Origin of the sequence: Hydrogenophaga crocea (genome assembly GCF_011388215.1) — a bacterium.
In the GTDB taxonomy this organism is placed as follows: Bacteria; Pseudomonadota; Gammaproteobacteria; order Burkholderiales; family Burkholderiaceae_C; genus Hydrogenophaga; species Hydrogenophaga crocea.
The window spans coordinates 1952679-2009586 of sequence record NZ_CP049989.1; the positions used below are offsets into that span (position 1 = coordinate 1952679).

General features: G+C 69.7%; 47 protein-coding genes (2 of these 47 only partly in view). 12 read left to right on the forward strand and 35 right to left on the reverse strand.

The window, feature by feature from the left end; genetic code table 11:
* The 3 genes from G9Q37_RS09270 to G9Q37_RS09280 form a co-directional block, all read left to right on the forward strand.
* Positions 1-1565, forward strand: the 3' portion of a protein-coding gene (locus G9Q37_RS09270; protein WP_166226920.1) for an adenylate/guanylate cyclase domain-containing protein. It extends 256 nt beyond the left edge of the window; 1565 of the gene's 1821 nt are visible here — the last part of the coding sequence; its start codon lies off the left edge, out of view; the stop codon is at positions 1563-1565.
* An 86-nt stretch (positions 1566-1651) separates the two neighbouring features.
* Positions 1652-2680: a phosphatase PAP2 family protein gene (locus G9Q37_RS09275; protein WP_166226921.1), complete on the forward strand. Its 1029-nt coding sequence runs from the start codon at positions 1652-1654 to the stop codon at positions 2678-2680.
* Positions 2677-4617, forward strand: coding sequence for a S8/S53 family peptidase (locus G9Q37_RS09280; RefSeq protein ID WP_166226922.1), 1941 nt, complete (start codon positions 2677-2679; stop codon positions 4615-4617). Before G9Q37_RS09275 ends, G9Q37_RS09280 begins: the two co-directional genes overlap by 4 nt.
* A gap of 24 nt (positions 4618-4641) precedes the next feature.
* Here the strand turns inward: G9Q37_RS09280 and G9Q37_RS09285 are convergent, their stop codons facing one another.
* The 5 genes from G9Q37_RS09285 to G9Q37_RS09305 all read right to left on the reverse strand — a co-directional run bounded on the left by G9Q37_RS09285 (position 4642) and on the right by G9Q37_RS09305 (position 11581).
* Entirely contained in the window at positions 4642-5289 is a 648-nt protein-coding gene (locus G9Q37_RS09285; protein ID WP_166226923.1) for a Crp/Fnr family transcriptional regulator, read from the reverse strand.
* Between the two features lie 9 nt (positions 5290-5298).
* Positions 5299-5985 (reverse strand): helix-turn-helix transcriptional regulator, encoded by a 687-nt coding sequence (locus G9Q37_RS09290; RefSeq protein WP_166226924.1) that lies wholly within the window; start codon positions 5983-5985, stop codon positions 5299-5301.
* 117 nt (positions 5986-6102) lie between these two features.
* Positions 6103-7800: a thiamine pyrophosphate-binding protein gene (locus G9Q37_RS09295; RefSeq protein WP_166226925.1), complete on the reverse strand. Its 1698-nt coding sequence runs from the start codon at positions 7798-7800 to the stop codon at positions 6103-6105.
* A gap of 52 nt (positions 7801-7852) precedes the next feature.
* Complete coding sequence (locus G9Q37_RS09300) at positions 7853-9100, reverse strand: MFS transporter (protein WP_166226926.1); 1248 nt, start codon at positions 9098-9100, stop codon at positions 7853-7855.
* 42 nt (positions 9101-9142) lie between these two features.
* Positions 9143-11581 (reverse strand): DUF1631 family protein, encoded by a 2439-nt coding sequence (locus G9Q37_RS09305; protein ID WP_166226927.1) that lies wholly within the window; start codon positions 11579-11581, stop codon positions 9143-9145.
* Positions 11582-11815: 234 nt separating this feature from the next.
* On the opposite strand from G9Q37_RS09305, the gene G9Q37_RS09310 reads away from it, so the two are divergent.
* Positions 11816-12055, forward strand: a complete 240-nt coding sequence (locus G9Q37_RS09310) for a hypothetical protein (protein ID WP_166226928.1) — start codon at positions 11816-11818, stop codon at positions 12053-12055.
* Between the two features lie 18 nt (positions 12056-12073).
* Here the strand turns inward: G9Q37_RS09310 and clpB are convergent, their stop codons facing one another.
* From clpB to G9Q37_RS09355, 9 genes are all read right to left on the reverse strand, one after another.
* Positions 12074-14680 (reverse strand): ATP-dependent chaperone ClpB, encoded by a 2607-nt coding sequence (gene clpB, locus G9Q37_RS09315; RefSeq protein ID WP_166226929.1) that lies wholly within the window; start codon positions 14678-14680, stop codon positions 12074-12076.
* A 107-nt stretch (positions 14681-14787) separates the two neighbouring features.
* Complete coding sequence (locus G9Q37_RS09320) at positions 14788-15540, reverse strand: GNAT family N-acetyltransferase (RefSeq protein ID WP_166226930.1); 753 nt, start codon at positions 15538-15540, stop codon at positions 14788-14790.
* A 7-nt stretch (positions 15541-15547) separates the two neighbouring features.
* On the reverse strand, positions 15548-16021 hold the full coding sequence (locus G9Q37_RS09325; protein WP_166226931.1) for a molybdenum cofactor biosynthesis protein MoaE: 474 nt from the start codon (positions 16019-16021) through the stop codon (positions 15548-15550).
* Between the two features lies 1 nt (position 16022).
* A complete protein-coding gene (moaD, locus tag G9Q37_RS09330) occupies positions 16023-16277 on the reverse strand; it encodes a molybdopterin converting factor subunit 1 (RefSeq protein ID WP_166226932.1) in 255 nt (84 codons plus the stop codon).
* The gene (locus G9Q37_RS09335; RefSeq protein ID WP_166226933.1) at positions 16274-17557 is read right to left on the reverse strand and encodes a molybdopterin molybdotransferase MoeA; all 1284 of its coding nucleotides are present in this window, start codon (positions 17555-17557) and stop codon (positions 16274-16276) included. The genes moaD and G9Q37_RS09335 overlap by 4 nt, the downstream gene beginning before the upstream one ends.
* Complete coding sequence (mobB, locus tag G9Q37_RS09340) at positions 17554-18087, reverse strand: molybdopterin-guanine dinucleotide biosynthesis protein B (RefSeq protein ID WP_166226934.1); 534 nt, start codon at positions 18085-18087, stop codon at positions 17554-17556. Before mobB ends, G9Q37_RS09335 begins: the two co-directional genes overlap by 4 nt.
* Positions 18088-18105: 18 nt before the next feature.
* Positions 18106-19542 carry a threonine synthase gene (gene thrC, locus G9Q37_RS09345; protein WP_166226935.1) on the reverse strand — a complete coding sequence of 479 codons (1437 nt, stop codon included), beginning with the start codon at positions 19540-19542 and terminating at the stop codon, positions 18106-18108.
* Positions 19542-20891, reverse strand: a complete 1350-nt coding sequence (locus G9Q37_RS09350; protein WP_166226936.1) for a homoserine dehydrogenase — start codon at positions 20889-20891, stop codon at positions 19542-19544. The genes thrC and G9Q37_RS09350 overlap by 1 nt, the downstream gene beginning before the upstream one ends.
* 30 nt (positions 20892-20921) lie before the next feature.
* Positions 20922-22148, reverse strand: coding sequence for a pyridoxal phosphate-dependent aminotransferase (locus tag G9Q37_RS09355; RefSeq protein WP_166226937.1), 1227 nt, complete (start codon positions 22146-22148; stop codon positions 20922-20924).
* A gap of 129 nt (positions 22149-22277) precedes the next feature.
* Between G9Q37_RS09355 and G9Q37_RS09360 the strand changes: the two genes are divergently transcribed.
* From G9Q37_RS09360 to G9Q37_RS09370, 3 genes are all read left to right on the forward strand, one after another.
* Complete coding sequence (locus tag G9Q37_RS09360; protein ID WP_166226938.1) at positions 22278-22658, forward strand: Mth938-like domain-containing protein; 381 nt, start codon at positions 22278-22280, stop codon at positions 22656-22658.
* Between the two features lie 143 nt (positions 22659-22801).
* Complete coding sequence (locus tag G9Q37_RS09365; RefSeq protein ID WP_166226939.1) at positions 22802-23278, forward strand: peroxiredoxin; 477 nt, start codon at positions 22802-22804, stop codon at positions 23276-23278.
* Positions 23279-23488: 210 nt separating this feature from the next.
* A complete protein-coding gene (locus G9Q37_RS09370) occupies positions 23489-25207 on the forward strand; it encodes a PhoH family protein (RefSeq protein ID WP_166226940.1) in 1719 nt (572 codons plus the stop codon).
* A gap of 114 nt (positions 25208-25321) precedes the next feature.
* Here G9Q37_RS09370 and dnaB read toward each other — a convergent pair whose 3' ends face one another.
* From dnaB to ppsA, 11 genes are all read right to left on the reverse strand, one after another.
* On the reverse strand, positions 25322-26743 hold the full coding sequence (dnaB, locus tag G9Q37_RS09375) for a replicative DNA helicase (protein ID WP_166226941.1): 1422 nt from the start codon (positions 26741-26743) through the stop codon (positions 25322-25324).
* A 193-nt stretch (positions 26744-26936) separates the two neighbouring features.
* On the reverse strand, positions 26937-27389 hold the full coding sequence (gene rplI / locus G9Q37_RS09380) for a 50S ribosomal protein L9 (RefSeq protein WP_166226942.1): 453 nt from the start codon (positions 27387-27389) through the stop codon (positions 26937-26939).
* A gap of 14 nt (positions 27390-27403) precedes the next feature.
* Positions 27404-27685, reverse strand: coding sequence for a 30S ribosomal protein S18 (gene rpsR / locus G9Q37_RS09385; RefSeq protein ID WP_166226943.1), 282 nt, complete (start codon positions 27683-27685; stop codon positions 27404-27406).
* Between the two features lie 12 nt (positions 27686-27697).
* Positions 27698-27985 (reverse strand): primosomal replication protein N, encoded by a 288-nt coding sequence (gene priB, locus G9Q37_RS09390; RefSeq protein ID WP_166226944.1) that lies wholly within the window; start codon positions 27983-27985, stop codon positions 27698-27700.
* 30 nt (positions 27986-28015) lie between these two features.
* Positions 28016-28387 (reverse strand): 30S ribosomal protein S6, encoded by a 372-nt coding sequence (gene rpsF, locus G9Q37_RS09395; protein ID WP_166226945.1) that lies wholly within the window; start codon positions 28385-28387, stop codon positions 28016-28018.
* A gap of 116 nt (positions 28388-28503) precedes the next feature.
* Positions 28504-28965 carry a hypothetical protein gene (locus G9Q37_RS09400; protein ID WP_166226946.1) on the reverse strand — a complete coding sequence of 154 codons (462 nt, stop codon included), beginning with the start codon at positions 28963-28965 and terminating at the stop codon, positions 28504-28506.
* Positions 28966-29138: 173 nt separating this feature from the next.
* Positions 29139-30824: an MFS transporter gene (locus G9Q37_RS09405; RefSeq protein ID WP_166226947.1), complete on the reverse strand. Its 1686-nt coding sequence runs from the start codon at positions 30822-30824 to the stop codon at positions 29139-29141.
* Positions 30825-30974: 150 nt separating this feature from the next.
* Positions 30975-33038 (reverse strand): VC_2705 family sodium/solute symporter, encoded by a 2064-nt coding sequence (locus G9Q37_RS09410; protein ID WP_240936583.1) that lies wholly within the window; start codon positions 33036-33038, stop codon positions 30975-30977.
* Complete coding sequence (locus tag G9Q37_RS09415) at positions 33031-33312, reverse strand: DUF4212 domain-containing protein (RefSeq protein ID WP_166226948.1); 282 nt, start codon at positions 33310-33312, stop codon at positions 33031-33033. Before G9Q37_RS09415 ends, G9Q37_RS09410 begins: the two co-directional genes overlap by 8 nt.
* Before the next feature lie 113 nt (positions 33313-33425).
* Complete coding sequence (locus G9Q37_RS09420) at positions 33426-35105, reverse strand: MFS transporter (RefSeq protein ID WP_166231134.1); 1680 nt, start codon at positions 35103-35105, stop codon at positions 33426-33428.
* A 163-nt stretch (positions 35106-35268) separates the two neighbouring features.
* Positions 35269-37665 carry a phosphoenolpyruvate synthase gene (gene ppsA, locus G9Q37_RS09425; RefSeq protein WP_166226949.1) on the reverse strand — a complete coding sequence of 799 codons (2397 nt, stop codon included), beginning with the start codon at positions 37663-37665 and terminating at the stop codon, positions 35269-35271.
* Between the two features lie 158 nt (positions 37666-37823).
* On the opposite strand from ppsA, the gene ppsR reads away from it, so the two are divergent.
* The 3 genes from ppsR (at position 37824) to G9Q37_RS09440 (ending at position 40780) form a co-directional block, all read left to right on the forward strand.
* Positions 37824-38645 (forward strand): posphoenolpyruvate synthetase regulatory kinase/phosphorylase PpsR, encoded by an 822-nt coding sequence (gene ppsR / locus G9Q37_RS09430; protein WP_166226950.1) that lies wholly within the window; start codon positions 37824-37826, stop codon positions 38643-38645.
* Between the two features lie 123 nt (positions 38646-38768).
* Positions 38769-39077, forward strand: a complete 309-nt coding sequence (locus tag G9Q37_RS09435; RefSeq protein WP_166226951.1) for a DUF485 domain-containing protein — start codon at positions 38769-38771, stop codon at positions 39075-39077.
* Positions 39074-40780 (forward strand): cation acetate symporter, encoded by a 1707-nt coding sequence (locus G9Q37_RS09440; protein WP_166226952.1) that lies wholly within the window; start codon positions 39074-39076, stop codon positions 40778-40780. The genes G9Q37_RS09435 and G9Q37_RS09440 overlap by 4 nt, the downstream gene beginning before the upstream one ends.
* A 63-nt stretch (positions 40781-40843) precedes the next feature.
* Here the strand turns inward: G9Q37_RS09440 and ahpF are convergent, their stop codons facing one another.
* Positions 40844-42421: an alkyl hydroperoxide reductase subunit F gene (gene ahpF, locus G9Q37_RS09445; RefSeq protein ID WP_166226953.1), complete on the reverse strand. Its 1578-nt coding sequence runs from the start codon at positions 42419-42421 to the stop codon at positions 40844-40846.
* Positions 42422-42526: 105 nt separating this feature from the next.
* Positions 42527-43090, reverse strand: a complete 564-nt coding sequence (gene ahpC, locus G9Q37_RS09450) for an alkyl hydroperoxide reductase subunit C (RefSeq protein WP_166226954.1) — start codon at positions 43088-43090, stop codon at positions 42527-42529.
* Positions 43091-43401: 311 nt separating this feature from the next.
* Between ahpC and G9Q37_RS09455 the strand changes: the two genes are divergently transcribed.
* Positions 43402-45606, forward strand: coding sequence for a catecholate siderophore receptor Fiu (locus G9Q37_RS09455; protein WP_166226955.1), 2205 nt, complete (start codon positions 43402-43404; stop codon positions 45604-45606).
* Between the two features lie 4 nt (positions 45607-45610).
* Here the strand turns inward: G9Q37_RS09455 and G9Q37_RS09460 are convergent, their stop codons facing one another.
* The 8 genes from G9Q37_RS09460 to G9Q37_RS09495 form a co-directional block, all read right to left on the reverse strand.
* Complete coding sequence (locus G9Q37_RS09460; RefSeq protein WP_166226956.1) at positions 45611-47026, reverse strand: sulfite reductase subunit alpha; 1416 nt, start codon at positions 47024-47026, stop codon at positions 45611-45613.
* On the reverse strand, positions 47023-48045 hold the full coding sequence (locus G9Q37_RS09465) for an FAD:protein FMN transferase (protein WP_166226957.1): 1023 nt from the start codon (positions 48043-48045) through the stop codon (positions 47023-47025). Before G9Q37_RS09465 ends, G9Q37_RS09460 begins: the two co-directional genes overlap by 4 nt.
* Before the next feature lie 30 nt (positions 48046-48075).
* Positions 48076-48966 carry a DUF4198 domain-containing protein gene (locus G9Q37_RS09470; RefSeq protein WP_166226958.1) on the reverse strand — a complete coding sequence of 297 codons (891 nt, stop codon included), beginning with the start codon at positions 48964-48966 and terminating at the stop codon, positions 48076-48078.
* 29 nt (positions 48967-48995) lie between these two features.
* Entirely contained in the window at positions 48996-49508 is a 513-nt protein-coding gene (locus G9Q37_RS09475; RefSeq protein ID WP_166226959.1) for a DUF2271 domain-containing protein, read from the reverse strand.
* Positions 49509-49531: 23 nt separating this feature from the next.
* Positions 49532-50170: a PepSY-associated TM helix domain-containing protein gene (locus G9Q37_RS09480; protein ID WP_166226960.1), complete on the reverse strand. Its 639-nt coding sequence runs from the start codon at positions 50168-50170 to the stop codon at positions 49532-49534.
* 93 nt (positions 50171-50263) lie between these two features.
* Positions 50264-51673: an efflux transporter outer membrane subunit gene (locus tag G9Q37_RS09485; protein ID WP_240936585.1), complete on the reverse strand. Its 1410-nt coding sequence runs from the start codon at positions 51671-51673 to the stop codon at positions 50264-50266.
* The gene (locus G9Q37_RS09490; protein WP_166226961.1) at positions 51670-53673 is read right to left on the reverse strand and encodes a MacB family efflux pump subunit; all 2004 of its coding nucleotides are present in this window, start codon (positions 53671-53673) and stop codon (positions 51670-51672) included. Before G9Q37_RS09490 ends, G9Q37_RS09485 begins: the two co-directional genes overlap by 4 nt.
* Complete coding sequence (locus tag G9Q37_RS09495; protein WP_166226962.1) at positions 53670-55307, reverse strand: efflux RND transporter periplasmic adaptor subunit; 1638 nt, start codon at positions 55305-55307, stop codon at positions 53670-53672. Before G9Q37_RS09495 ends, G9Q37_RS09490 begins: the two co-directional genes overlap by 4 nt.
* Positions 55308-55444: 137 nt before the next feature.
* Between G9Q37_RS09495 and G9Q37_RS09500 the strand changes: the two genes are divergently transcribed.
* Positions 55445-56908, forward strand: the 5' portion of a protein-coding gene (locus tag G9Q37_RS09500) for an ATP-binding protein (protein WP_166226963.1). Its footprint extends 69 nt past the window's final position; only the first 1464 of its 1533 coding nucleotides appear in the window; it begins with the start codon at positions 55445-55447; its stop codon lies beyond the right edge, outside the window.

A 56908-nucleotide genomic window follows, 5' to 3' on the forward strand; every position in this document is an offset into this window, starting at 1 on the left:
CGGCGCAGGCGGTGCGCGCCGCGCTGGCGCTGCACCGCCACTTCGACGAGGCCAACCGGGACCTGCCCGCGGCACAGCAGCTCTACCTGCGCGCGGGCATCAACGCCACCCGGCTCTACGTGGACGACACCGACGTGTACGGCCACGGCGTGAACCTGGCCGCGCGCGTGGCCGACCTGGCCGCGCCCGGCGAGACCGTGGTGACGGCCAGCGTGTACGACGCCATCGTGGTGGGCGTGGACGCCGATGTGCAGGACCGTGGCGAGAGCTACCTCAAGCACTGGCCCGAACCGGTGCGCACCTGGGCCGTGTCGCCGGTGAACGCGCACACGCCGGTGGTGCGCCTGCCCACGCCGGCCGAATCGGCGAGCGACTTCCGCCCCGGCGTGGCCGTGGTGCCCTTCGAGACGCGCAGCCATGCGGCCGAGCAGTTCGTGATCGGCGAGCTGATCGCCGACGGCGTGATCACCCAGCTCTCGCGCAGCCAGGACCTGCGCGTGATCTCGCGCCTGTCCACCAGCGCCTTCCGCGGCCGCGGCACGCCTGCGGCCGAGGTCGGCCAGCGGCTCGAAGCCTCGTACACGCTCAGCGGCAGTTACGTGACCTTTGGCGACAAGGTGGTGATCACCGCCGAACTCAGCGACAACCGCCGCAACGAGGTGGTGTGGGCCGAGCGGCTGGCGGGCGACACGCTCGACCTGGTGCAGCTCGAGAGCGAGCTCGTCACGCGCCTGAGCGAGGCCACGTCCAACGCGGTGCTGCACCACGTGGTGCAGCGGTCGCTGGTGCAGCCGCTGCCGCAGCTCGAGAGCAATGCGCTCATGCTCGGCGGCATCACGCTGATGCACCGCTCGACACCGCGCGACCTGCAGCGCAGCCAGCAACTGCTCATGGCCGTGATCGAGCGGCACAAGCGCGTGGCGACGCCGTGCGCGTGGCTGGCCAAGTGGCACATCATGCAGGTGGTGCAGGGCCTGGCGCCCGAGCCCGCACAGGCCTTCCGCGAGGCCATCGACATGGCCGACCGGGCCCTGGACCTCGAGCCCAACAGCACGCTGGCGATGGCCATCAAGGGCCATGCGCTGTGCCACCTGGGCGACGACGTGGGCGCGTCGCGGCAATTGCTGGAGCAGGCGACCACGATCAACCCCAACGACCCGATGGCCTGGCTCTACATGGGCTTCTGGAACACCATGTGGGGCGATCCCGCGCTGGCCGTCGAGGCCTGCGAACGCGCGCTGCGCCTGTCGCCGGTGGACCCGCAGACCTACTACTTCCAGATGCTCGCGGCGAACGGCTACCTGGTGGCCGACCAGCTCGAGCGGGTGGTGGCGCTGTGCGAGGCCTCGCTCAAGCACAACCGCTACCACCTGCCCACGCTGCGCGTGCTGATGACGGCGCAGCACGAACTGGGCCGTGCGTCAGAGGCGCGCGACACGTTCAACACCCTGCTGTCGTTGCAACCCGACCTGACCGTCGCGCGCTTCCTGGGCTATGGCTCGGCGAGCCGCTTGCGCCAACGCGGCGCCAACGCCTTGCGGGCCCTGGGCCTGCGCGAACACTGACCAAGGAGGAAACCATGAGTGGAATGTCTGGAATGAGCGGCATGTCGGGGATGTCCGGCATGTCGGGGATGAGCGGGATGTCGGGCATGTCCGGCATGAGCGGCATGGGCGCCGCCAATGCGCTGGCCTCGGCCGACGCGCTCACCCTCTCGCGCGCGGCCATCGTCGGCCCGTTCCAGGGGCCGGTGCTCCAGGTCAAGTGGCCCACCTTCAACGACAACGAGCAGAACCTCAAGCGCTGGGCGCCCGAGCCGCGGCTGTTCGCGATCGACTTCGAGGCCCGCGAAGGCGTCTCGCTCGAGACCGACAACCGCCGCCGAACCGCCACGCTGGTCTACAGCCACCGCGGCCGCAGCGACACGCTGGTCACGCTCACCGGCCCCGACGAACGCCTGATCCAGCAGCAGCTGCAACTCGTCGCCGCCTATGCCGACCTGCGCCCCGATCGTTCGCTGGAAATCGTGGAGCAAATGGGCTATCCCGTGGCCTTCTGGTCGTCGGTGATCGGCCTCACCTCGCACCGCCACGCCAAGACGCTGCAGCTCATCGAGCTCGCCTACAACGTCGCCGCGCCCATCATCCAGCGCATCAAGGTGGCGTTCTCGATCACGCGGCCCGACGAGTTCTCGCCGCAGATCCAGGCCATGATCGCCACGCCCGGCCACGGCGCCTGGCCCAGCGGCCACGCCACCGAGGGCTTCCTGATCGCGGTGCTGTTGCAGAAGCTGCTCGACGCCGCCGCCCCGCCCCAGGGCACGCAGCCGGGCAACGGCGAGGCCTGCCGCGAGCAGCTGCAGCGCCTGGCCGCGCGCATCGCGGTCAACCGCACCGTGGCCGGCGTGCACTACCCGATCGACAGCGCCGCGGGCCGCCTGCTGGGCACCGCGCTGGCCGAGTTCATCGTGGCGCGCGCCACCGGCGGCAAGGTGCACGAGCGCGGCTTCCACTCGGCCCTGTTCCGCGAGGCCGACGGCGCGCCCAAGGACTTCAGCCTCGACGACCCCATGGACCTGCCCAGCGGCCAGCCCTACACCCGCGCCGCGCAAGGCAAGCGCGTGCCCGAAGGGCCGCTGCTCTCGTGGCTGTGGCAAGAGGCGCTCAAGGAGTGGCCGTGAGCTGGGCGCCGCTGCCGCGCGGCCGTTTCACCGGCATCGACTGGTCCGCGCCGGGCGCGATCGACGGCATGGACCCCTACCTTGCCTGGGCCGAGGCCGACGGCTTCGTGGGCTACCACCGGCCCGGCCACCATGACCAGCCCAAGTGGCTGCCGATCGTGATCGGCCTGCGCGAGGGCGCCGACGTGCGCGAGCTCGTCGACGCCTCGTCGAGCCGCTGGTTGCAGATTCCGCAGGCCTACCTGCTGATCCCGGGCCTGCGCCACTGCACGGCGCGCGTTTCGCGGCGGTTCTTCGAGCACTGGCGCCAGGGCCACGTGGTGCGCTCGCTCATCGAGCGCTTCGAGCTCGGCCTGCCGGTGGACCAGCACACCGTCGCGCTCAAGGACTGCTGCCACCGCCACCAGCAGCCGCTGCCCCCGCCGCAGCGCGTGCCCGGCCCGGTGCTGGGCCTGATCGACGGCGGTCTGGCGGTGGCCAACGCGGCCTTCCGCGACGCCGCGGGCCGCACGCGCGTGAAGCATTTCTGGCGTCAGGACAATCTGTACGGCGGCCCCTGGCCCGGCTCGCCCGATCACGAGCGCGTACCGCTCGATCCCACGCGCGCCGGCCCCACGCCGCCCGACCTGGGCTACGGCCACGCGCTCACCGGCCACGCGATCGACAGCGCGATCGCCAGCTTCACGCGCCGCGGCCAGCTCGACGAAGACGCGCTCTACCGCTACCTGCAGCTCTGGGACCTGGCGCGGCCGGTGAACCACGGCACGCACGTGTGCGGCCTGGCCACCGCGCCGGGCGGCCTGCTGGCCCCCGGCCTCAACGACTTCGCGAGCCGTTGCCCGGTGATCGCGGTGCAGCTCGACTGGGCCAACGTGCTCGACACCTCCGGCGGCGCGCTCAACGTCGGCGTGCTCGACGCGCTGCACTACATCGTCGCGCACGCCGCCGACGACGCCGAGATCGTGGTCAACGTGAGCTGGGGCACGCTGGCCGGCCCGCACGACGGCACCTCGCTGCTCGAAGCCGCCATGGACGAGCTCATCGAGCGCCTGGACGGCCGGCTGCAGATCGCCCTGCCCGCGGGCAACGCCTACCAGAGCCGCACCCACGCCAACGCCACGCTGGCACCGCGCGAGGCGCTGGAACTGCACTGGCGCGTGCAGCCCGACGACCGCACGCAGAGCTTCCTCGAGATCTGGCTGCCGGCGAACGCGGCCGGGGTGGCCATCACGGTGCAGCCGCCCGAGCGGCCCGCGCAGGCCGTGACGCTGCGGCCGGGGGAATCGGGCATGTGGGTCGATGCGCGCGGCGTGCCGCAGTGGACCCTGATCTACCCGACCACCACCGCGCTCGGCGCGCACGGCACCTGCGCGCTGCTCGCGCTCGAGCCCACGTTCAGCCGCGAGCCCGGGCGTGCGCTCGCGCCCTTCGGGGCCTGGCAGGTGCGGCTGCACAACCAGGGCCGCACGCCCGTGACCTTCGACGCCTACGTGGAGCGCGACGACGTGGTCCTGGGCACAAACACCGGCGCGCGCCAGTCCTACCTGGAAGACCGGCGCTACGACACCCAGGGCAACCTGGGCGGCTGGATCGACCACGCGGACAACCCCACGCCGATCCGCCGCAGCGGCGTGTTCAACAGCCTGGCCACCGGGCAGCGCACGCTGAGCGCGGGCGGCACCCGGGCCACCGACAGCGGGCCCGAGCGCCTGTCGCGCTTTGCGCGCTATTCGCCGCAAAAGCCCAGCCCCGATCCGCAGCGGCCGCAACGCCCGGGCGTGAAGCCCGCGCCCGACACGCTGGCGCCGAGCGACAGCAACACCGCGCTCTGGGGCATGCGCAGCACGGGCAGCCTCAGCGGCAGCACAGTGCGGCTCGCGGGCACGAGCTCGTCGGCGCCCCAGGTGGCGAGGCGGCTGCTCAACGCGCTCGGTTGACGGTGGCAACCGCGCCGGCCGCGCCTACCAGCGCGCCGGCAGCGGACGCAGCAGCCAGATCCAGCGCTCGCGCACCGCGATGAAGCCGCCGGTTTCCAGGTCCTTGAGCAGGCGGCTCACCATCTCTCGCGAACAGGCCAGGTGCTGGGCGATCTGCTGGTGGGTGATGCGCTCGCGCAGCGGGCGTTCGCCGCGCTCGTTGGGCTCGCGCGCCCACTCGTTGAGCAGCTTCACCAGCCGGCCGTAGACGTCGATCAGCGCCACGCTGCGCGCGCTTTCGGTGGCCAGGCGCGCGCGGCGGATCACGCGCGCCATGAGTTCGAGCGCGAATTCGGGGTGGTCGGCGATGTAGCCGAGCAGGGTCTGGCGGGTGATCACCGAGCAGGTGGTGGTGTCCACCGCCTCCACGTTGGCCGAGCGCGGCCCGCCGTCGAGCGACATCTCGCCCACGTACTCGAGCGGGCCGTACAGGCCCAGGGTCAGCTCACGCCCCGAGGCGTCGGCCACGAAGGCCCGAAGTCGCCCCTTGAGCACGATGAACAGCGTGTCGCCGGTGTCGCCTTCCTGGATCAGCAGCGCGCCGCGGCGGTAGTGGCGGTGCACCCCCTGGGCCGCGAGCGCTTCGATGTGCTGGGTGTTGCGGGAATCGATCGGAGCGCTGCCTGGGGACATCCGGGAGGGTCAGGGGTGGCTGTAACCGGCCGGATTGTGCGTGACCGGCGTGACGATGCGCAAGGCAGGCACCACGGGCGGCAGGCTGTTGATGCGCTGCAGCAGCCGGCGGATGCTGGACGCACCGGCCTTCTCGCGCAGGGTCTTGATCTGGCTGCGCACGGTGGACACGGCCACGCCGTTCTCGGCCGCGATCTCGTTGATGTCCAGGCCGCGGCACAGCGCGAGCAGCACGACCTCTTCGGTCGGGCTCAGCGCCAGGGCCCGCGCGAACATGCGCACCGCGAGGTTGTCGCACACGTTCTGGCGCGACATCACCACCAGCACCGTGGGCGCGTCGTCCTCGAGCGGGTGCGACAGCGGCGTGAAGGCCAGCGACAGATCGCGCTCCTGTTCGCGCATCAACACCAGGCGGCGCTGGCCGCGCAGCGCGGCGTCGAGCGCCTGCTGGATGCGCTCGCTGTGCTCGGGCGTGGTCCCCAGGAGGCTGCCGCTGCACGCACGCAGCAGGCGGCGCTGGGCGAGCTCGTGGCGGGCCAGGTGGTTGGCATGCAGGATGCGGCCCTGCGCGTCGAGCAGCAGCATGCCGTAGTCGATCTCGTCGAACACGCGCAGCAGATGGGCCTCGCTGAGCGTTCTCGTCTCGGCGGGAAAGCCGGTGTGCGTCGTGCGGATCTTGTCAGTTGCTTGCCACATGGGGAACCTCCTGTTGGCAGGCAGTGTTCCACCGGATGGGGAAAGTCCGCTGTGTGCTGATGACCGGCGTTTTGTGATCCATTCACCAAACGCCGGCGGGCGCCGCGCGCCGGGCGTTCAGCGCTGCAGCGCGGCGGCGCGGATGGCGCTGAGCGTGCCGCGCGTGGTGATCACCTCGGCGTCCAGCGGCACCACGATCACCGTGCCGCCCGGGTGCGCGAGCGCGCGCTGCAGCGCGGGCTCGAAAGCCGCGGTGGTGTCCACGCGCTCGGCCGCGTAGCCGTAGGCACGCGCGAGCGCCACGAAATCGGGGTTGGCCAACGCCGAGCCGCTCACGCGCGCCGGGTACTCGCGCTCCTGGTGCATGCGGATGGTGCCGTAGCTGCCGTTGTCGAGCAGCAGCACGATGCTCCGGGCGCCGTGCTGCACCGCCGTGGCGAGTTCCTGCCCGTTCATGAGGAAGTCGCCGTCGCCTGCGATGGTGAAGGCCAGCCGCCCGGTGGCGATGGCCGCGCCGATGCCCGCGGGCACGCCGTAGCCCATGGCGCCATTGGTGGGCGCGAGCTGGGTCTTGTGGCCGCGCGCCAGGCCCGGGTAGCGGTAGAAGCGGTGCAGCCAGCTCGCGAAGTTGCCCGCGCCGTTGGTGAGCACCGCGTCTTCGGGCAGCAGACGCTGCAGCGTGTGCACGATGGCGGGCATGTCGATCGGCCCGGGCAGCGCCACGCCGCCGTTGGCCGGATCGATGTTGGCCAGGTAGTCGGCATGGCAGCCCGAGGTCCATTCGCCCCAGGGCAGCGCGGGCGGCGCGGTGAGCACCTCGAGGCTGCGCGCGGCCGCGTTCATGCTGGCCTGGATGGCCAGCGCGGGCTGGTACACGCGGCCGAGTTCTTCGGCGCTGCTGTGGATGTGCACCAGCTTCTGCCGGGGCAGCGGCGCTTCGATCAGCGTGTAGCCGCCGGTGGTGCTCTCGCCCAGGCGCGGGCCGATGGCGATCAGCAGGTCGCTCTCGCGCACGCGGCGCGCCAGCGCGGGGTTGATGCCCAGGCCCACGTCGCCCGCGTACTGCGGATGGTGGTTGTCGAAGGTGTCCTGGAAGCGGAAGGCGTTGGCCACCGGCAGCTGCCAGTTCTCGGCGAAGCGCTGCAGCGCGGCGGCGCTCTGCGGCGTCCAGCCGCCGCCGCCCGCGATCACCAGGGGCCGCTCGGCCGCCAGCAGCAGCGTGCGCAGCGTGCGCAGCGCGCCCGGGTCGCTCCAGGCCTGCACCGGCTCCACGCGCGGCAGCGGCGCGGCCTCGACCGTGTGGGTGAGCATGTCTTCGGGCAGCACCAGCACCACCGGGCCAGGTCGGCCGTTCATGGCGGTGGCAAAGGCGCGCGCCACGTACTCGGGGATGCGGCGCGCGTCGTCGATGCGCTCCACCCGCTTGGCGAAGCCCTTGGTGGACGGGCCGAAGAAGGCCGCGAAATCCACCTCCTGGAAGGCCTCGCGGTCGCGCGCGTCGCTGGCCACGTCGCCCACGAACAGCACCAGGGGCGTGCTGTCCTGGAAGGCGGTGTGCACCCCGATGGACGCGTTGGTGGCGCCAGGCCCGCGCGTCACGAAGCACACGCCCGGGCGGCCGCTGAGCTTGCCCTGGGCCTCGGCCATGAAGGCCGCGCCGCCTTCCTGGCGGCAGGTCACGAAGCGGATGCGGTCGCGGTGGGCGTGAAAGCCGTCGAGCACCGCCAGGTAGCTTTCGCCCGGCACGCCGAAGGCGTGCGTCACGCCCTGTTCGATCAGACATTGGACGAGCAGATGGCCGGCAATCTGGGACATGGTGAGACGCGATGAGGAAGGTGAACAGGGAAGCAGAAAACCCGGCAGCGGGTCAGGACGCGGCGATGCGCTTGCCCACGCCCAGGGCCGCCACCACCGCGAGCAACAGCGCCAGCGCGCCGCCCGCGATCGTGGCCGCGTACCAGCCGCGGTCCATGAGCACACCGAACACCAGCGGCGCGATCGCGAAGCCCACGTCCAGACCCGAGTACACGGTGCCATAGACACGGCCCGTGGCGCCCTTGGGCGTGGCGCGCTTGATGAGCATGTCGCGGCTCGGGCCGGCCACGCCGACCGCAAAACCCGTGAGGGCCAGCACCACCACGGTGCCCGTGCCGCCGAGCCAGCCGGTGGCGCACAGCAGCATGAGCCCCGCGCCCGCGCCCATGCTCCAGGCCACGATGGTGTCGCTGGAAAGCGCGCGCCGCTGCGCGTGCGCGATCAGGAAGCCGCCCGCGAACATGCCGGCTGCCGAGCACAGCATGTAGGCGCTCACGGTGAGCGTGGCGGCCTGCATGGACACGCCGTGCAGCGCCTGCAGCACCGAAGGCGCGAAGCTCTGCACCACCGCGAGCGTCATGGTGGAGAAGAGGAAGAAGGTGAAGCACCACCACACCACGGGCAGGCGCAGAAAGCCCAGGTCGCCGCCCGCAGGCGGGCCGCCCGCGGCCTGCGGCGCGCGCACCACCACCTCGGTGAGCAGCTTGTCGCGCTGCCACCAGAGCAGCGCGAGCACCGCCACGTACAACAGCGCGGCCGCGTGGTAGGCGGTGCGCCAGTCGCTCAGCGCCGTGATGCCCACCAGGAAGGTCGGCGCGAGCGCCCAGCCCAGGCTGCCGGTGAGCCCGTGCGCGCTGAAGGCATGGCCCAGGCGCGCGGGCGACACGCGCTGGTTGAGGATGGTGAAGTCGCAGGGGTGAAAGGGCGCGTTGCCCAGGCCCGCGAGCACCGCCACCAGCATCAGGCCGCCGTAGCCCGTGGCCTGCGAGGCCGCGAGCGCGGCCAGCAGGAAACAGCCGATGGCCGCGAACAGCACCGGCCGCGCGCCCACGCGATCGACCAGGAAGCCCGAGAGCGCCTGGCCCACGCCCGAGATCACGAAGAACACGGTCATGAGCAGGCCGACGTCGGCAAAGCTCAGGCCGAAGTCGCGGATGAACACCGGGAACAGCGGCGCGAGCAGCAGGTGCGAGAAGTGCGAGCAGGCGTGGGCCAGGCCCACGAGGCCGATGACGGCGGCGTCCTGCTTGAGGGGAACGGGGTTGGCGGGCGGCAATGCGCCGAGGGTGGCGGTGGACATATGGACCGGGATGGTAGCCCCTGCGCCCCGGCCGGGCCGGTCTCAGTGCACGCTCACGGGCTCCAGCACCGGCGGCGGGCCGGCCGCCATCACCGCTTCGAGCGCGGCCTGCACCACCGGGCGCGATTCCACCGGCCGCAGCCAGCGGCTGCGGATCAGGCGCACGCAGACGCGCTTGGTCATGGAGTGCGCGCGGCCGCCGCGGCTGGTGAACATGAACAGCGTGCCGCGGTTGCTGGCCCAGATCAGTTGCGCACGCAGCCATTCGCCGTGCGAGTACAGGTCGACCCAGGCGCCCTCGCGCAGCGACAGCAGCAGCTGCTCGGCGTCGAAGGTGATCTCGTCGTCGAGCGAGCCGTTGCTCGAATCGAAGTCGCTGTGCAGGCTGTCGAAGTCGGTGGCGATGGTGTCTTCGAAGCCCGCGTGCGCCATCTCCTGCTTGCCCAGCCAGGGCTGGGCCGCGGCCTTGGGCGTGCGCTGCTCGGGCGTGGCCGGCGCCATCTCTTCGAGCGTGAGCAGCACGGTGGCCTCGTCTTCGAGCGGCGCCGGGCCCGACTGGCCGCTCTCGCTGCGCACACGGGCACGGCGCAGGCCGAGCACGGGCTCGTGCAGGCGCATCAGCGCGTCGAAGAAGGTCTGGGTTTCGGCGGGCGACTTGCCCAGCTGATCCAGGCCCTCGCGCAGCGTCTTCACGAGGCCGGGCACGATGCGGAACAGCTCGGCCGGGCGGCGCAGCGTGACGTCTTTCTTGATGCTCCAGAGCAGGTCGGACACGGCCTTGCGGTAGGCGTTCAGCCGCTCCTGCGTGTCGGGCAGGCCCATTTCGGCCGAGGCCAGCACCAGCGACCAGCTGCCGTAGATGAAATCGAGGATGAAGGCCGGCGCGCCCTCGACGTCGGGGCGCTGGCTCAGGTCCCAGGCGATGCGGTCGGCCGTGGCCTGGCGCTCTTCGGCGTGGCGCAGCGCCTGCAGCCGCTCGCTCTTGACCTTCTCCTCGCGCTCGTCCTGCGAACGCCAGTGGCTGCGCAGCTTCTCCAGGGTTTCGCCGAAGGCCTGCGGCTCTTTCGCGGCGCGCGTGTTGAGCTCACGGAAGGCGTCGCGCACGGGCGCGAAGAAGGAATCGAACTCTTCGCTGAATTCGTCGTTGTAGCGGAAGCTGCGCTGGGCCACGCTTTCGACGAGGCGGCGCGCGGGGTGCGCGTCTTCGTTGAAGTAGCGCGGCTGCGTCATGGCCTGCTGCAGCAGCGCCGGTTCGAGCGCCACCACGGCCTCGCGCACCGGCGCCAGCAGCAGCGGGTCGCGCGCGACCTGGTTGACCAGCTTGCGCACCACGTCCAGCCCCACGGCCTGCGCCACCGACTGCGCGTGGGCCTTGAGATCGAGCAGCATGCGCGAGCGTTCGGTGGCGCTGGCCACCTCGCCCCAGGTCTGGGCATTGAGCTGCGAGCCGATGCTCACGTGGCGCACCGGCCGGTCGACCGCGGGCAGGCCGCGGAAGCGCGAACGCTCTTCTTCGAGCACCACGTCGTCGAGCACGGGCAGCGCGGCCTGGGCCGCGAGCTCGGCGCGCTCGCGCTCGATGGCGCGGTAGTAGTGCTGGTCGAGCGGCTGCTCGAAGGCCGGCCCGCCCTGCTCCAGGAACTGCTGCATCACGTCGTGGTCGAGCATGGGCGCGGTGCGCGCCAGATCGGCCATGGGCGGCAGCCACACGGTGTCGGCGTTGGGCGCGGTCTGGCCTTGGGCGTCGCGCGCGGGTTCGACGGCCACGCCGCCGGCGGTGAATTCGTAATCGAGCAGGTCGCGCTTGGGCGGCGCCGGCGGCTTGCTGGCCTGGGGGTCGGCCACCAGGCGCACGCGGTAGCTGGCCTCCTGCACGTTGGCGCGCTGCAGCATGAGCGCGAGCTGCTCGTACAGCGAGCGCAGTTCGCGGCCCAGCGGCGCGGCCAGGTGGCGCATCCACAGGGTGCGCACCTCGGCGTCGCCTTCGGAGGCGATGAGCTGGTCGCGCAGCACGCGCACGTAGATGGACGGGCGCAGCGGGTTCTTCTCGGCGTGCACCGTGTCCAGGCCGATCAGCGAGCTCATGCGCGCGTCGAGCACGGCCAGCGCCTGTTCGACCTCGGGCAGCAGGTTCTGCAGCACCTTGGCCGATTCAATGGATTCGTTGACCGCGCTTTCGTCGACCAGCGCCAGCAACTCGGAGTTGGACAGCAGCGCCAGCGACGAGGTGTTGCCTTCGTGGTAGCCCGCGTGCAGCGCGGCTTTCAGGCGCTGGGCGAAGGCCGGCCCCCAGCCCTGGCGGTGCTTGAGCAGCGTGTACCAGGCGCGGGCGCAGCGGTCGCGCTGGGCCACGTCGCGCTGGTCTTTTTCCTCCTGCTGCAGGCTGGCGACCGCCAGATCGATGCAACGGCCCAGCGACGGGGCGGCGTGGCGCACCGCTTCGTCGAAGCAGTGCTCGAGCAGGTTGGAGGGCACCGACATGGCCAGTGGATCAAGATTGCGTGACGAGGGCAGGGTCTGGGTTATAGCCGGCCCGGGCGTGAACAATGTGCAGATCGGCCGATTTCCAGACGACCCAAGGCTTTGGGCTTCCGATCGGTCAGGCGGGGGGCGCGGGCGGTCGGCACCGGGGCTGGCCCGGATCTTGTTTATCCCTTGAAGCCCGGGGGTGTTTCAAGCCCGTGTCATGCGCCCCGTGCACCGTTTCGATCAACGATGGAGACCTCGCTGTACACCCGCACCCACCAGGCCTGGCAAGCCCTGGCCCGGCCCGACGGCCTCGACCGCCGGGCGCACACCCTGCTGCTGCTGGCCAACGGCCGGCGCAGCCTGCGCGAGCTCTCGCGCCTGCTCGACGAAGACGTGCAGCCCCTGGCCGTGCGGCTGGCCTCGCAGGGCTTTCTGCAGGACACGCGCGCGCTGGTGCCCGCCGAGCCCGACGACGAGGCCGCCTGAGCGGCCCCGCGGCCGGGCTCAGGCCATGGGCAGCGCGTCGCCGAACTCGAACACGCCCGGGTTGCGCACCGGGTCCACGCCCACCGGAATGGCCGACTTGGGCGGGTAGCGGCCTTCGAGCAGCAGCTTGGAGAGCGGGTTCTCGATGCGCTGCTGGATCGCGCGCTTCAGGGGGCGCGCGCCGAACACCGGGTCGAAGCCCACCTTGGCGAGCTCGGCCAGCGCCGCGGGCGCCACCTCGAGCTTGAGGTCCATGGCCTGCAGCCGCTTCTGCAGCGCCTGCAGCTGGATCGCCGCGATCGATTCGATGTGCTTGGCGTCGAGCGCGTGGAACACCACGGTCTCGTCGATGCGGTTGAGGAACTCGGGCCGGAAGTGGTTCTTGAGCTCGCCCCACACCGCGTCCTTCACCTCGTCGTAGGGCTGGCCCACCATGGCCTGGATCAGGTGCGAGCCGATGTTGCTCGTCATCACGATCACGGTGTTCTTGAAGTCCACGGTGCGGCCCTGGCCGTCGGTGAGGCGACCGTCGTCGAGCACCTGCAGCAGCACGTTGAACACATCAGGGTGGGCCTTCTCGACCTCGTCGAGCAGCAGCACCGAATAGGGGCGGCGGCGCACGGATTCGGTGAGGTAGCCGCCCTCCTCGTAGCCCACGTAGCCGGGCGGCGCGCCAATGAGCCGCGCGACCGAGTGCTTCTCCATGAACTCGCTCATGTCGATGCGCACCAGGTGCTCTTCGCTGTCGAACAGGAAACCCGCGAGCGCCTTGCACAGCTCGGTCTTGCCCACGCCCGTGGGGCCCAGGAACAGGAAGGAGCCCGTGGGGCGGTTCGGGTCGGACAGGCCCGAGCGCGAGCGGCGGATGGCATTGGCCACGGCGCTGATGGCCTCGTCCTGGCCGACCACGCGCTGGTGCAGCTTGTCTTCCATCTGCAGCAGCTTGTCGCGCTCGCCCTGCATGAGCTTGCTCACGGGAATGCCGGTGGCGCGCGCCACCACCTCGGCGATCTCTTCGGCGCCGACCTGGGTGCGCAGCAGCTGCGGGCGGCCGCCTTCCTTCTTGCCGGTCTCGGCGGCCTGCGCGTCCTTCAGGCGCTTCTCGAGTTCGGGCAGCTTGCCGTACTGCAGCTCGGCCACCTTGTTGAAGTCGCCCTTGCGGGTGAACTCGTCGATCTGGTGGCGCAGCTTGTCGATCTCTTCCTTGACCTGGGCCGAGCCCTGGGCCTGGGCCTTCTCAGCCTTCCAGATCTCTTCGAGGTCGGCGAGCTCCTTCTTGAGCCGCTCGATCTCTTCGTCGATCAGGCCCAGGCGCTTCTGCGAAGCCTCGTCGGTTTCCTTGCGCACGGCCTCGCGCTCGATCTGCAGCTGGATCAGGCGGCGGTCGAGCCGGTCCATGACCTCGGGCTTGGAGTCGATCTCGATCTTGATCTTGGCCGCGGCCTCGTCGATCAGGTCGATGGCCTTGTCGGGCAGGAAGCGGTCGGTGATGTAGCGGTGGCTGAGTTCGGCGGCGGCCACGATGGCCGGGTCGGTGATGTCCACGCCGTGGTGCACCTCGTACTTCTCCTGCAGGCCGCGCAGGATGGCGATGGTGGCCTCGACCGTGGGTTCGTCGACCAGGATCTTCTGGAAGCGGCGCTCGAGCGCGGCGTCTTTCTCGATGTACTTGCGGTACTCGTCGAGCGTGGTGGCGCCCACGCAGTGCAGCTCGCCGCGCGCGAGTGCGGGCTTGAGCATGTTGCCCGCGTCCATCGCGCCCTCGGCCTTGCCCGCGCCCACCATGGTGTGCAACTCGTCGATGAAGACGATGGTCTGGCCCTCGTCCTTGGCGAGCTCGTTGAGCACGCTCTTCAGGCGCTCCTCGAACTCGCCGCGGTACTTGGCGCCCGCGAGCAGCGCGGCCATGTCCAGGCTGAGCACGCGCTTGCCCTTGAGGCTGTCGGGCACCTCGCCCGAGACGATGCGCTGCGCCAGGCCTTCGACAATGGCGGTCTTGCCCACGCCGGGCTCGCCGATCAGCACCGGGTTGTTCTTGCTGCGCCGCTGCAGCACCTGGATGGCGCGGCGGATCTCGTCGTCGCGGCCGATCACCGGGTCGAGCTTGCCGGCGCGCGCACGCTCGGTGAGGTCGAGCGTGTACTTCTTGAGCGCCTCGCGCTGGCCTTCGGCCTCGGGGCTGTTGACGTTCTGGCCGCCGCGCACCGCGGCCACCGCGGCCTCCAGGCTCTTGCGCGACAGGCCGTTCTCGTTGGCGATGCGGCCGAGCTCGCCCTTGGCGTCGGCCACCGCGAGCAGGAAGTTCTCGCTCGGGATGTAGGCGTCGCCGCGCTTGATGGCCTCTTTCTCGCTCGCCTGCAGCAGCTTGGCGAGCTCGGGGCCGATCTGCACCTGCTCCTGCCCCTGCACCTGGGGCAGGCGCTTCACGGCGGCCTCGGCGGCCTGCGTGAGGCCGGGCACATGAACGCCCGCGCGCTGCAGCAGCGACTGCGGGCCGTCGGCCTGGCGCAGCATGGCCAGCAGCAGGTGCACGGGTTCGATGTAGGCGTGGTCATTGCCCAGCGCGAGGCTTTGGGCGTCGGCCAGGGCTTCCTGGAACTTGGTGGTGAGTTTGTCGAGACGCATGGAGGCTTGCTCCCCGAAGAATGGAATGCAGGTCACATGGCGCCTGCGGGCCCGATTTCAAGCCGGCCGGGGCCGCGGGGCCTTGATCCGCGTCAAGGCCGGCCGGCTCACAGCCGCCAGTAGGCGTAACCCCAGGCGGTGCGAAACCCCAGGCGCTGGTAGAGCGCCAGGGCCGGCGCGTTGCCGGCGTCGACCTGCAGGAACACCCGCTCGATGCCGCGGCGCTGCGCCTCCTGCGCCATGGCGCGCACCACCCGGGCGGCCAGCCCGCGGCCGCGCTGGCGCGCCGCGGTGCGCATGCCATGCACGCCCAGCCAGCCGTGGCCGAAGCTCGCGGCGCCGCAGGCCAGGGTCTGGCCACCGTCGACCAGGCTGGCAAAGCGCGTGCCCTCGGCGCGCGAAAGCGCACGCGAGCGGCTCGCGCCGTCGACCGGGTCCAGGCCTTCGCCCAGGTACATGGCGAGCCAGGCGGCGTCGGGCCGCTCGGCGAGCCGCACGCTCGCCCCGTCGGGCGCCGGTTCGGGCACGTTCTGCAGCAGCGCGGCCACCGTGTGGGTCTGCGTGAGCGTGGGCTGGCGGCGGGTGTAGCCGCGCGCCGCCAGCGCGGCGTGGAACGCGGCGAAAGCCTCGGTGTCGGGCAGCCGCCAGGCCGGCGCAAAACCGCGCTCGCGGTAGCGCTGGGCGATGGGCTCGATCAGCGCGGGATCGGGCGCGGCGTGCGACAGCGGCACCGCGCACTGGGCGCGGCCCACGGTGCCGCCGTCCATGGGCAGCAGCCAGCCGGGCACGCTGTCGTCGACGTGTTCGGGCGCGACGGCCTGCAGGGTGGCGCGCTCGAGCGATTCGACGTCGGCGCGCATGGCGGCTTCAGGCGTTGGGCGCCTGGATGCCCCAGCGCGCGAGCGCGGCGTCGTCGCTCACGCGCGCGTCGACCCAGCGCGCGCCCTCGGGCGTCTGCTCTTTCTTCCAGAACGGCGCCTGGGTCTTGAGGTAGTCCATGAGGAACTCGCAGGCCTGGAAGCTCTGGCCGCGGTGGGCCGAGCTCACCACCACGAGCACGATCTGGTCGAGCGGCTGCAGCGGGCCCACACGGTGGATCACGCGCGCGCCCAGGATGTCGAAGCGCTCGAAGGCCTGGTCGATCATGGCCTCGATGGCCTTTTCGGTCATGCCCGGGTAGTGCTCGAGCTCCATCGCGCTCACCGACTGGCCGTCGTTGCGGTCGCGCACGGTGCCCAGGAAACTGCAGACCGCGCCCACCCCCTTGTCCTGCAGGCGCAGCAGGGCGACCTCGGTGCTGAGGTCGAAGTCGGCGGTCTGGATGCTGACGCGCGCGCTCATGTCAGCCGCCCGTGACCGGAGGGAAGAAGGCCACCTCGGCGCCCTCGGGCAGCGCGGCCGATTCGTCGGCCATGGTCTGGTTGAGCGACACGCGCACCGCGCGGCCGCGCGCCAGCGCCTCGGCGTGGGCGCCGCCGCGCGCGATGAGTTCGTCGCGCAGGGCCGCGAGCGTGGGCGCGGCGGTGCTGATGCGCTCGGCGCCGGTGCCGATGGCCTCGCGGATGGACGCGAAGTAACGCAGCTGGATGGTGTTCATGCGAGCAGGTCCGACAGGGCGATGAATGACACGGTGTCGCCAGGTGCGATGGTGGTGCCGGCGGGGTTGTCGACCAGGCCGTCGGCCCACACGGTGGAGGTGAGCACGCCCGAGCTCTGGTTGGGGAACAGGTCGAGCCCGCCCTGCGCATTGCGGCGCACGCGCAGGAACTCGCGGCGTTTGTCGGCGCGCGGCACGGCGAAGTCGGCGCGCAGGGCCATGGCCGGCGGCAGGCGCAGCGCCGCAGGGTCGCTCACGCCCTGCAGCTTGAGCAGGAAGGGCCGCACCAGCAGCAGGAAGGTGACGTAGCTCGACACCGGGTTGCCGGGCAGGCCGATGAAGTGGCAATCGCCGGGCGCGGCGCCGGGCACGCCCGGGTCGCGGCGCACATGGCCGTAGGCAAAGGGCTTGCCGGGCTTCATCGCGATCTGCCAGAGATCGAGCCCGCCGAGCTGCTGCACCGCGGGCTTGATGTGGTCTTCTTCGCCCACCGACACGCCGCCGCTCGTGAGGATGAGGTCGTGGTGGTCGGCCGCGGTCTTGAGCGCCGCCAGCGTGGCCTCGCGCCGGTCGGGCACGATGCCGAGGTCGCTCACCTCGCAGCCGAAGCGCTGCAGCAGCGCGCGCAGGAAGAAGCGGTTGGAGTTGTAGATGGCGCCGGGCTTCATGGCCTCGGGCGGCACCTCGCCGGGCATCACGAGTTCGTCGCCGGTGGAAAACAGCGCCACGCGCGGGCGGCGCGCCACGGGCAGTTGCGCCAGACCCAGGCTCGCGGCCAGGCCGAGCGCGGCCTCGTCGAGGCGCTGGCCGCGCGCGAGCACCACGGCGCCGCGCGTCACGTCTTCACCGGCGCGGCGCACCCATTGGCCGGGTGCGGGCACGGCGTCGATGTGCACCGCGTGCAGGTCGCCGCCGACCTCGCGCGTGTCTTCCTGCATCACCACGGCGTCGGCCCCCGCGGGCAGCGGCGCGCCGGTGAAGATGCGCGCGCAGGTGCCGGGCTTGAGCGGCTCGCCCGCGTGGCCGGCCGGGATGCGCTGGCTCACGGGCAGCACCGCGCCGGCGGCGGTGACGTCGGCCGTGCGCACGGCGTAGCCGTCCATGGACGCGTTGTCGTTCGGGGGCACCTGCAGCGCGCTCACCAGGTCTTGTGCGAGCACGCGCGCGGCAGCGTCGAAGGTGGGCACGGTCTCGGTGCCGGCGAGGGGCGTGGCGCGTTCGAGCAGGGCGGCCAGGGCCTGGTCCAGGGCCATCAGGGGAGCGCGGGCCGGGGCGTTCATGTCTCTGCGGGGGGCGTGTAGTGGAACCGGCTGGCATTGTCGACCAGCCACGCGGCCAGGTCATCGGGCGCGTTCAAATCCAGCACGGGGCGTGCGGGTGGTTCGGGCAGCGCGGCGGGGCTGTCGGTGGCGATGGCCAGCACCCGCGGCTGGCCCGGGTAGATCACGGGCTGGCCGCTCGCTTCGCGCCAGACCTCGACCTTGGGCAGGCTGCTGCGCTTGAAGCCCTCGACCAGCACCCAGTCGGGCGCGGCGCTCAGGCGCGCGATCAGCGCGTGCACGTCGTGCTCGGCGCCGGCTTCGAATTCGCGCATCACGACCAGACGGCGGGGCGAGGCGGCCAGGATCTCCACCGCGCCGGCCTCGCGGTGGCGCCAGGTGTCCTTGCCCGGGTGGTCGACGTCGAAATTGTGGTGGGCGTGCTTGATGACCGCCACGCGCAGGCCACGCAGGCGCAGCGCCGGGATCAGTTGCTCGACCAGCGTGGTCTTGCCCGAACCCGAGAAGCCTGCGAAGCCGACGACGTGCATGCGCGCGGAGCCGGGGCCTCAGCCGCAGTGGCCGGCGATGTAGGCCTTGACCTGCGCGGCGTCGGCGCGCATCACCTGCACGCGCTTGGGCAGGGCTTCGATGCCCGCGAAAGCGGCCGGGCGCTCGGGCTCGCGGCCCAGGGCCTCGACGATGGTCTCGGCGAACTTGATCGGCAGCGCCGTTTCGAGCACCACCATGGGCACGCCGGCGCTGCGGTGCTCGCGCGCGACCTTCACGCCGTCGGCGGTGTGGGTGTCGATCACCACGCCGAAACGCTGCGACACGTCGCGGATGGTGGCGAGGCGGTCGGCGTGCGTGCTCTTGCCGCTCAGGAAACCGTAGGTGCTGGCGGCGCCCACGAAGGCGGCGTCGGCGCTGAGGTCGAAGCGGCCGTCGCGCGACAGCGCGTCGTGAAACAGCGCCTTGCAGCGCGCGGCGTCGCGGCCCACGAGGTCGAACACGAAGCGCTCGAAGTTGCTCGCCTTGGAGATGTCCATGGACGGGCTGGAGGTTTCGTGCGTGTCGGCGCTACCGCGCACGCGGTAGACGCCGGTGCGGAAGAACTCGTCGAGCACGTCGTTCTCGTTCGTGGCCACCACGAGGCGGTCGATCGGCAGACCCATCTGGCGCGCGACGTGGCCCGCGCAGACGTTGCCGAAGTTGCCGCTGGGCACGGTGAACGAGACCTTCTCGCTGTCGTGCTGCGTGGCCTGGAAGTAGCCCGCGAAGTAGTAGACAACCTGCGCGAGTAGGCGCGCCCAGTTGATCGAGTTGACGGTGCCGATCTTGTGTTCGCGCTTGAAGGCCAGGTCGTTGCTCACGGCCTTGACGATGTCCTGGCAATCGTCGAACACGCCTTCGATGGCGATGTTGTGGATGTTGGGGTCCATCAGGCTGAACATCTGCGCCTGCTGGAACGGGCTCATGCGGCCGTGCGGGCTCAGCATGAACACGCGCACGCCGCGCTTGCCCTTCATGGCGTGCTCGGCGGCGCTGCCGGTGTCGCCGCTGGTGGCGCCCAGGATGTTGAGCTCGGCGCCACGGCGGCCCAGTTCGTACTCGAACAGGTTGCCCAGCAGCTGCATGGCCATGTCCTTGAAGGCCAGCGTGGGGCCATTGGACAGGGCTTCGAGGTAGAAGCCGTCTTCGAGCCGCTTGAGCGGCACGATGGCCGCGCTGCCGAACACCGCCTCGGTGTAGGTGCGCTCGCACAGCGCGCGCAGGTCGGCCGCGGGAATGTCGTCGATGTACAGCGAGAGGATCTCGAAGGCCAGCGCGGCATACCCGCCCGGCCGGCCATTGCCGTAGGCCGCGCGCAGGCGCTGCAGACCGGCCGCGTCCACCTGCGGGTAGTGCTCGGGCAGGTAGAGGCCGCCGTCGGGCGCCAGGCCTTCGAGCAGGATCTCGCAGAAGCGCTTGCGGTCGGCGTGGCCGCGGGTGGAGAGGTAGCGCATCAGTTGAGCTCTTCCTTGCGGATGCGCACGATGGGCGCGAGCACGCTGGGCAGGGCCTGCAGTTGTTCGAGCACCTCGTTCATGGTGCCTTCTCGCGTGTCGTGCGTGAGGATGATCAGGTCGGTGCTGGTCGCGCCCTCGCCGCCCACCTCGTCGGCCTCGCGCTGCAGCACGGCGTCGATGCTGATGCCGCGGCCCGCGAGCAGGCCCGTGACCTGGGCCAGCACGCCGGCCTGGTCGGCCACGCGCAGGCGCAGGTAGTAGCTCGTGACCACCTCGCTCATGGGCAGCACCGGCAGGTCGCTCATGGCGTCGGGCTGGAAGGCCAGGTGCGGCACGCGGTGGTGCGGGTCGGCGGTGTGCAGGCGCGTCACGTCGACGAGATCGGCGATCACGGCGCTGGCGGTGGGCTCGCTGCCCGCGCCCTTGCCGTAGTAGAGGGTGGTGCCCACGGCATCGCCCTGCACCACCACGGCGTTCATGGCGCCTTCCACGTTGGCGATCAGGCGCTTGGACGGCACCAGGCTCGGGTGCACGCGCAGCTCGATGCCCACGGCCGCGTCGCCGGCCGCATTCGGCCTGGGGCGGCGCTTGGCGATGCCCAGCAGCTTGATGCGGTAGCCGAGCTGTTCGGCGTAGCGGATGTCGATGGCCGAGAGCTTGGTGATGCCTTCGACGTGGGCCTTGTCGAACTGCACCGGGATGCCGAAGGCGATGGCGCTCATGATGGTCGCCTTGTGCGCGGCGTCCACGCCCTCGATGTCGAAGGTCGGGTCGGCCTCGGCATAGCCCAGGCGCTGGGCTTCCTTGAGCACCACGTCGAAGTCCAGCCCCTTGCCGCGCATTTCGGAGAGGATGAAGTTGGTGGTGCCGTTGATGATGCCGGCGATCCACTGGATGCGGTTGGCCGTGAGGCCTTCGCGCAGCGCCTTGATGATGGGGATGCCGCCGGCGACCGCGGCCTCGAAGGCCACCATGACGCCACGCTGCGAAGCGGCCGCGAAGATCTCGGTACCGTGCACCGCGAGCAGCGCCTTGTTGGCCGTGACCACGTGCTTGCCGGCCGCGATGGCCTCCATCACGAGCGCCTTGGCGATGCCGTAGCCGCCGATGAGCTCGATCACGATGTCGATCTCGGGGTTGGCGATGACCTCGCGCGCATCGCCCACCACGGTCACGCCCTCGCCCACGATGGCCCTGGCGCGCGCAACGTCGAGGTCGGCCACCATGGTGATCTGGATGCCGCGGCCCGCGCGGCGGCGGATCTCTTCCTGGTTGCGCCGAAGCACCTCGAAGGTGCCGCTGCCCACGGTGCCAATGCCCAGCAGGCCTACTTGAATGGGTTTCATGGTGAAGGAGAACAGAGAGCGGGGATCAGATCAGGTGCCGTGGCGTTTTCGCCAGTGCTCGAGAAACTTCGCGACGCGGCCGATGGCCTCGCGCAGGTCGTCCTCGTGCGGCAGGAACACGATGCGGAAGTGCTGGTTGTCGGGGTAGTTGAAGCCCGAGCCCTGCACCAGCATCACGCGCGTTTCCTGCAGCAGCTCGAGGAACATCTGCTGGTCGTCCTCGATGGGGTACATCTTGGGATCGAGGCGCGGGAACATGTAGAGCGCGGCCTGCGGCTTCACGCAGGTGACGCCCGGAATGGCGGTGATGAGCTCGTGCGCGAGGTCGCGCTGGCGGCGCAGGCGCCCACCTTCGCACACCAGGTCGTTGATGCTCTGGTAGCCGCCGAGCGCGGTCTGGATCGCCCACTGGCCCGGCACGTTGGCACACAGGCGCATGTTCGAGAGCATGTTCAGGCCCTCGATATAGTCCTTGGCGGGCTTCTTGTCGCCCGAGACCACGAGCCAGCCCGCGCGGTAGCCGCACGAGCGGTAGCTCTTGGACAGCGAGTTGAAGGTGAGCGTGAGCACGTCTTCGGACAGGCTGCCGATGGGCACGTGCTTCACGTCGTCGTAGAGCACCTTGTCGTAGACCTCGTCGGCGAAGATCACCAGGCCGTGCTCGCGCGCGATCGAAACGATCTGCAACAGCAGCTCTTTCGAGTACAGCGCGCCCGTGGGATTGTTCGGGTTGATGACCACGATGGCCTTGGTGGCCGGCGTGATATTGCGGCGGATGTCTTCGAGGTCGGGCATCCAGCCCTTGGCCTCGTCGCACAGGTAATGCACCGGCGTGCCGCCCGAGAGGCTCGCCGCGGCCGTCCACAGCGGGTAGTCGGGCGCGGGCAGCAGCACCTCGTCGCCATCGTCGAGCAGCGCATTGGTGGCCATCACGATCAGCTCGCTCGCGCCGTTGCCGAGGTAGATGTCGTCGAGCGTGACGCCCTTGATGCCCTGCAACTGGGTCTCGTGCATCACCGCCTTGCGCGCCGCGAAGATGCCCTTGCTGTCGGAGTAACCGGCCGAGTTCGGCAGGTTGCGGATCATGTCCTGCTGGATCTCCTCGGGCGCATCGAAGCCGAACACGGCCAGGTTGCCGATGTTGAGCTTGATGATCTTGTGGCCTTCCTCCTCCATCTGCCGCGCCGCGTCCATGATCGGGCCGCGGATGTCGTAGCAGACGTTGGCAAGCTTGGCGGATTTCTGGATGGTCTTCAAAGTCCCTCCACGGCGGTGGATGTGGCGGCCCGAGTGCGAAGGGGCGGGGCTAAGATGCGAGCCCCCGAGCCCGGAGCAAACCGGCAATTTGACCACAGTTCCCCGGCCCGACCGGCCTGCCCAACGCGCATGAAACTGCACGCCGACAACCCCCATCTGCTCGCCATCACCGCCCAGGGCGAGGGCTGGGTCTCGGTCAATGGCGAACGCCACACCGGCAGCCTGGTGCTGAGTGCATCGCGCGGCCTGCGCACCTGGCCCTGCCAGCGTTTCGAAGAGCTGGGCGCGGCGCACTTCGAGGAGCTGCTCGACACGCCCGACGCTCCGCCCGAGCTCGTGGTGTTCGGCAGCGGCCGGCGGCTGCGCTTCGTCGCCCCCGCGCTGCTGCGCGCGCTGATCGAGCGCGGCATCGGTGTGGAGACCATGGACACGGCGGCGGCCTGCCGCACGTACAACATCCTGGCGGGCGAGGGCCGCCGCGTCACGGCCGCCCTCCTCCTGGAGGGGTAGCGCCTGCCGGGCGGGGCGGTGCGTTAGGCGTTAAAATAGCCGGCTGTTGTCCGCAGCACGCCCTTGAGTGCCTACGCACTACACGGGGCGGCCCCGGCGCAGCCAACGCAAACCATCCACTCAATACCAGGGGTTCCCTCAGCATGGCCGTCGTTGTCAACAAACCTATCCCCGAGTTCGAATCGCTGGCGACTGGCGGCGTGAAGGTCAGCCACCAGAGCCACCTCGGGCAAACCCTGGTGCTGTACTTCTACCCCAAGGACAACACGCCCGGCTGCACCACCGAGGCCATGCAGTTCCGCGACAAGTACAAGGACTTCGTGAAGGCCGGCGCCCAGGTGTTCGGCGTGTCGCGCGACAACATGAAGTCGCACGACGACTTCAAGGCCAAGCTCGAGCTGCCCTTCGAGCTGATCGCCGACACCGAAGAAAAGATGTGCCACATGTTCGGCGTGGTCAAGAACAAGATCATGTACGGCAAGAAGGTCAAGGGCATCGAGCGCAGCACCTTCCTGATCGGCCCCGACGGCGTGCTCAAGCAGGAATGGCGTGGCCTGAAGGTGCCGGGCCACGTCGAGGAAGTGCTCAAGGCCGTCAAGGCCCTGAAGAAAGCCGCCTGAGCCCGGACCGCGCGCGGGTTTGCTGCATCGCAGCGACACCCGCCGCCCCCGCTGGTGGCGCCACGGGGAATGTGCATAATGGGTCGCATGTCTTCGGGCATCCACCCCGTTTCTCCCCGTTCCCCCCTGCTCCGCCGCCCGCAAAGCCGCCTGGTCCGCCTGGCGGCTTTTTGTTTTTTCGAGCCCGCGCGCTGAACGCCACCCGACCCCATGCCCCTGCCCCCCGCCCCCACCAAACGCGCCGCCCTCCTCGCTCCCGACGCCTACTCGCTCAAAGCCTCCGACGCATCGCTCGACGACTTCACCGAACGCGGCGCCGGCACGGCAACGCCGCCCGCTGCCGACGAGCCCGCCGCCCCGGCCCGCCGGCCGGCCACGCAAGCCAAGGGCCGCAAGCGCAACCCACCGGCCGCGGCCCCCGCCGAGCCCACCCCGGTGACCGAGGACCGCGCCAAGGCGCCGCCCGCCGCGGTCACGCCGGCGGTCGCGCCGGCGCCGGCCCCGCGCCGGCGCCCCAGCAGCAAGCGCACGGCCGGCGGCCCGCCGCGCCTGTTCGTGCTCGACACCAACGTGCTGCTGCACGACCCGATGAGCCTGTTCCGCTTCGAGGAGCACGACATCTTCCTGCCGATGATCGTGCTCGAGGAGCTCGACGGCCACAAGAAGGGCATGACCGAGGTGGCCCGCAACGGCCGCCAGACCAGCCGCAACCTCGACGCGCTGGCCGCGCAGGCCGGCGGCGACATGGCCAAGGGCCTCAAGCTCGCGGCCACGGGGCATCAGTCGGCACGCGGTCTGCTGTTCTTCCAGACCGAGCCGCTCGCCGACGAACTGCCCGCGAGCCTGCCGCAGGGCAAGGCCGACAACCAGATCCTGGGCGTGGTGGCGGGGCTGCGCCAGCGCCACCCCGAGCGCGAAGTCATCCTGGTGTCCAAGGACATCAACATGCGCGTGAAGGCGCGCGCGCTGGGCCTGCCCGCCGAAGACTACGAAAACGACAAGACGCTGGACGACGGTGAACTGCTGTACGCGGGCTCGCTCGCGCTGCCGCAGGATTTCTGGACGCGCCAGAGCAAGACCATCGAGAGCTGGCAGAGCGGCAGCCACACCTACTACCGCGTGAGCGGGCCGGCCGTGGGGCAGTTCTACATCAACCAGTTCGTCTACTTCGAGGCGCCCGGCGAGCCTTCGCTGTACGCGCGCGTGACCGAGATCCGCGACAAGACCGCGGTGCTCAAGACGCTCAAGGACTACACCCACCTCAAGAACGCGGTGTGGGGCGTGACCAGCCGCAACCGCGAACAGAACTTCGCGCTCAACCTGCTGATGGATCCCGAGATCGACTTCGTCACCCTGGCCGGCACGGCCGGCACCGGCAAGACGCTGATGGCGCTGGCCGCGGGCCTCACGCAGGTGCTCGACGACCGCCGCTACACCGAGATCATCATGACCCGCGCCACCGTGAGCGTGGGCGAGGACATCGGCTTCCTGCCCGGCACGGAAGAAGAAAAGATGGGCCCGTGGATGGGGGCGCTCGACGACAACCTCGAGTTCCTGGCCAAGGGCGACGGCGGCAACGCGGGTGAGTGGGGCCGTGCGGCCACCAACGAGCTAATCCGCAGCCGCATCAAGGTCAAGAGCATGAACTTCATGCGCGGCCGCACCTTCATGAACAAGTACGTGATCATCGACGAGGCGCAGAACCTCACGCCCAAGCAGATGAAGACGCTGATCACGCGCGCGGGCCCGGGCACCAAGATCATCTGCATGGGCAACCTCGCGCAGATCGACACGCCCTACCTCACCGAAGGCTCCTCGGGCCTGACCTACGCGGTCGACCGCTTCAAGGGCTGGCCGCACGGCGGCCACATCACGCTGGCGCGCGGCGAACGCTCGCGCCTGGCCGACTTCGCGAGCGAGGTGCTGTAACGCCGCTGGCAGCGGCGGCGCGTGGGGGCCTGCGATCCGCCGCCGGGCCGCCCCAAGGCGGATCAGCCCCCTCGGGGGGCAGCGACCCGCGCAGCGGCGGAGCGTGGGGGCTCGTCAGTAATCCCCGCCGCCCACCAGCGTCTCGAAGCGGGTCAGCATGTTCAGGAAGGCCAGCTTCACGGTCCCCGTGGGGCCGTTGCGCTGCTTGCCGATGATGATCTCGGCCACGCCGGGCTCCTTGCAGGCCTCGCGCGTGTAGTACTCGTCGCGGTAGATGAACATGATGATGTCCGCGTCCTGCTCGATGGCGCCCGACTCGCGCAGGTCGCTCATCATGGGTCGCTTGTCGGTGCGCTGTTCCACCGAGCGGTTGAGCTGCGACAGCGCGATCACCGGGCACTGCAGTTCCTTGGCCAGCATCTTCAGACCGCGCGAGATCTCGCCGAGCTCGGTGGCCCGGTTGTCGGAGCCGTCGCTGCTCGATCCGCTCATGAGCTGCAGGTAGTCGACCACGATCAGGCCGAGCTTGCCGCACTGGCGCGCCAGGCGACGCGCGTTCGCGCGCAGTTCGCTGGGCGTGAGGCCGGGCGTCTCGTCGATGTGCAGCGAGACCGTGCGCAGCTTCTCGATCGCCTCGGTCAGGCGCGGCCACTCTTCGTCGGTGAGCTTGCCGGTGCGCAGGTGGCCCTGGTTGATGCGGCCGATCGAGCCCACCACGCGCACCGCGAGCTGGGCCGCGCCCATTTCCATCGAGAACACCGCCACCGGCAGGCCCTCGTTGAGCGCCACGTGCTCGGCGATGTTGATCGCGAAGGCGGTCTTGCCCATGGACGGTCGTGCGGCCAGCACGACGAGGTCACCGGCCTGCAGGCCCGAGGTCATGCGGTCGAGATCGATGAAGCCCGTGGGCACGCCGGTCACGTCCTGCGGGTTGTCGGCCATCTCCTGCACGCGGTCGAGCAGGTCGACGACCAACTTGTCCATCGACTGGAAGCCCTCCTTCATGCGCGAGCCTTCTTCGCCGATCTTGAAGATCTTCTGCTCGGCTTCGTCGAGGATCTTGGCGATCGGGCGGCCCTGGGGATTGAAGGCCGCGGTGGCGATCTCGTCGCTCGCGGCCACGAGCTTGCGCAGCACCGCGCGCTCGCGAACGATCTCGGCGTAACGGCGGATGTTGGCCGCGCTGGGCACGTACTGCGCGAGCGAGTTGAGGTAGGCCAGGCCGCCGATCTCTTCGGCCTTGCCCTGGTTCTGCAGGTGCTCGAACACCGTCACCACGTCGGCGGGCTTGCTGGCGTTGACCAGGGTCGCGATCGACGAGTAGATCAGGCGGTGCTCATAGCGGTAGAAGTCGGAGTCGTTGACGAGGTCGGCCACGCGGTCCCAGGCGCCGTTGTCGAGCAACAGGCCGCCGAGCACGCTGGACTCGGCTTCGATCGAATGCGGCGGCACGCGCAACTGGGCGATCTGGCGGTCGCCGCCCTCGTCGAAACCGGTGCCGAGGTCGGGGAAGGGGCTGGAAAAGGCGGAAGACATGCGGCGTCGGAGCGGCTTCAGAGGGGCGTCGGCAAAAGGGGCATGGTACGCCCCAGGGTGTCCCGCGTCATGGGACAAGTCTGTGGATATCCGGTGGGCGCGCGGTGGGCATCGCGGGACAAGCCGACGGCGCAAAAAGAAAAGCCGCTGCCCGGAGACAGCGGCTTTCGGCAGGCCGGCGGGCCCGCGGGGATCAGGCGGTTTCGCCGAGCACCGTGACGGCCACGTCGACCGTGACGTCGGTGTGCAGGTGCACCTGAACCGTGTAGTCACCCACGTTCTTGAGCAGGCCGTTGGGCATGCGCACCTGGGCCTTGGCGACGCTGAAGCCCTGCTTCTGCAGTTCTTCGGCCACGTCGTTGTTGGTGACGGAGCCGAAGAGGCGGCCGTCCACACCGGCCTTCTGCGTGAGCTTGACGTTCACGGCGGCCAGCTTTTCACCCAGGGCCTGGGCCTCGGCCAGCTTGGCAGCGGCGGCCTTTTCGAGGTCGGCGCGGCGGGCTTCGAATTCGGCCACGGCGGTCTGGGTCGCGCGGCGCGCACGGCCCGAGGGGATCAGGAAGTTGCGGGCGTAGCCGTCTTTGACCTTGACCACGTCGCCCAGGGCGCCGAGGTTGACCACTTTGTCGAGAAGAATCACTTGCATGTCGGGCTCCTCAATCAGACGCGGTGCTGGTCGCTGTACGGCAGCATGGCCAGGAAGCGCGCGCGCTTGATGGCGGTGGTCACCTGGCGCTGGTAGATCGCGCGGGTGCCGGTCAGGCGGGCCGGGATGATCTTGCCGTTTTCGGCGATGAAGTCGCGCAGGACGTCCACGTCCTTGTAGTCGACTTCTTCAACCTTGGCGACGGTGAAGCGGCAGAAGCGCTTGCGCTTGAACAGCAGCGATTGCGTGTTGCGCTTGGGACGCTTGTCTTTGTTGAAACGCTTGGGTGCAGCCATGATGGGCCTTTCCTATGTCTTGCTGAATGCTTGGATGTGGAACACCACCCCTTTGCCGGTGCGTGCGTTCGCGAGAAAGCCGTCGAAGTGTGCAGCGTCGTTCAGGGCCTGCTTCTGCAGGGCTTCGGCGAGGGCGCCGAAGGCAACGGCCCTGAGCTGGACCTTGACGGTTCGGGGGGTGTCCAGTTCGGTCTGCTGCGACTCGTGCTCGAGCACGAGGTTGAGCGCCGGGATGCCGGCCGGGGTGTAGCGCAGGCTCTGCACCTGCACCACGACGGCCTGCAACTGGAGACGGTTCACCCGATTTCCGCGAGCCTCACGCCATGGGCGTCAGGCGGCCTGCTCCTGCGACTGTTGCTGGGCCTTGCGGGCCTCTTCGCGCTCGACCGTCTTCATCATGGCCGAAGGACCGGTTTCGGCCTTCTTGCGCTGGACGGTGAGGTGGCGCAGCACGGCGTCGTTGAACTTGAAGGCGTGCTCCAGTTCGTCCATCACGGCCTGGCCGGCTTCGATGTTGACGCACAGGTAGTGGGCCTTGGACAGCTTGTTGATCTGGTAAGCCAGCTGACGGCGGCCCCAGTCTTCAACGCGGTGGATCTTGCCGCCGCCGGCGGTGATCATGCCCTTGTAGCGCTCCAGCATGGCCGGAACCTGTTCGCTCTGATCCGGGTGGATCAGCAAGACGATTTCGTAATGACGCATGGACTCTCCTTGTGGATGGAAGCCACCCGCGCGTCTGATGCGGTGTGGCAAGGCGGAAAACCCAGCATTATAGCCACACGGCCCCGGCAGACCGCCCTGCCCCGCCGTCCGGCGCTTCAGCGCAGGTCGAGAGCGCGCGCCAGCGGGGCGAACTTGTCCTTGCCCACGGCGTCGAGGATCTTGGGCGCGAGCTGCAGCAACTGCTCGTAGTTGCCCGCGGCCTCCACCGCCAGGTTGAGGCGAAAGCCCCGCAGGCCCAGTTCGGCCGTGAGGCGGGTGGCGATCGGGTAGGCGTCCTGGTAGCGCTGTTGCGGGCTGCGGCCGTCCGCAGGCGCTTCGGCGGCCTCGGGGGTGGCAGCGGGCGCGGCTGCCGGCTCCCCGACAGGGGCGATGAGTTCGAGCGCCAGCAGGCGGTCGACGTCGTCGCGGCTGCTGCCAATGGCCACGGAGGCCGCGACCACCTCGTCGAGCGTGCGCTTGCCGTCGATCAGGATCAGGACCGAGCGCTGCCGCGGCGTCAGGGGCACGGAGCGGTCCTTCATCACACGCAGCCCGGCTTCGGTTTTCGCAATCAGCATGTCTGGGTCGTTTCAAATGGCGAGGGCACCGGGCGAACCGGCCGAGGGCCCGAGCTTTACTTGGACTTAAGGCATTTTGAATTGGGGTTTGTCCACGAGGAGGCGGAAAAAAACCCGCTCGGGGCGGGTTTCGGGCAAAAGCGCACACCCGGCGGCGCCGGGTGTGCCGGGCCTCAGTCGTGGGCGTAGATGTCCACGTCCTTGGTCTCGCGAACAAACAGCAGGCCGATCACGAAGGTGCCTGCGGCCACGACCACCGGGTACCAGAGGCCGTAGAAGATGTCGCCCGTGGCCGCCACCATGGCAAACGCCGTGGTGGGCAGCAGGCCGCCGAACCAGCCGTTGCCGATGTGGTACGGCAGGCTCATCGAGGTGTAGCGGATGCGGGTCGGGAACAGCTCGACGAGCATGGCCGCGATCGGGCCGTACACCATGGTCACGAGCAGCACCAGGAACACCAGGATGGCCAGCACCATGCCCTTGTTCATCTTCTCGGGGTCCGCCGCCACGGTGAGGTTGGCCGCCTTGGCGGTGTCGGTGAGCTGCTTGCGGAACTCGGCGATGGCCTTGGCGCTGTCGGCCGAGAACGCGTCGCGCTTGTCGTTGAGCACACCCACCGGCGCGGTCAGCACCTTGTCGCCCAGCGTGATGGTGGCCGGCGCGCCCGGCTGGCCCTGCACGCTCTGGTACGGGATGTAGGCCTGGGTGAGCGCGCGCTTGGCGATGTCGCAGGTGGTGCGGAAGTCGATGTCGCGCGCGATCGGGCTGCCCTGGAACGAGCACTCCTTGAGGTCGGCCGTGACCGTGACCTTGGTGGCCTGCTGCGCCGCCACCAGCGCCGGGTTGGCGTAGTTGAGCAGCTTGGGGAAGACCGTGAAGTAGGTCAGCGCGGCGATCAGGCAGCCGCCGAGGATGATGGGCTTGCGGCCGATCTTGTCGGACAGGATGCCGAACACGATGAAGAACGGCGTGCCGATGATCAGCGAGGTCGCGATCAGCAGGTTGGCCGTGGTCGCGTCGACCTTGGCGATGGTGGTGAGGAAGAACAGCGCGTAGAACTGGCCCGTGTACCAGACCACCGCCTGGCCCGCCGTGAGGCCCAGCAGCGCGAGGATCACGATCTTGAGGTTCTTCCACTGGCCGAAGGATTCGGTCAGCGGCGCCTTGGAGGTCTTGCCCTCGGCCTTCATCTTCTGGAACGCCGGGCTCTCGTTGAGGCTCAGGCGGATCCACACCGAGATGCCCAGCAGCAGGATGGACAGCAGGAACGGCAGGCGCCAGCCCCACTCGGCGAAGTCCTTGTCGCCCATGGCGGTGCGCACGCCCAGGATCACGAGCAGCGACAGGAACAGGCCCAGCGTGGCGGTGGTCTGGATCCACGAGGTGTAGAAGCCCCGCCGGCCGTGTGGCGCGTGTTCGGCCACGTAGGTGGCCGCGCCGCCGTACTCACCCCCGAGCGCCAGGCCTTGCAGCATGCGCAGGATGATGAGGATGATGGGCGCGGCCATGCCGATCGAGGCATACGACGGCAGCAGGCCCACGATGAAGGTGGACGCGCCCATCAGCAGGATGGTCACCAGGAAGGTGTACTTGCGCCCGATCATGTCGCCCAGGCGGCCGAACACGATGGCGCCGAAAGGCCGCACCAGGAAGCCGGCCGCAAAGGCCAGCAGCGCGAAGATGTAAGCGGACGTGGGATCGAGACCCGAGAAGAACTGACGCGCGATGATGGCCGCGAGCGAGCCGTAGAGATAGAAGTCGTACCACTCGAAAACGGTACCGAGGGACGAAGCAAAAATGACCTTGCGTTCCTCCCTTGTCATCGGTGCATTCGAAGCACTGGCTGTGGTGGTTGCCATGATGTCGATGTCTCCTTGGTTGGTGGCGCCGCTCGGGGCGGCCGGCGCAGTCTTGGTACACCGTCTGACACGAAACTGACGATTTCCCGTCAACGGTCGTCGGGGCGCCGTAAGGCGGCCAAACTCAGTGCAAACCCCTACGCCTGGCCCTCAGGCCCGCGCCCCATTGCGGCGCCGCAGCAGACTCACCAGGGCGATGACCGCAAACCCCATCGGCACGCCGAACACCCCGGCCGACACCGGCTGAATGCCCCACCACAGGTCCTGGCCGGGCGCCAGGCCCAGCACCGCACGCACGGCCGGCGCGTTGAGCATCATGTAGCTCACGGTCACGCCCAGGCCCGCGAGCATGCCGGCCACCGCGGCCGCGCCCGTGGTGCGCGACCAGAAGATGCCCATGACCATGGCCGGCACCAGCGCCGAGGCCGCGAGCGAGAACGACGAGGCCACGAGCGGCAGGATCTCGGCGGGCTTGAGCGAGGCCACGAAGGCCGCGAGCGAGGCCACGCTGAGCAGCGCGAACTTGGACAGGATCACGCGCCGCTCGGGCGGCACGTCCTGTGCGAACTCGCGGCAGTAGGTGTCGCGCACCAGCGAGTTGCTGATGGTCAGCAGCAGGCCGTCGGCGGTGGACAGCGCGGCCGCAAGCCCGCCTGCGGCCACCAGGCCCGACACCACATAGGGCATGCCGCCGAGCTCGGGTGTGGCCAGCATGATCACGTCGGCGCCGAGCCGGATCTCGCCGAACTGCAGGATGCCGTCGCCGTTGATGTCGGTCACCGAGAGCAGCGAGTCGTCGAAGTTGGACCACTGCGCGAGCCAGGCCGGCAGCGCGTCGAAGCTGCGCCCCACCACGTTGCTCATCACCTCGTACTTCACGAGCGTGGCCAGCGCGGGCGCGCTCAGGTAGAGCAAGGCGATGAAGAACAGCGACCAGCCCACCGACGACCGCGCCGCCGCCACCGACGGCGTGGTGTAGTAACGCGTGAGCAGGTGCGGCAGCCCCGCCGTGCCCACCATGAGGCAGAACATGAGCGCGAGGAAGTTGGCGCGCGAGGTGTCGAAGGCCTGGCGCTCGGCGGGCGTGCCCTCGGGGTCGCCCGCGAAGGCCTGGGTGTGCGGCAACAGGCCGCCCAGCGGGCGCGCGCGGTCCTGGCTGTCCTTCATGGCGCGCGTCCACTGCTCGCGCGCGCTGGCCGCGTCTTTGGGCAGGGCCGCGAGTTCCCGGCGCGCGGCCACCACCACCTCGATGTCGGCGTTCTGCTCGGTGAGCACGCGCACGCGCTCCTGGGCCGCGATGCGCTGCTGCTTGAGCGAGCCTTCCACGTCCTTGAGCCACTGCTCGTACTGGCGTGCCCGCGCCTGGAACGCGAGCTGCACCTCTTTTTCCTTGGGCGACTCCATGAGCTGGTGCTCGAGCGCCGCGATCTTGGGCAGCTGCGCGCCGTGCGCGAGCGGCGCAAGCGGATTGCCGAGCTGCTGGTAGGCCAGCCAGGACACCGGCACCAGAAAGGCCAGCAGCAAGATGACGTACTGCGCCACCTGGGTCCAGGTGATGGCGCGCATGCCACCGAGGAACGAACACAGCACCACGCCACCCAGACCGAGCATGATGCCGATGTCGAAGTGCACGCCCGTCAGGCGCGAGGCCACCAGGCCCACACCGTAAATCTGCGCCACCACGTAGGTGAACGAACACAGCACCGCCGACAGCGCCGCGAGCCGGCGCGGCCAGCGCCCGCCGAAGCGGTGCACGAAGTAATCGGGCACGGTGTACAGGTTGAGCTTGCGCAGGTGCGGCGCGATGAGCAGGCCCACGAGGCAGAAGCCGCCGGTCCAGCCGAGCACGAAGGCCAGGCCGCCGGCCTGCATGTCGGAGCCGCCGAAGCCCTGCAGGTAGAGCCCGCCGGCCAGGCTGATGAACGAGGCGGCGCTCATCCAGTCGGCGGCCGCGGCCATGCCGTTGTAGACCGGCGGGATGCGCCGGCCCGCGACGTAGTACTCCTCGGGGTCGGCGGTGCGGCCGTACACGCCGATGGCCCCGTACATCATGACGGTGGAGAACAGCAGGATGGGGCCGAGCCAGCGTTTGGACACGCCGTTGTGCTCGGCCCAGAGCATGACCAGCAGGAATGCGATCAGCGAAAGAACGTAGAGCGCCAGGATGCGGTGCAGGCGGCGCTTGTAGGCGGCGTAGGCGGGTCCTTCAAGCACCGGCGTCCCCGCGCGGCCCGTGCTCGTCGCGGCCCTCTTCGGCCTCGATGCGGTTCATGGCCCAGGCGTACACCGCCACGATGGCGATGAAGGCCAGCACCGCGCCCTGCGAGGCCAGCCAGAAGTGGAAGGGCCAGCCGAACACGGTGAAGCTCAGATCGCGCGCGAAGAAGCACGCGACGAAGGACACCAGCACCATCATCACCAGCAGCACGGCCTTGAGCACCAGCGCGCGCCGGTCGTGCTTCTCTTTGGCGAGGGGTTCGGAAGGCATCCCGGAATCATCGCATCCGTGCCGTGGCCGCGGGCTAGGGTTTGCTCGGGCGGACCCACGGAAAAAGGGGCTCCGAAGAGCCCCTTTGCACTGGGTGACGTCGCGCGAGCGGGTCACTTGTTCGCTTCGGGCGCGAAGATGTCCTTCTTGTGGTTCTCGGGCACGAACACCGCACCGATCAGCACCGTGGCCAGCGCGATCACGATGGGGTACCAGAGGCCATAGTACGGGTCGCCGGTCTGCGCGATCATGGCGAAGGCGGTCGCAGGCATCAGGCCACCGAACCAGCCGTTGCCGATGTGGTACGGCAGGGACATGCCGGTGTAGCGGATGCGGGTCGGGAACAGTTCGACCAGCGCGGCGGCGATCGGGCCGTACACCATGGTCACCAGCACCACCAGGTAGGTGAGGATGAGCACCAGCGGGAAGGCCTGGCCGTTGAACACGCCGAAGAAGTTGTCGACCTTCACGATGCCGGGCGCGGGCTTGCCGGCGGCCGGGTAGCCGGCGGCGGCCAGGGCCTCATTCACGCCCTTGGTGAACGCGGCGGGCACGGCCTTGACGTCGTCGCCGGTGAGCTTGGACGCCTCGTAGGCGGTGATCTCGGTGGCGCCGATCTGCACCTTGGCGGGCACCACGCCGGCCTGGTACTGCACCGAATAGCTCACCGAGCTGCGCGCGAGCAGGGCCTTGGTCACGTCGCAGGAGCTCGTGAACTTGGCGGTGCCGGTGGGGTTGAACTGGAACGAGCAGTCGGCCTTGTCGGCGATGATGGTGACCTTGGTGTTCTGCTGGGCCGCATGCAGCGCGGGGTTGGCCAGCTGCGTGATGCCTTTGAACACGGGGAAGTAGGTCACGGCGGCCAGCAGGCAGCCGGTCAGGATGATCTTCTTGCGGCCGATGGCGTCGGACAAGGTACCGAAGATCACGAAGCCCACCGTGCCCAGCAGCAGCGCCCAGGCGATCAGCATGTTGGCCGTGAACATGTCCACGCGCAGGATGGTCTGCAGGAAGAACAGCGCGTAGAACTGGCCCGTGTACCAGACCACGGCCTGGCCAGCCACCAGACCCAGCAGGGCCAGCAGCGCGAACTTGCCGTTCTTCCAGTTGCCGAAGGCTTCCGAGATCGGGGCCTTGGACTGCGCGCCCTCGGCCTTCATCTTCTTGAAGGCCGGCGACTCTTCCATCTGCAGGCGGATCCACAGCGAGATGGCCAGCAGGAAGATGGACAGCAGGAACGGGATGCGCCAGCCCCAGGCGGCGAAGTCGGCCTCGCCCACGATGGAGCGCACCACCAGGATCACCATGAGCGACAGCAGCAGGCCCAGGGTGGCCGTGGTCTGGATCCAGCTCGTGAAGAAGCCGCGGCGGCCGTGCGGCGCGTGCTCGGCCACGTAGACCACGGCGCCGCCGTACTCACCGCCGAGGGCCAGGCCCTGCAGCATGCGCAGCACGATCAGCAGCACGGGCGCGACCCAGCCGATGGTTTCGTAGCTGGGCAGCAGGCCGACCACGAAGGTCGAGATGCCCATGATCAGGATGGTGATCAGGAAGGTGTGCTTGCGGCCCACCAGGTCGCCGAGGCGGCCGAACACCAGCGCGCCGAAGGGGCGCACCAGGAAGCCGGCCGCGAAGGCCAGCAGCGCGAACACGTTGCGCGTCGCTTCGGGGAAAGACGAGAAGAACTGCGCGCCGATGATGGCGGCGAGCGAGCCGTAGAGGTAGAAGTCGTACCACTCGAAGATGGTGCCGGCCGACGAGGCCAGGATGACGCGCTTTTCCTCGCGGGTCATCGGTCGTTTGCGGGCATCCACCCCCGCGCCCGCCGTTGCGGTGTTTGTGTTCACGTTTGTCTCCTAATTGAAATGGGCCGGGCACCTCTCGGTGTCCCGGCCCGGTTTCTAGAGACCAGCGCTTACCGGGCGCTGACCCGGAACTGACGCGAAACTGACAGGCTCAGTTCGTGCCCGCGAGCAACTGCCAGGTGTCGACCACGGTGTCGGGGTTGAGCGAGATCGAGCTGATGCCCTCGTCGCGCAGCCACTGCGCGAAATCGGGGTGGTCGCTGGGGCCCTGGCCGCAGATGCCCACGTACTTGCCCTCGGCCTTGCAGGCACCGATGGCCATCTGCAGCAGCGCGCGCACCGCGGGGTCGCGCTCGTCGAAGTCGTGCGCGAGCAGCTCCAGGCCCGAATCGCGGTCCAGGCCCAGGGTGAGCTGGGTGAGGTCGTTCGAGCCGATCGAGAAGCCGTCGAAGAAGCGCAGGAAGTCCTTGGCCAGCACGGCGTTGCTCGGGATCTCGCACATCATGATGAGCTTCAGGCCGTTCTCGCCGCGCTTGAGGCCCTTGGCCGCCAGCAATTCGGTCACGCGCTGCGCCTGGGCGAGCGTGCGCACGAAGGGCACCATCACCTGCACGTTGGTCAGGCCCATCTCTTCGCGCACGCGCTTGAGGGCTTCGCACTCCATCGCGAAGGCTTCGGCGAAGTCGTGGCTGATGTAGCGCGCCGCGCCGCGGAAGCCCAGCATGGGGTTCTCTTCGTCGGGCTCGTAGCGCGAGCCGCCCACGAGCTTGCGGTACTCGTTGCTCTTGAAGTCCGACAGGCGCACGATGACCGGCTTGGGCCAGAAGGCCGCGGCGATGGTGGCCACGCCTTCGGCGACCTTGTCGACGTAGAAGGCCCGCGGCGAGGCATGGCCGCGCGCCACCGACTCCACCGCCTTCTTCAGATCGGCGTCGATCTGCGGGTAGTCGAGGATGGCCTTGGGGTGCACGCCGATGTTGTTGTTGATGATGAACTCGAGCCGCGCCAGGCCCACGCCGCCGTTCGGGATCTGCGCGAAGTCGAAGGCGAGCTGGGGGTTGCCCACGTTCATCATGATCTTCACGTCCATGTCGGGCATCTCGCCGCGCTGCACTTCGGTGATCTCGGTCTCGAGCAGGCCGTCGTAGATGTTGCCGGTGTCGCCCTCGGCGCAGCTCACGGTCACGAGCGTGCCGTCTTTCAGCAGGTCGGTGGCGTCGCCGCAGCCCACCACGGCCGGAATGCCGAGCTCGCGCGCGATGATGGCCGCGTGGCAAGTGCGCCCGCCGCGGTTGGTGACGATGGCGCTCGCGCGCTTCATCACGGGCTCCCAGTTCGGGTCGGTCATGTCGGTGACCAGCACGTCGCCGGGCTGCACCTTGTCCATCTCGCTGATGCTGTGCACCAGGCGCACCGGGCCCGTGCCCACCTTCTGGCCGATCGCGCGGCCGCTGGCCAGCACCGCGCCCTTGCCCTTGAGCTTGTAGCGCACCTCGGTCTTGCCGGCGGCCTGGCTCTTCACCGTCTCGGGGCGGGCCTGCAGGATGTAGAGCTGGCCGTCGGTGCCGTCCTTGCCCCACTCGATGTCCATGGGTCGGCCGTAGTGCTGCTCGATCACCAGCGCGTAGCGCGCGAGCTGCTCGACGTCGGCCTCGGTGAGGCTGTAGCGGTTGCGCTGCTCGACCGGCACGTCCACGGTCTTGACCAGCTTGCCACTCGCGGCCTTCTCCTCAGGCGAGCTGAACACCATCTGGATCAGCTTGGAGCCCAGGTTGCGCCGGATCACCGCGCGCTTGCCGGCCTGGAGCATGGGCTTGTGCACATAGAACTCGTCGGGGTTCACGGCGCCCTGCACCACGGTCTCGCCCAGGCCGTAGCTGCTGGTGATGAACACCACGTCGGAGAAGCCGCTTTCGGTGTCGATGGTGAACATCACGCCGGCCGCGCCGAGGTCGGAGCGCACCATGCGCTGCACGCCGGCCGACAGCGCCACCTCGGCGTGCGCGAAGCCCTTGTGCACGCGGTAGCTGATGGCGCGGTCGTTGTAGAGGCTGGCGAACACCTCCTTCATCTTGTGCAGCACATCGTCGATGCCGACCACGTTGAGGAAGGTCTCCTGCTGGCCCGCGAACGAAGCGTCGGGCAGGTCTTCGGCGGTGGCCGAGGAACGCACCGCGAACGAGGCCTTGTCATTGCCCGCGCTCAGCGTGGCGAAGGCGGCGCGAATGGCCTGCTCGAGGTCGGCCGGGAACGGCTGGGCCTCGACCCAGCCGCGGATCTCGGCACCCGCGGCGGCCAGGGCGCGCACGTCTTCGGTGTCGAGCGTGGACAGGCGCGCGTTGATGCGCTCGGCCAGACCGTCGTGCTTGAGGAACTCGCGGAAGGCGTGCGCCGTGGTGGCGAAGCCCGTGGGCACCTTCACGCCGCTGGGTAGCTGCGAAATCATCTCGCCGAGGCTGGCGTTCTTGCCGCCGACCGACTCGACGTCGGACATCCGCAATTTTTCGAAAGGCACGACCAGGGCGGTCGGCTCGAACAGGTTGGACATGGAAAAGCTCCTGAGGTTGAAAAACCGGGGTTCCATGCACCAGCGTGTGACCTGTGGTTGTGTTGTGGGTCGGCCACCGGGCAAGGCAGAAAAAGCGCCGTGGCGGCCACCGGATAATGCCCGCCACGCAATGGATGCAGATTGTAAGGACGGCGACCATGCCCCTCAGAACGGTTTTCTTCGTGTCGGACGGCACCGGCATCACCGCCGAGACCTTCGGCAATGCCATCCTGGCCCAGTTCGAGGCCGACATGCGCCGCGTGCGCCTGCCCTTCCTGGACAGCGTGGACAAGGCCCACCAGGCGGTGCGCCAGATCAACCACGCCGCCGAGGTCGAGGGCAAGCGCCCGCTGGTGTTCACCACCGTGGTCAACAGCGAGGTGCTGGGTGTGTTCCAGCAGCACTGCCGCGGCAAGCTGCTCGACATGTTCTCCACCTTCGTGCAGCCGCTCGAAGAAGAGCTGGGCATCAAGAGCAACCACCGCGTGGGCCGCTTCTCGGACGCCTCCAAGAGCAAGGCCTACCACGACCGCATCGAGGCCATCAACTTCTCGCTCGCACACGACGACGGCCAGAGCAACAAGGACCTGGAATCGTCCGACGTGATCCTGGTGGGCGTGAGCCGCAGCGGCAAGACGCCGACCTCGCTCTACCTGGCCATGCAGTACGGCCTCAAGGCGTCGAACTACCCGCTCATTCCCGAAGACTTCGAGCGCCGCAAACTGCCGCCCGCGCTCATGCCCCACCGCAAAAAGCTGTTCGGCCTCACCATCGCGCCCGAGCGCCTGAGCGAGATCCGCAATGAGCGCCGGCCCAACTCGCGTTACGCGGCCCTGGAGAACTGCCGCATGGAGGTGGCCGAGGCCGAGGCCATGATGCGCCGTGAGGGCATCCGCTGGCTCTCCACCACCACCAAGTCGATCGAAGAGATCGCCACCACCATCTTGCAGGAAGTGCGGCCCGAGCGGCTCGAGTACTGATCGCGCGCGGCGCCCTTCAGCGCGTCTTCAGATTCGGGTCAGATCCGCGTCAGCGCCGGGTCAGGGGGCTGTCAGTGCGGCGCCAGACACTGCGCGCCTCTGGCACTTCCCAAGGAGACAAGCGTGGACCCCGAACTGGCGCAACGCATCGCCGCACACCCGGCCTACCAACAACTCAAGCGCTCGCGATCGGCCTTCGGCTGGTGGCTCACGCTCGCGATGATGCTCGTGTACTACGGCTTCATCGTGCTGGTCGCTTTCGACAAGCCCTTTCTCGCGCAGCGCCTGGGCGAAGGCGTGATGACGCTGGGCATTCCGCTCGGTTTCGGCGTCATCGTGTTCACCGTGGTGATCACCGCGGTCTACGTGCGCCGCGCCAACCGCGAGTTCGACGAACTCGCGCAGCAGCTGAATAAGGCGGTGCAGGCATGAAGGCGCGCCACCTCCCCCTTGCCGCCCTGCTCGGCGCGGCCTCGGCCGCGGCCTGGGCCGCGGGCGCCGACCTCGGCCAGGCCGAGAAGCAGGCCACCAACTGGACCGCGATCGTGATGTTCGCGGCCTTCGTGATCGCCACGCTCTTCATCACCAAGTGGGCCGCCGGGCGCACGCGCAACGCGGCCGACTTCTACACGGCGGGCGGCGGGATCACGGGCTTCCAGAACGGCCTGGCGATCGCGGGCGACTACATGAGCGCCGCGTCCTTCCTGGGCATCAGCGCGGCCGTGATGGCCAGCGGCTTCGACGGCCTCATCTACTCGATCGGCTTCCTCGTGGGCTGGCCCGTCATCACCTTCCTGATGGCCGAGCGGCTGCGCAACCTGGGCCGCTTCACCTTCGCCGACGTGGCTGCGTTCCGCTTCGACCAGGCGCCGATCCGCATCTTCGCGGCCAGCGGCACGCTGGTGGTGGTGGCCTTCTACCTGATCGCGCAGATGGTGGGCGCAGGCCAGCTGATCAAGCTGCTGTTCGGGCTCGAGTACTGGATCGCGGTGGTGATCGTGGGTGCGCTCATGATGGTCTACGTGCTGTTCGGCGGCATGACCGCCACCACCTGGGTGCAGATCATCAAGGCCTGTCTGCTGCTGGGCGGCGCCTCGTTCATGGCCTTCATGGTGCTGTGGCACTTCGGCTTCAATCCCGAAGCCATGTTCGCCGAGGCCGTGCGCATCAAGGCCAGCCTGGCCACGGGCAAGACCGCCGAGGAAGCCGCGGCCATCGGCCAGTCCATCATGGGCCCGGGCAACTTCGTGAAAGACCCGATCAGCGCGATCAGCTTCGGCATGGCGCTGATGTTCGGCACCGCGGGCCTGCCGCACATCCTCATGCGCTTCTTCACCGTGCCGAGCGCCCGCGAAGCGCGCAAGAGCGTGATGTGGGCCACCGGCTGGATCGGCTACTTCTACCTGCTGACCTTCATCATCGGCTTCGGCGCCATCACCTTCGTGCTCACCAACCCGCAGTTCCTCGACGCCAAGGGCGCGCTGCTGGGCGGCGGCAACATGGCCGCGGTGCACCTGGCCAATGCGGTGGGCGGCAACGTCTTCCTGGGCTTCATCTCCGCCGTGGCCTTCGCGACCATCCTCGCGGTGGTGGCCGGCCTCACGCTCTCGGGCGCCTCGGCCGTGTCGCACGACCTCTACGCCACCGTGATCAAGCAGGGCAAGGCCAGCGGCCATGCCGAGCTGCGCGTGAGCAAGATCACCACGATCGTGCTCGGCGTGGTGGCCGTGGTGCTGGGCATCGCGTTCGAGAAGCAGAACATCGCCTTCATGGTGTCGCTGGCCTTCGCCATCGCAGCGTCGGCGAACTTCCCGGTGCTCTTCATGAGCGTGCTCTGGAAGGGCTGCACCACGCGCGGCGCGGTGATCGGCGGCTTCCTGGGCCTGGTGTCTTCCGTGGCGCTCACCATCGTGTCGCCCTCGGTTTGGGAAGCCACGCTGGGCAACCCCAAGGGCTCGGCGCTGTTCCCCTACACCTCGCCCGCGCTGTTCTCCATGACCATCGGTTTCGTGGGCATCTGGTTGTTCTCGGTGCTCGACCGCAGCCAGCGCGCACGCACCGACCGCGCGGGCTTCCTGGCGCAGCAGGTGCGTTCGGAAACCGGCATCGGCGCGGCCGCCGCGTCGGCGCACTGAGCCGCGTCGCGGACATGAAAAAGCCACCGCGTGCGGTGGCTTTTTCTTTGGGGCCGTGGGCGGTCAGGCCGTGGCGGCTTCGGCCACCGGCTGGCGGATCAGGTGGTCGAAGGCGCTGAGCGCGGCGGTGGAGCCCGCGCCCGCGGCGATCACGATCTGCTTGTACGGCACCGTGGTGCAGTCGCCCGCGGCGAACACGCCCGGCACGTTGGTGTGGCCCTTGGCGTCGATCACGATCTCGCCGAAGCGGCTCAGCTCCACCGTGCCCTTGAGCCATTCGGTGTTGGGCACCAGGCCGATCTGCACGAACACGCCTTCGAGTTCGATGTGGCGCGCCTCGCCGCTCACGCGGTCCTTGTAGCTCAGGCCGTTCACGGTGCCGTTGGCGCCCGTGATCTCGGTGGTCTGCGCGTTCACGTGGATGGTCACGTTGGTCAGGCTCTCGAGCTTGCGCACCAGCACGGCGTCGGCCTTGAGCGCGTCGGCGAACTCGATCAGCGTGACGTGCTCGACGATGCCCGCGAGGTCGATCGCGGCCTCGACACCCGAGTTGCCGCCGCCGATCACGGCCACGCGCTTGCCCTTGAACAGCGGGCCGTCGCAGTGCGGGCAGTAGGCCACGCCCTTGTTGCGGTACTCGGCTTCACCGGGCACGTTCACGTTGCGCCAGCGAGCGCCGGTCGACAGGATCACGCTGCGCGCCTTGAGCGCGGCGCCATTGGCCATGTGCACTTCCACCAGGCCGCCAGGCTCGCTCGCAGGCACGAGCTTGTCGGCGCGCTGCAGGTTCATGATGTCCACGCCGTAGTGGCGCACCTGCGCTTCGAGCGCGGCCGCGAACTTGGGGCCGTCGGTTTCGAGCACGCTGATGTAGTTCTCGATCGCCAGCGTGTCGTTGACCTGACCACCGAAACGCTCGGCCGCCACGCCCACGCGGATGCCCTTGCGCGCCGCGTACACCGCGGCCGCGGCGCCGGCCGGGCCACCGCCCACGATCAGCACGTCGAACGGGTCCTTGGCGTCGAGCTTGGCGGCTTCGCGCGCGTCGGCGTTCACGTCGAGCTTGGCCACGATCTCTTCGAGCGTCATGCGGCCACCGCCGAACTCTTCGCCATTGAGATAGACCATGGGCACGGCCATCACCTGGCGCGCCTCGACCTCGGCCTGGAACAGGCCGCCGTCGATCACCGTCACCTGCACCGCGGGGTTGCGCACGGCCATCAGCGACAGCGCCTGCACCACGTCCGGGCAGTTGTGGCAGGTCAGGCTCATGTAGACCTCGAAGCGGAACTCTCCCTGCAGCGTGGCGATGGCATCCAGGGTTTCCTGCTCGGCCTTGGGCGGGTGGCCGCCGGTCCAGAGCAGCGCGAGCACCAGCGAGGTGAACTCGTGGCCCAGCGGAATGGCGGCGAAGCGCACGCCCGTGGTCTCGCCTTCGCGGGCGATCACGAACGAGGGCTTGCGCGCATCGCTGCCGCTGTCGTCGAACGAGACGAGGTCGGACAGACCGGCGATGGTCGTGAGCAGTTCGCGCAGCTCTTGCGACGAGGCCGAGTCGTCGAGCGAGGCGATGAGGCGGATCGGGCGCTGCAGCTTGCCGAGATAGGCCTGCAGCTGGGCCTTGAGGGTGTCGTCGAGCATGAGGGACTCCTTTCCTGGTTCAGCGTTTTGCGAGGAACGCTGGGCGCGCGGGGCACCCAACGTTCAACGCAAAACCCTCAACGGGTTTTCAGCGGATCGCGGCGATCAGATCTTGCCGACGAGGTCCAGCGAGGGCGTCAGGGTCTTGGCGCCTTCGTTCCACTTGGCGGGGCACACCTGGCCGGGGTTCTTGGCCACGAACTGGGCGGCCTTGAGCTTGCGCAGGGTTTCCTTCACGTCGCGCGCGATGGCGTTGTCGTGGATCTCGGCGGTCTTGATCACGCCTTCGGGGTTGATGATGAAGGTGCCGCGCAGCGCCAGGCCTTCTTCTTCGATGTGCACGCCAAAGGCGCGGGTCAGCTGGTGCGTCGGGTCACCGACCAGGGGGAACTTGGCCTTGCCCACGGCGGGGGAGGTCTCGTGCCACACCTTGTGCGAGAAGTGGGTGTCGGTGGTGACGATGTACACCTCGGCGCCCAGCTTCTGGAACTCGGCGTAGTTGTCGGCCGCGTCTTCGACTTCGGTCGGGCAGTTGAAGGTGAAGGCCGCCGGCATGAAGATCAGCACCGACCACTCGCCACGCAGGCTGGCGTCGGTCACGGGCACGAACTTGCCGTTGTGGAAGGCCGTGGTCGAGAAGGGTTGCACGGTGGTGTTGATCAGGGACATGTGAACTCCTGGTTGCGTTGAAGGGAAAGGCAAAGCATGCGCCTGAACGGCGTCTGGAACAGGCGTCAATGATAGCCGGCATCTATGGCAAGACGACTTTAATAGTCTCTATGCCCCTCATAGCCAATCTTGCGGCCATACAACACCGGCACAAAAAGCTTCTTACATTTGTAATGCGAACCGTTTTCATTTGCAATAATGTAGGCTTCAGCCAGCCAACGACCCAGCGAAGCCCTGCGTGAGCACCCGGTTTCCGTGATGAGGGCGCCAGCCAGCCAGCTCACCACCGCAGAAACCGAGGACTTCTCACCATGGCAAGCAAGCGCCGCCACACCCCCCGCCCTTCCGCCCGACTCCTGGCCCTGCTGGCCGCCACCGCGCCCGTGGCCGGCATGGCGCAAACCCAAAGCACCGCCACGCTGCCCACCGTGACGGTGAACGCGGCGCCCGAGGTGCCGTACAAGGCCGACAAATCGGCCAACGACAAGTTCACGGCCCCGCTGGTGGACACGCCCAAGACGGTGCAGATCATCAAGAAGGAAGTGATCGAAGAACAAGGCGCCATCACGCTCACCGAGGCGCTGCGCAACACGCCGGGCATCACGCTGCAGATGGGCGAGAACGGCAACAGCTCGGCAGGTGACACCTTCCAGCTGCGTGGCTTCTCGCTGCAGCAGTCGATCTTCGTGGACGGCATCCGCGACCTTGGCGCGGTCACGCGCGACACGTTCAACCTCGAGCAGGTCGAGGTGGTCAAGGGCGCCGCGGGCGCCGAGACCGGCCGCGGCGCGAGCTCGGGCTTCGTCAACCTGATCTCCAAGCAGGCCCACCTGGGCGACGAGAACAGCGTCTCAGGCACGGTGGGCACGGGCAGCGTCAAACGCATCACGGCCGACCTGAACAAGCAGCTGAGCGACAGCTCGGCCTTCCGCCTCAACGCCATGGCGCAGGACAGCGGCGTGGACGGCCGCGACTTCGTGGAGAACAAGGGTCAGGGCCTGGGCCTGTCGTACGCGGCCGGCCTGGGCACGCCCACGCGCGTGTTCCTGTTCAGCCAGCACCTGCGTCAGAACAACGTGCCCGACGGCGGCATTCCCGCCATCGGCTACGAGGGCTACACCTCGGTCATCGGGCCCAAGGTGCGGCGCGAGAACTTCTACGGCAGCGTGAACGACCGCGAGAAGGTCGACGCCGACATGCTCACCGCCAAGATCGAGCACGACCTGGGCTCGGGCACCACGATCCGCAACGTCACGCGCTACGGCAAGTCGCACATGGACCGCACGCTCACCGGCGTGAACACCGGCGCCACGGGCATCACCGCCACCGGCCCGCAGTCGGCCTGGACGGTGAACCGCTCGCGCCAGCGCGTCGACCAGGAGAACAGCATCCTGGCCAACCAGACCAGCATCAACACCGCCTTCGACACCGGCAGCGTCAAGCACTCGCTGGCCGCGGGGGTGGAGCTGCTGCACGAGAAGCAGGTGAGCTTCGACCACGGCACCGCGGGCACCACGCCGGCGGCCAACCTCTACAACCCGGACCCTTACCAATCGATATTCGTGTTCGGCCCGCGCACCGGCGGTGAAACCGGCGGCACGACCAACACCATCAGCGCCTACGTGTTCGACGACGCCAGGCTCAACGAGCGCTGGTCCATCAACGGCGGCGTGCGCGTGGACGTCTACAAGCTCAACACCGACAACGTGACCGCCGCGGGCGTGCGCACCGCGCTCGAAGATTCGCGCAGCCTCGTGAGCTGGAGCGTCGGCAGCGTGTACAAGCCCGCCAGCAACGGCAGCGTGTACGCCTCCTACGCCACCTCGGCCACGCCGCCCGGCGCCAACAACTTCCAGCTCAGCGCCACCGCGGGCAACCAGGCCAACGCGGCCCTTGACCCGCAGCGCACGAACAACATCGAGCTCGGCACCAAGTGGGAGCTGATGGACAAGCGACTGAATGTGGCGGCCGCGATCTTCCGCACCGAAAACGACCGCCAGACCAGCTACGACGCGGCCACCAACACCACCTCGCAGTTCGGCAAGACCCGCGTGCAGGGCCTGGAGCTGTCGGCCGTGGGCCAGATCACGCGCCTGTGGCAGATCACCGCGGGCCTGGCCAAGACCAGCACCAAGTCGCTCGACCAGTTCAGCCTCAACACCACCACGGGCGTGGTCACGAGCACCACCGGCGTGCGCTGGTCGCCCGACCTCACGGCCACGCTCTGGAGCTCGTACCAGTGGAACCAGCTCACCCTGGGCGTGGGCGCGCGCTATGTGTCGGAAGCCAAGCGCTTCGTGAACGCGAGCGGTGCGCCGGGCAACGTGCCCAACATCCCTTCGTACTGGGTCGCCGACGCCATGCTGAAGTACCAGGTCAATCCCAAGACCAGCCTGCAGCTCAACGTCTACAACCTGTTCGACGAGGAGTACCTGATGACCCTGAACAACGGCGGTGGCCGCCTGGCCCTGGGCGCGCCGCGCTCGGCCACGCTGACCGCCAACTTCCGGTTCTGAAGGTTCAGTAGACGTCGCGGCGGTAGCGGCCTTCGGCCGCCATCGCCTGCAGGGCGTCTGCGCCGAGGATGTCCTGCAGCGTGCGGTCGACCGCGCCGGCCATGCCCTCGAGGCTGCCGCAGACGTAGATCGCCGCGCCCTGCCCCACCCACGCCCGCACCGCGTCCGCGTGGGTGGCGAGCGCGTGCTGCACGTAGCGGCGCTCGGCCTGGTCGCGGGAAAACACCCAGTCCACGCGCGCGAGCCAGCCCTGCTGCACAAAGCCCTCGATCTCGGCGCGGTGGTGCGCGTCGTGGCGCGCATGGCGCTCGCCGAACAGCAGCCACAGGGGCGCTACGCCCTCGGGCCGCGGCGAAGGCGTCGCGCCGAGCGCGCCCGCGGCCGCGAGGCGGCCGCGGATGTGCCCGCGCAGGCCCGCGAGGCCCGTGCCGTTGCCGATCAGGATCAGCGGCCGCTGCGCGTTGTCGCCCATGCGAAAGCCCGCGTGCGCGCGCACGCGCATCGACACCGCGTCGCCGAGGGCCGCGCCCTGCGTGAGCCAGCCCGAGGCCAGGCCAGCGCTGCCGTCGGCGCGGCGCGCCAGGCGCACCAGCAGGTGCACGGCGCCGTCCTGGGGCACCGAGGCGATCGAATAATCGCGCGGCGCGCCTTCGGCGCCCGGCACCGCGACCTGCGCGAGGTCGCCGGCCTGCCAGTCGGGCAGCGCCTGCCCGGTCTGCGGCACGAGCTCGATGTGGAACACCGGCTCGCCCGCGCTGCCCGGGTTGAGGTGCTGGCGCGCGCGCAAGCGCCAGGGCTGCAGCGCGGGCGCTTCCCAATCGGGCAGGTCGCTGGTGCCGGCCAGGTGGGCCAGTTGCTGTCGCCAGCGCCGCAAGGCCTCGGGGTCGCTCTTGTCGACCTCGATGCGCTCGAACAGCGGCTGTGCGCCGCGTGCGCGCAGCCATTCGTCGAGCACGCGGCCAAAGCCGCAGAAATGGGCATAGGCCCTGTCGCCCAGCGCGAGCAGGCCCACGTGCAGGTGCGACAGATCGGGCCGCGCCGAGGCCATCACCTGCTGCGCGAAGCGCGCCGCGCTGTCGGGCGGATCACCTTCACCATACGTGCTGGCCACGCACAGCAGGCGCTCGGCCTCCTGCAGGTCGCTCGCGCTGAGCTCGCCCAGCGCAGCCAGTCGCACCGGCACGCCCGCGGTGTGCAGCGCCTGCGCGGTCTGCAGCGCGAGCTCCTCGGCCTGGCCGGTCTGACTCGCGTAGGTGACCCACCAGGCGGGCATGCCGGGTGTGGCCGGCAACAGCGCGGCCACGCGGCGCTGCGCGGCCTGCTGGCGGCGGCGGTGCTGCCAGGCCACGGTGCCGCACAGCAGGCCATAGGCCGCGACGGTGGAAAGGGCGTAGGTGAGTTTGTCGGGCGTGAAGATCATCCGGCGAGGCGCGCCATCGCGCCCGTGAGGGTTTCGGTCAGGCCGCCATCGGCCTCGCGCTGCACGAACAGCGCCGCGATGCCGTGGGCTTCGGCCAGGGCGAGGCCGGCGTCGCGGCCGGCCACGGTGAGCGCGGTGGACCAGGCGTCGGCCCAGAGCGCCTCGGTGTGCAGCACGCTCACCGACGCCAGGCCATGGGCCACGGGCCGGCCGCTGCGTGGGTCGATGCTGTGCGGCAGGTGCCGGCCCTGGTGACGGTAAGCACGGCGGTAGTCGCCCGAGGTGGCGACCGACAGGCCGTGCAGGGCCACGCGTGTGGGCGGCGGCGGTGAATGGCCCGGCGCCACGGGCGGGCATTCGAGCTCGACCCACCAGGGCATGCCGTCGGGCCTCAGGCCCTGGCCGCGCAGTTCGCCGCCCACCTCGACCAGCGCATGCGCGATGCCCAGGCCCGCGAGCGCGCGCGCCACGCGGTCCACGGCATGGCCCTTGGCGATGGCCGACAGATCGAGCAGCAGCCCGCCGGGCTGCGTGGCCTCGCGCGTGGCCGCATCGAAGGCCAGGCGGCGCCAGTCCTGCGTGCGCAGCGCGGCGCACAGCTCGGTCTCGTCGGGCGGGGTGAAGCCGGGGTCGGTGTGGCGCGGCGCGGGGCCGAAACCCCAGCGGTTCACGAGCGCGCCGGCCGCGGGGTTGAAAGCGCCGGCGGATGCCTCGGCGAGCCACAGCGCGGCCTGCAGCACGTCCGCAAAGGCCTCGGGCAGCGTGTGGCGCGAACCGGGCGCGGCGCGGTTGAAACGCGAAAGGTCGGAGCTGGGCAGCCAGGTGCTCATTTGCGCCACCACGAGGTCGAGCTCGGCCTCGATCGCGGCGCGCACCGCGGCCTGGCGCGTGGCGTCGCGATCGGCCCACAGCACCCACCAGGTGGTGCCCATGGTCTCGCCACGCAGGCCATGCACGCGCGCGCCCAGCGCCGGCACCGCGGCGGCGTCGATGTGGTCGGGAACCAGCACGCGGGTCATGGTCGGGGCGCCCGGGCGAGCGCGGCGGCCTTACTTCGGCAGGACTTCGAGCGTCAGGCTGTAGTTGGAGCGGCGCACAGGCTCGGCCAGCGTGCCCGCGGGGCCGGACGGCGCGGCCGGCGCCGCGCCGGGGCCGCCGGCCATGGGCGCGCCCTGCGCCGGCGCGCGCGCCGGCGCCACGTTCAGCCAATACATGCCCGCCGCGGGCCACTTCACGCGGATCTCGCCGTTGGCGTCGGTGGTGAGGCGCATCTCGCCGAGTTCGCTGCGGTAGCGCAGGCCCGCGAGGATCACGGTGGCTGCGTAGTTCGCGGCGGGCTGCCCGTTGTCGAGGAAGCGGAAGGTGGCCGTCTCGCCCTCGACCAGGTCGTTGGGGTGCGTCACGGGCACGAGCTCGATGCCCCTGCCCGTGGGCTTGAGCGCCGCGGTGGTGGGCGCGCCGCGCGTCACGAAGGTTTCCACGCGGTTGCTGTTCTGGCTCACGCGCAGTTCGGTGGCGTCGGCAGGGATTTCCTTGGCCAGCGACTCGGCGCTGCCGCGCGCGCGCTTGGTCTCGTTGCCCACCTTGTAGCTCGCGATCAGGCCGTCGCTCACCAGCGCGAGCCGGTAGGTGCCCTGCTGCTCGAGCTTCACGTCGAACATGCTGCGGTAGCGGCCTTTGGCCGCGTTCTCGGCCTGCACGGGCTGGCCGTCGGGGCCGGTCACCACGAGGTTGTCGAGGGCGGCGGCGTTGTGCTCGTAGTAGAAGATGTCGTTGGAGATCGCGGCGTCCACGCTGACCCAGGGCTGCTGGCCCGAGTAGATGGTGCCCGAAGGCAGCAGCCAGGCGCGGTGCGCGTGGGCAGCGGACATGCTGAGCGCGGCCATGGCGGCGGTGGCGGCGAGCGCGAGGACGCGGTGGCGCAGGGTGGCGTTCTTCATTCGGTGTCTCCGGTCGGGTGTTCGGGGGATCAGGGTTTGACGGTGACGCTCACGGCGCCGAGTTCGTGCTGGCCGCTGGCCTGCGTGGTGGTGCTGCCCTTGGGCGGCCACACGAAAGGCACCTTCACGAGTTCGCGGCCGCCGACCTCGCGCGCGGCTTCGAGCACCACCTGGTACTCGCCGGGGGCGAGCCGACCGAGCGCGCTGCCCGCGCCGAACTGCACGGTGTGCTCACCGGGCGCGCGCGTGGCGCCGCTGAGGCCGTCCACGGGCATGTTCAGTTCGCGCCCGCTCTTGCGCCACCAGGCCCGCATGTCCTTGAGCCACTTGGTGCCTTCGTTGTTGCGCAGCTTGATGTCGTACCAGACCGCGAGGTTGCCCACGAAGGACTGGTCGGGCTTCTCGATCCAGATCGCCACGTAGGGCCGGTGGTACTCGGCCACGCCCAGTCGCGGGATCTCGACCTTGAGCGAGAGATCGGCGGCCACGGCGGGCCACGCGAAGGAGGCCGCGGTGAGCGCGGCGGCGTAACGGATCGGCATGGATCGACAGCTCCTGGTGTGGTTCAGTGGATGAAAAGGATCGCAAGCAACAGCGGGATCACCAGGCCCGCGCCCACCATGGGCCAGGTGCTGGGCCGGTTGGCCGCGTGGAACTTGAGGATGAGCAGGCCGGTGATGGAGAACACCAGACAGGCCACCGAGAAGACGTCGAGAAAACCCTTCCAGACCGGGCCGGTGTGACGGCCCTTGTGCAGGTCGTTGAGGTAAGAGATCCAGCCGCGGTCGGTGCGCTCGTACGCCACCGCCCCGCTCTCGCGATCGATGCGCAGCCAGGCGTCGCCGCCGGGGCGCGGCAGCGAGAGGTAGATCTCCTCGGGCGACCATTCGGCGTCGCTGGCCGGCAGCCCCACACCGAGCGCTTCGCCGAGCCAGGCCTGCAGCGCGGGCGGCAGCGGCGCGCTGTCGGGCTCGTCGTCCTTGAGCGCAATGGCGGCGCGCAGCGCCTCGGGCAGTTCGGCCGTGCGCTGCTGCACCACCGGCGTGGCCGGGATGTCGGCCGCGTGGTTGAGCGTGATGCCGGTGAACGCGAACAGGAGCATGCCGATGAGGCAGAGCGCGGAGCTGATCCAGTGCCACTGGTGCAGGGTCTTGAGCCAGTAGGCGCGCTGGGGGGCGGCCTGGGTGGCCGGGGCGGTTTTCACGGGGTGTTCGGAAAGGTGGCTTAAGCCTGCAAATTATAACTATTCTCATTTAGAGAATGCGAGGGAACGCCCCCTTTTTCGGGGGGCAGCGCCTCAGGACAGGGCGGGCGCGTCGACCCAGTCGCCGCCCAGGGCCTTGTAGAGATCGAGCGCGGCGCTCAGGCGCGCAAGCTTTTGCGTGGACAAGGCGTCGAGCGCCGAAAACAGCGTGCGCTGCGCGTCGAGCACCGAGAGCAGATCGCCACTGCCCTCGCGGTAACGCAGCTCGGCGAGTTCGAGCGAGCGCCGCGCCTGCGCCACGAGTTCGCGCTGCAGCGCCTCCTGCTGCTGGCTGCGCGCGAGATTGCCCAGGCCGTCGTCGACCTCCTTGAGCGCGGTGCGGATGGCCTTGCCGTAGTTCTCGATCAGCACCACGCGCTGCGACTGCGTGCTGCGGATCTGCAGCCGCTGGCGGCCGCCGTCGAAGATCGATTGCGCGAGCGACAGGCCCAGCGAGACGCTGCGCGTGGGGTCGGCCAGGCTCAGCAACGCCGAGGTGCCCAGACCGCCCGAGGCCGACAGCGATACCGTGGGCAGCAGCGCGGCGCGCGCGGCGGCCACGTTGGCATCGGCCGCGGCCAGCTGCGCCTCGGCCGATGCGAGGTCGGGCCGGCGCGTGAGCAGCGTGGCCGGCAGGCCCGGCGACAGCGTGGGCACCGCGAGCTGCGCGAACTCGCCCGCCGCAGGCACGTAGCCCTGCGGCACGCGGCCCAGCAGCAGCGCGAGCGCCGACGCGGCCTGGCGCTGCTGCAGTTCGAGCGGGATCAGCGCGGTGCGCGCGCTGAGCACGGCGGCGCGCTGCTGCGACACCTCGAGCGCGGTGGCCACGCCATTGCGCTGGCGCGCTTCGACGACACGCAGCACACGCTCGGCGGTCTCGAGGTTCTGGCGCGCGATGCCCAGGCGCTCGTTGAGGTTGAGCCACAGGAAGTAGTTGTTGGCCACGCCCGTGAGCAGGGTCAGGCGCGCGGTGCGCCAGTCGTGCTGGCTGGCCACGAACGAGGCCTCGCCCGCACGCACGCCGGCCGCGATGCGGCCCCACAGATCGAGCTCGTAGCTGATCGACAGGCCCGCGCTCGTGCTCTCGCGCGAAACGGACGGCGTGCCCGGCGCATCGGTCTGGCCGCCCGAGGTGCTCAGGCTGGCACCCACCGCGGGCAGGCGCGACACACCAGCCTGTTGCAACGCGATGTCGGCCTGGCGCATGCGCTCGATCGCGATGCGCAGGTCGGCGCTGCCGGCCTGGGCTTCGTCGAGCAGGCCCACGAGCGCCGGCGAGCCGAAGCCCAGCCACCAGTCGCGGGAGATCGGCTGCTCGGGGCCGCTCACGGCGGTGGCGTCCCAGCGCGCGGGCAGCTCCACCGGGGCGGGGCTCACGGGTTCGGTCACGGCGCAGGCCTGCAGCGCCAGCGCGCAAGCCAGCGCCGACGCCTTCAGAAGGGGGTTCAGAACAGAGGGGTTCATTCGGATGCGAGGGCAACGACCGGGTCGAGCCGCGCGGCCTTGCGCGCCGGCAGGAAACCGAAGATGAGACCGGTGGCGAACGCGCAGCCGAAGGCCAGCACCACAGGCATGAGCGCGTACTGCACCGCGGTGCCCGACCAGCCGACCACGAAGGCCACGCCCAGGCCCACGACCACGCCGATCGCGCCGCCGAGCGCCGAGACCACGAGCGCCTCGATCAGGAACTGCTGCAGGATGTTGCGCGTGCGCGCGCCCGTGGCCATGCGGATGCCGATCTCGCGCGTGCGCTCGGTGACGCTCACCAGCATGATGTTCATCACGCCGATGCCGCCCACCAGCAGCGAGATCGCGGCGATCGAGCCGAGCAGCACCGTCATGGTGTTCTGCGTTTCGGTGGCGGTGTCGATGATCGAGGCCATGTTGCGGATCTGGAAGTCGATCACGCCATGGCGTTCGGCCAGCAGCGACTCCACCGCCGACTGCGTTTCGTCGATGCGCTTGACGTCCTGCACCGCCACCGTGACGTTGCGCAGGAAGCGCTGGCCCGACAGCCGCAGCTGGCTCGTGGCATAGGGCACGAGCACCACGTCGTCCTGGTCCTGGCCGTTGGGCGAAGCGCCGCGCGCGCTCATCACGCCCACCACCTGGAAGATCAGGTTGTTCACGAGGATGTACTGGCCCAGCGGCTCCTGGCCGTCGGGGAACAGGGCCCTGGCCACGGTCTGGCCCAGCACGGCCACGGTGGCGTATTCCTGCTCGTCTTCCTCGGTGAAGAAGGTGCCGCGCGAGACCTTCCATTGCCGCGCGAGCGGAAACTTCGACGAGGTGCCGAGTACGCTGCTCGAGTAGTCGGACTCGCCGAAGCGCAGCGTGACGGTGCTGCTCTGCTCGGGCACCGCGGCCAGCACGTTGGGCACTTCCTTGTCGATCGCCTGCACGTCGGCCAGCACCAGCGTGGCGATGTTCTGGAAGCCACGCTGGTTGGGCGCGCCCGGGCGCACCAGCAGCAGGTTCGAGCCCATGGCGCTGATGCGGTCGATCACCACCTGCTTGGCGCCGTCGCCGATGGCGAGCATGGCGATCACCGAGGCCACGCCGATCACGATGCCCAGCAGCGTGAGGATGGCGCGAAACACATTGGCGCGCAGCGCGCGCAACGCGGTCTTGGCCGCTTCGACCACGTCGCCCAGCGGCGAGATGCGGCCACGGCGCGGCGTCCAGTCGCGCGCGGCCTGCGCGGCTTCGCCCTCGGGCGGACGCGGCCCGGGATCGGACACGATGTGACCGTCCTTGATCTCGATCACGCGCTGGGCGTGTGCGGCCACCTCGGGCGCGTGGGTGATGAGGATCACCGTGTGGCCTTCGGCCGAGAGCTGCTTGAGCAGCGCCATCACGTCGGCCCCGCTCTTGCTGTCGAGCGCGCCCGTGGGCTCGTCGGCCAGGATCACGCGGCCGCCGTTCATGAGCGCGCGCGCGATCGACACGCGCTGCTGCTGGCCGCCCGAGAGCTGGTTGGGCCGGTGGTGCATGCGCTCGCCCAGGCCCAGCGAGGCCAGCAGTTCGGCCGCGCGCGCGTGGCGCTCGGCCGGGGGCACGCCCGCGTACACCGCGGGCACCTCCACGTTGTCGGCCGCGGTGCCGGTAGCGATCAGGTTGTAGCTCTGGAACACGAAGCCGAAGGCGTCGCGGCGCAGCTCGGCGAGCTCGTCGCGGTCGAGCTCCGACACGTCGCGGCCCATGAAGCGGTACTGGCCGGTGGTGGGCTTGTCCAGGCAGCCCAGGATGTTCATGAGCGTGGACTTGCCCGAGCCCGACGCACCCACGATGGCCACGAGTTCGCCCGGGTAGATCTGCAGGTCAATGCCGTGCAGCACCTCGACCGAGAGCTCGCCATTGAAGTAGGTCTTGGTGATGCCGCGCAGATCGATCAGCGGCAGCACCGGCTCGGCGGCGCCGGTGGGCAGCACCGCGGCCTCGGGCCCGGTGGGCAGCTGGCTCATCGGCGCGCTCCGCCGGCCGCACCGCCGGGCGCGCCGCCCGGGCCACCGGGACCGCCGAAGCCGGGCTGGCCCAGGCCCGTGCCCTGCGGGGGATTGCGTCGCGGCGGCTCGGCGTCGCGCGTGCCGGCGATCACGCGTTCGCCTTCCTTCAGGCCCGACAGCACCTCGGCGTGCACGCGGTTGCTGATGCCGATGGTGAGCTCGCGCTCTTCGATGCTGCCGTCTTCGAGCATCACCCTGGCCTTGGCCTGGCGCGGTCCGCGCAGGCTGCGCGGCGCGGGGCCGGCCGGGGGCGCGGCCCGCGCCGCAGCGCCCGGACCAGCACCCGGACCAGAGCCCGGCTGCGCATCTGCGGCCTCACGCGCCTGGCGGCGTTGGTCGCGCAGCTTCTGGCGTTCTTCTTCGGACAGGTTCTGGAAGGCCTCGCGGCGCTGGGCACGCACACGCTCGCGCTCCTCGGGCGTCATCTTCTCGAAGGCCTCGCGATCGAAGCGCGGTGCCGCCGCGGCCGGGGGTGCTGCGGGCGGGGCAGCCGGGGCATTCAAGGGTGCAGCGGCCGCGGGCGCAGCCGCCGGCGCAGCGGGCGAGGCGCCCGGCTGCGCCGCGCGCTCGCGCCCGCCCTGCGGGCCGCGCTGGATCGTCAGCGCCGACATCGGCACCATGAGCACGTCCTTGGCCTCGGCCACCACGAAGAACACCTGCGCGGTCATCTGCGTCATGAGGTTGCGGTTGGTGTTGGGCACCTCGAACAACGCGTTGTAGAGCACCACGTTGTTGGTCACCGTGGGGGTGGGCTCGATCTTCTTGAGCTCGCCGTACCAGCGCCGGCCCTGGCTGCCCAGCGTGGTGAAGTACACCGGCATGCCCGTGCGCAGCTTGCTCACGTCGGCCTCCGACACCTGGGTCTGCACCGTCATGACCGACAGGTCGGCCACGCGCAGCAGCGTGGGCGCCTGCTGGTTGGTGTTGAGGGTCTGGCCCTGACGCGCCGTGATGCTCACCACCGTGCCCGACATGGGCGCGTAGATCTTGGTGTACTTGAGGTTGGCCTCTTCCACGCGCATGCTGGCCTTCACCTGCTCCATCTGCGCCTTGAGCGCGTTGATCTGCGCGCGCGCCGTACGCAGCGTGGTCTCGGCGTTCTGCAGGGTCTCGGTCGTGGTGGCCTCTTCGGCCATGAGGTTCTTCTGGCGCTGCAGGTCGCGTTCGGCCTTGGCCAGCGCGAGCTCGCGCTCGGCGAGCTGCGCGCCCTGCGAACGCAACTGGGCGCGGCTCGCGTCCACGCGCGCCTGCGAGGTCTCGGCGTCGATCTCGGCCAGCAGGTCGCCCTCCTTCACCTCGCTGCCCACCTCCACGTGCAGCTTGCGCAACTGGCCCGACACCTGCGCGCCGACGTCCACGTAGTCGCGCGGCTGCAGCGAGCCCGTGGCCGCGACCTGGTCTTCGATGTCGCCGCGCTGGATCGTGGCGGTGATGTAGGTGCTTTCGGTCTTGGCGCCCGGCCCCCAGCGGAACCACGCATAGGCGCCGCCGCCGATCAGGGCCAGCGCACTCAGCGCGATCAGGGCACTGCCCCATGGGTGTCGGCGGACAAAGGCGGCTTTCGGGGCGCGGACCGGCGGGCTGTCGTTCATGGATCGAGGATGGGTGGGCTGCCGGCGCATGCCGGGTGATGGGAGCGGATGTTGCCGCTCAAACGTGGAAACAATGTGCAGGGGCTGCGAAGGCCTTGTGCACAGTGTTTGAAAGATTCCGGTTTAGGCTCGCCCCCATGCAGACCGGCTCCCCCGCCTCCCCTACGCCCGCACGCCCGCGCGCCGGGCTCGCGCGCTTCGACACGCTGCGCGTGAAGCTGTTCCTGGCGATCGCGGGCGCCAACGTGGTGTTCGTGATGGCGGCCTACCTGATCCACGCCTGGAGCTTCGACAAGGGCCTGGTGGAGTACCTGAACAAGGCCGACGAGACGCGGCTGCAGCCCCTGGTGACGCGGCTGGCCGACGGCTACCGGCAACAAGGCAGCTGGGACTGGATCGTGGGCGACCGCCAGCGCTGGTTCGAGCTGTCGCGCGAAACCCTGGGCAACGGGCGCATGCCGCGGCGGCCCGGCGAACCCGCGCCCATGGCGGCCGGCCCCGGCGAGGCCGCACCCGCGGGGCCGCCACCGCTGCCACGGGGCGAGGGCCGGCCGCCCGAAGGCGGTCCGCCGCCCACGCTCACCATCGACCCGCGCCTGATGCTGTTCGATGCGCGCCGCCAGTTGCTCATGGGGCCCGAGGGCCGCGCCGAGCAGGCGGTGTTCAAGCCCATCGTGGTCGACAACCAGACCGTGGGCTACCTGGGCTACGTGCCGCGGCTGCAGATGGTGGCCTCGCTCGAGCGCGTGTTCCAGGCGCAACAGAGCCGCACCTACGCGGCCATCGCGCTGGGCCTGCTGGTGGCGGTGCTGATCAACGCGGCGCTGATCGCGCGCTGGCTCTCGGGCCGGCTGCGCCAGCTCGGCGCGGGCACGGCGGCGGTGGCGCAGGGCGACTACGGCGTGCGCCTGCCCGCACGCGGCCACGACGAGCTCGCGCAGCTCGCTCAGGACTTCAACCACATGGCCGGCTCGCTGCAGGCCGCGCAGCAGGCCCGCCAGCAGTGGATCGCCGACATCGCGCACGAGCTGCGCACGCCGCTGGCCACGCTGCGCGCCGAGATCGAGGCGCTGCAGGACGGCGTGCGCCGCCCCGACAGCGCCAACCTCGATTCGCTCGCGCAGGAGGTGAGCCGGCTCACGCGGCTGGTGGAAGACCTGCGCCTGCTGTCGCTGTCCGACCTGGGCGCGCTCGACTACCGCTTCAGGCCGCTGGACCTGGGCGACTTCGTGGCCAGCCACCTCGACGACCTGCACCTGCCGCCGGCGCAGGCGCTGCGGGTGCACACCGAACTTGCGCCCGGCGTGGCGGTGCGTGCCGATGGCGATCGGCTCGATCAGGTGCTGTCCAATCTGATGCAGAACACGCTGCGCTACAGCACGCCGCCGGCCACGCTGCGCGTGAGTGTGCAGCGCGACGGCGCGCAGGCACGGCTGACCTGGGAAGACTCGGCCCCGGGCGTGCCGGCCGCGTCGCTGCCCCGCCTCACCGACCGCCTCTACCGCGTCGACCCTTCGCGATCGAGCGAGAGCGGCGGCTCGGGGCTGGGCCTGGCGATCGCGAGCGCGATCATCGAAGGCCACGGCGGCCGCATGCAGGCC

Bases quoted from the DNA above. Each gene is read 5' to 3' on its own strand.
- G9Q37_RS09405 (WP_166226947.1), bottom strand. From the start codon at position 30,824: ATGGCAACCACCACAGCCAGTGCTTCGAATGCACCGATGACAAGGGAG.
- clpB (WP_166226929.1), bottom strand. From the start codon at position 14,680: ATGCGTCTCGACAAACTCACCACCAAGTTCCAGGAAGCCCTGGCCGAC.
- G9Q37_RS09360 (WP_166226938.1), top strand. From the start codon at position 22,278: ATGAAACTGCACGCCGACAACCCCCATCTGCTCGCCATCACCGCCCAG.
- G9Q37_RS09300 (WP_166226926.1), bottom strand. From the start codon at position 9,100: ATGTCCACCGCCACCCTCGGCGCATTGCCGCCCGCCAACCCCGTTCCC.
- G9Q37_RS09285 (WP_166226923.1), bottom strand. From the start codon at position 5,289: ATGTCCCCAGGCAGCGCTCCGATCGATTCCCGCAACACCCAGCACATC.
- G9Q37_RS09495 (WP_166226962.1), bottom strand. From the start codon at position 55,307: ATGAACGACAGCCCGCCGGTCCGCGCCCCGAAAGCCGCCTTTGTCCGC.
- G9Q37_RS09335 (WP_166226933.1), bottom strand. From the start codon at position 17,557: ATGAACGCCCCGGCCCGCGCTCCCCTGATGGCCCTGGACCAGGCCCTG.
- G9Q37_RS09440 (WP_166226952.1), top strand. From the start codon at position 39,074: ATGAAGGCGCGCCACCTCCCCCTTGCCGCCCTGCTCGGCGCGGCCTCG.
- rpsF (WP_166226945.1), bottom strand. From the start codon at position 28,387: ATGCGTCATTACGAAATCGTCTTGCTGATCCACCCGGATCAGAGCGAA.
- G9Q37_RS09310 (WP_166226928.1), top strand. From the start codon at position 11,816: ATGGAGACCTCGCTGTACACCCGCACCCACCAGGCCTGGCAAGCCCTG.
- G9Q37_RS09465 (WP_166226957.1), bottom strand. From the start codon at position 48,045: ATGACCCGCGTGCTGGTTCCCGACCACATCGACGCCGCCGCGGTGCCG.
- moaD (WP_166226932.1), bottom strand. From the start codon at position 16,277: ATGAACACCATCCAGCTGCGTTACTTCGCGTCCATCCGCGAGGCCATC.
- G9Q37_RS09275 (WP_166226921.1), top strand. From the start codon at position 1,652: ATGTCCGGCATGAGCGGCATGGGCGCCGCCAATGCGCTGGCCTCGGCC.
- G9Q37_RS09485 (WP_240936585.1), bottom strand. From the start codon at position 51,673: ATGAACCCCTCTGTTCTGAACCCCCTTCTGAAGGCGTCGGCGCTGGCT.
- ahpF (WP_166226953.1), bottom strand. From the start codon at position 42,421: ATGCTCGACGACACCCTCAAGGCCCAGCTGCAGGCCTATCTCGGCAAG.
- G9Q37_RS09470 (WP_166226958.1), bottom strand. From the start codon at position 48,966: ATGAAGAACGCCACCCTGCGCCACCGCGTCCTCGCGCTCGCCGCCACC.
- G9Q37_RS09320 (WP_166226930.1), bottom strand. From the start codon at position 15,540: ATGCGCGCCGACGTCGAATCGCTCGAGCGCGCCACCCTGCAGGCCGTC.
- G9Q37_RS09325 (WP_166226931.1), bottom strand. From the start codon at position 16,021: ATGAGCGCGCGCGTCAGCATCCAGACCGCCGACTTCGACCTCAGCACC.
- G9Q37_RS09400 (WP_166226946.1), bottom strand. From the start codon at position 28,965: ATGCTGATTGCGAAAACCGAAGCCGGGCTGCGTGTGATGAAGGACCGC.
- rpsR (WP_166226943.1), bottom strand. From the start codon at position 27,685: ATGGCTGCACCCAAGCGTTTCAACAAAGACAAGCGTCCCAAGCGCAAC.
- G9Q37_RS09365 (WP_166226939.1), top strand. From the start codon at position 22,802: ATGGCCGTCGTTGTCAACAAACCTATCCCCGAGTTCGAATCGCTGGCG.
- G9Q37_RS09420 (WP_166231134.1), bottom strand. From the start codon at position 35,105: ATGACCCGCGAGGAAAAGCGCGTCATCCTGGCCTCGTCGGCCGGCACC.
- G9Q37_RS09460 (WP_166226956.1), bottom strand. From the start codon at position 47,026: ATGATCTTCACGCCCGACAAACTCACCTACGCCCTTTCCACCGTCGCG.
- mobB (WP_166226934.1), bottom strand. From the start codon at position 18,087: ATGCACGTCGTCGGCTTCGCAGGCTTCTCGGGTTCGGGCAAGACCACG.
- ppsR (WP_166226950.1), top strand. From the start codon at position 37,824: ATGCCCCTCAGAACGGTTTTCTTCGTGTCGGACGGCACCGGCATCACC.
- G9Q37_RS09415 (WP_166226948.1), bottom strand. From the start codon at position 33,312: ATGCCTTCCGAACCCCTCGCCAAAGAGAAGCACGACCGGCGCGCGCTG.
- G9Q37_RS09305 (WP_166226927.1), bottom strand. From the start codon at position 11,581: ATGTCGGTGCCCTCCAACCTGCTCGAGCACTGCTTCGACGAAGCGGTG.
- ppsA (WP_166226949.1), bottom strand. From the start codon at position 37,665: ATGTCCAACCTGTTCGAGCCGACCGCCCTGGTCGTGCCTTTCGAAAAA.
- ahpC (WP_166226954.1), bottom strand. From the start codon at position 43,090: ATGTCCCTGATCAACACCACCGTGCAACCCTTCTCGACCACGGCCTTC.
- G9Q37_RS09490 (WP_166226961.1), bottom strand. From the start codon at position 53,673: ATGAGCCAGCTGCCCACCGGGCCCGAGGCCGCGGTGCTGCCCACCGGC.
- G9Q37_RS09350 (WP_166226936.1), bottom strand. From the start codon at position 20,891: ATGAAACCCATTCAAGTAGGCCTGCTGGGCATTGGCACCGTGGGCAGC.
- thrC (WP_166226935.1), bottom strand. From the start codon at position 19,542: ATGCGCTACCTCTCCACCCGCGGCCACGCCGACCGCAAGCGCTTCTGC.
- G9Q37_RS09290 (WP_166226924.1), bottom strand. From the start codon at position 5,985: ATGTGGCAAGCAACTGACAAGATCCGCACGACGCACACCGGCTTTCCC.
- dnaB (WP_166226941.1), bottom strand. From the start codon at position 26,743: ATGTCTTCCGCCTTTTCCAGCCCCTTCCCCGACCTCGGCACCGGTTTC.
- G9Q37_RS09295 (WP_166226925.1), bottom strand. From the start codon at position 7,800: ATGTCCCAGATTGCCGGCCATCTGCTCGTCCAATGTCTGATCGAACAG.
- G9Q37_RS09370 (WP_166226940.1), top strand. From the start codon at position 23,489: ATGCCCCTGCCCCCCGCCCCCACCAAACGCGCCGCCCTCCTCGCTCCC.
- rplI (WP_166226942.1), bottom strand. From the start codon at position 27,389: ATGCAAGTGATTCTTCTCGACAAAGTGGTCAACCTCGGCGCCCTGGGC.
- G9Q37_RS09475 (WP_166226959.1), bottom strand. From the start codon at position 49,508: ATGCCGATCCGTTACGCCGCCGCGCTCACCGCGGCCTCCTTCGCGTGG.
- G9Q37_RS09455 (WP_166226955.1), top strand. From the start codon at position 43,402: ATGGCAAGCAAGCGCCGCCACACCCCCCGCCCTTCCGCCCGACTCCTG.